The organism is Geotalea sp. SG265 (assembly GCF_022808985.1).
Taxonomy (GTDB): Bacteria; Desulfobacterota; Desulfuromonadia; order Geobacterales; family Geobacteraceae; genus Geotalea.
The window spans coordinates 458,511-516,181 of sequence record NZ_JAKZFT010000001.1; the positions used below are offsets into that span (position 1 = coordinate 458,511).

The 57,671-nt window shown below is 58.2% G+C and carries 55 protein-coding genes and 1 riboswitch (2 of these 56 cut by a window edge); of the genes, 29 read left to right on the forward strand and 26 right to left on the reverse strand.

The genetic code is table 11. The features are described from left to right. The 8 genes from ML541_RS02210 to proB form a co-directional block, all read right to left on the reverse strand. Nucleotides 1–126 carry the 5' portion of a lactate utilization protein gene (locus ML541_RS02210; protein ID WP_243370269.1) on the reverse strand. It extends 528 nt beyond the left edge of the window, so the window shows 126 of its 654 coding nt (coding positions 1–126); the start codon lies at nt 124–126; the stop codon falls past the left edge of the window. 69 nt (nt 127–195) lie between these two features. Beyond that, complete coding sequence (locus ML541_RS02215; protein ID WP_243370271.1) at nt 196–864, reverse strand: flavodoxin family protein; 669 nt, start codon at nt 862–864, stop codon at nt 196–198. Nucleotides 865–998: 134 nt separating this feature from the next. Beyond that, the gene (gene gpmI, locus ML541_RS02220; RefSeq protein ID WP_243370274.1) at nt 999–2,540 is read right to left on the reverse strand and encodes a 2,3-bisphosphoglycerate-independent phosphoglycerate mutase; all 1,542 of its coding nucleotides are present in this window, start codon (nt 2,538–2,540) and stop codon (nt 999–1,001) included. A 91-nt stretch (nt 2,541–2,631) separates the two neighbouring features. Next, nucleotides 2,632–3,093 (reverse strand): 23S rRNA (pseudouridine(1915)-N(3))-methyltransferase RlmH, encoded by a 462-nt coding sequence (locus tag ML541_RS02225; protein ID WP_243370277.1) that lies wholly within the window; start codon nt 3,091–3,093, stop codon nt 2,632–2,634. After that, a complete protein-coding gene (gene rsfS / locus ML541_RS02230; protein WP_243370279.1) occupies nt 3,090–3,476 on the reverse strand; it encodes a ribosome silencing factor in 387 nt (128 codons plus the stop codon). The genes ML541_RS02225 and rsfS overlap by 4 nt, the downstream gene beginning before the upstream one ends. Next, a complete protein-coding gene (gene nadD, locus ML541_RS02235) occupies nt 3,466–4,116 on the reverse strand; it encodes a nicotinate-nucleotide adenylyltransferase (RefSeq protein WP_243370281.1) in 651 nt (216 codons plus the stop codon). The genes rsfS and nadD overlap by 11 nt, the downstream gene beginning before the upstream one ends. 34 nt (nt 4,117–4,150) lie before the next feature. Continuing rightward, nucleotides 4,151–5,407, reverse strand: coding sequence for a glutamate-5-semialdehyde dehydrogenase (locus ML541_RS02240; protein WP_243370283.1), 1,257 nt, complete (start codon nt 5,405–5,407; stop codon nt 4,151–4,153). 143 nt (nt 5,408–5,550) lie between these two features. After that, nucleotides 5,551–6,672 (reverse strand): glutamate 5-kinase, encoded by a 1,122-nt coding sequence (gene proB, locus ML541_RS02245; RefSeq protein ID WP_243370284.1) that lies wholly within the window; start codon nt 6,670–6,672, stop codon nt 5,551–5,553. Nucleotides 6,673–6,821: 149 nt separating this feature from the next. On the opposite strand from proB, the gene ML541_RS02250 reads away from it, so the two are divergent. Continuing rightward, a complete protein-coding gene (locus tag ML541_RS02250; protein ID WP_243370286.1) occupies nt 6,822–7,304 on the forward strand; it encodes a DUF2062 domain-containing protein in 483 nt (160 codons plus the stop codon). 301 nt (nt 7,305–7,605) lie between these two features. Here ML541_RS02250 and ML541_RS02255 read toward each other — a convergent pair whose 3' ends face one another. After that, nucleotides 7,606–8,607 (reverse strand): inorganic phosphate transporter, encoded by a 1,002-nt coding sequence (locus ML541_RS02255; RefSeq protein WP_243370288.1) that lies wholly within the window; start codon nt 8,605–8,607, stop codon nt 7,606–7,608. Beyond that, nucleotides 8,600–9,217: a DUF47 domain-containing protein gene (locus ML541_RS02260; protein WP_243370290.1), complete on the reverse strand. Its 618-nt coding sequence runs from the start codon at nt 9,215–9,217 to the stop codon at nt 8,600–8,602. Before ML541_RS02260 ends, ML541_RS02255 begins: the two co-directional genes overlap by 8 nt. Before the next feature lie 256 nt (nt 9,218–9,473). Here ML541_RS02260 and ML541_RS02265 point away from each other — a divergent pair, with 256 nt between their 5' ends. From ML541_RS02265 to ML541_RS02315, 11 genes are all read left to right on the forward strand, one after another. Then, on the forward strand, nt 9,474–10,286 hold the full coding sequence (locus ML541_RS02265) for an undecaprenyl-diphosphate phosphatase (protein ID WP_243370292.1): 813 nt from the start codon (nt 9,474–9,476) through the stop codon (nt 10,284–10,286). Nucleotides 10,287–10,295: 9 nt separating this feature from the next. Beyond that, a complete protein-coding gene (radC, locus tag ML541_RS02270; protein WP_243370294.1) occupies nt 10,296–10,982 on the forward strand; it encodes a DNA repair protein RadC in 687 nt (228 codons plus the stop codon). A 66-nt stretch (nt 10,983–11,048) separates the two neighbouring features. Further along, a complete protein-coding gene (locus tag ML541_RS02275) occupies nt 11,049–12,347 on the forward strand; it encodes a DUF898 family protein (protein ID WP_243370296.1) in 1,299 nt (432 codons plus the stop codon). After that, entirely contained in the window at nt 12,344–13,384 is a 1,041-nt protein-coding gene (locus ML541_RS02280; protein ID WP_243370298.1) for a M48 family metallopeptidase, read from the forward strand. Before ML541_RS02275 ends, ML541_RS02280 begins: the two co-directional genes overlap by 4 nt. A gap of 83 nt (nt 13,385–13,467) precedes the next feature. Further along, nucleotides 13,468–15,873, forward strand: a complete 2,406-nt coding sequence (lon, locus tag ML541_RS02285) for an endopeptidase La (protein ID WP_243370300.1) — start codon at nt 13,468–13,470, stop codon at nt 15,871–15,873. A 353-nt stretch (nt 15,874–16,226) separates the two neighbouring features. Then, nucleotides 16,227–17,441: a Fic family protein gene (locus ML541_RS02290; protein WP_243370303.1), complete on the forward strand. Its 1,215-nt coding sequence runs from the start codon at nt 16,227–16,229 to the stop codon at nt 17,439–17,441. A gap of 281 nt (nt 17,442–17,722) precedes the next feature. Next, nucleotides 17,723–18,079 carry a hypothetical protein gene (locus ML541_RS02295; RefSeq protein WP_243370305.1) on the forward strand — a complete coding sequence of 119 codons (357 nt, stop codon included), beginning with the start codon at nt 17,723–17,725 and terminating at the stop codon, nt 18,077–18,079. 25 nt (nt 18,080–18,104) lie between these two features. Next, nucleotides 18,105–18,647 (forward strand): NUDIX domain-containing protein, encoded by a 543-nt coding sequence (locus tag ML541_RS02300; protein ID WP_243370307.1) that lies wholly within the window; start codon nt 18,105–18,107, stop codon nt 18,645–18,647. A gap of 34 nt (nt 18,648–18,681) precedes the next feature. Next, nucleotides 18,682–19,689: an acetylserotonin O-methyltransferase gene (locus tag ML541_RS02305; RefSeq protein ID WP_243370309.1), complete on the forward strand. Its 1,008-nt coding sequence runs from the start codon at nt 18,682–18,684 to the stop codon at nt 19,687–19,689. Beyond that, on the forward strand, nt 19,690–20,289 hold the full coding sequence (locus ML541_RS02310) for an arylesterase (RefSeq protein ID WP_243370311.1): 600 nt from the start codon (nt 19,690–19,692) through the stop codon (nt 20,287–20,289). It begins immediately after the preceding gene. A 55-nt stretch (nt 20,290–20,344) separates the two neighbouring features. Next, nucleotides 20,345–20,656 (forward strand): hypothetical protein, encoded by a 312-nt coding sequence (locus ML541_RS02315; RefSeq protein ID WP_243370313.1) that lies wholly within the window; start codon nt 20,345–20,347, stop codon nt 20,654–20,656. 5 nt (nt 20,657–20,661) lie between these two features. Here ML541_RS02315 and ML541_RS02320 read toward each other — a convergent pair whose 3' ends face one another. Then, nucleotides 20,662–21,435 (reverse strand): sugar phosphate isomerase/epimerase family protein, encoded by a 774-nt coding sequence (locus ML541_RS02320; RefSeq protein ID WP_243370315.1) that lies wholly within the window; start codon nt 21,433–21,435, stop codon nt 20,662–20,664. Then, nucleotides 21,428–22,471, reverse strand: a complete 1,044-nt coding sequence (locus tag ML541_RS02325) for a potassium channel protein (RefSeq protein ID WP_243370317.1) — start codon at nt 22,469–22,471, stop codon at nt 21,428–21,430. Before ML541_RS02325 ends, ML541_RS02320 begins: the two co-directional genes overlap by 8 nt. A gap of 156 nt (nt 22,472–22,627) precedes the next feature. On the opposite strand from ML541_RS02325, the gene ML541_RS02330 reads away from it, so the two are divergent. The 12 genes from ML541_RS02330 to cysS all read left to right on the forward strand — a co-directional run bounded on the left by ML541_RS02330 (nt 22,628) and on the right by cysS (nt 37,274). Continuing rightward, nucleotides 22,628–23,335, forward strand: a complete 708-nt coding sequence (locus ML541_RS02330; protein ID WP_243370319.1) for a GntR family transcriptional regulator — start codon at nt 22,628–22,630, stop codon at nt 23,333–23,335. Nucleotides 23,336–23,484: 149 nt separating this feature from the next. After that, entirely contained in the window at nt 23,485–24,873 is a 1,389-nt protein-coding gene (selA, locus tag ML541_RS02335; protein ID WP_243370401.1) for an L-seryl-tRNA(Sec) selenium transferase, read from the forward strand. Nucleotides 24,874–25,008: 135 nt separating this feature from the next. Further along, a complete protein-coding gene (gene ispD, locus ML541_RS02340) occupies nt 25,009–25,704 on the forward strand; it encodes a 2-C-methyl-D-erythritol 4-phosphate cytidylyltransferase (RefSeq protein ID WP_243370321.1) in 696 nt (231 codons plus the stop codon). Nucleotides 25,705–25,715: 11 nt separating this feature from the next. Then, entirely contained in the window at nt 25,716–26,231 is a 516-nt protein-coding gene (gene ispF, locus ML541_RS02345) for a 2-C-methyl-D-erythritol 2,4-cyclodiphosphate synthase (RefSeq protein WP_243370323.1), read from the forward strand. Nucleotides 26,232–26,239: 8 nt separating this feature from the next. After that, nucleotides 26,240–27,937, forward strand: coding sequence for a glutamine--tRNA ligase/YqeY domain fusion protein (locus tag ML541_RS02350; RefSeq protein ID WP_243370325.1), 1,698 nt, complete (start codon nt 26,240–26,242; stop codon nt 27,935–27,937). 279 nt (nt 27,938–28,216) lie between these two features. Further along, a complete protein-coding gene (locus tag ML541_RS02355; protein ID WP_243370327.1) occupies nt 28,217–29,863 on the forward strand; it encodes a protein-glutamate O-methyltransferase CheR in 1,647 nt (548 codons plus the stop codon). A gap of 14 nt (nt 29,864–29,877) precedes the next feature. After that, nucleotides 29,878–30,423: a chemotaxis protein CheW gene (locus ML541_RS02360; RefSeq protein ID WP_243370328.1), complete on the forward strand. Its 546-nt coding sequence runs from the start codon at nt 29,878–29,880 to the stop codon at nt 30,421–30,423. Nucleotides 30,424–30,472: 49 nt separating this feature from the next. After that, the gene (locus tag ML541_RS02365) at nt 30,473–32,209 is read left to right on the forward strand and encodes a methyl-accepting chemotaxis protein (RefSeq protein WP_243370329.1); all 1,737 of its coding nucleotides are present in this window, start codon (nt 30,473–30,475) and stop codon (nt 32,207–32,209) included. Then, nucleotides 32,210–34,261 (forward strand): hybrid sensor histidine kinase/response regulator, encoded by a 2,052-nt coding sequence (locus ML541_RS02370; protein WP_243370330.1) that lies wholly within the window; start codon nt 32,210–32,212, stop codon nt 34,259–34,261. 11 nt (nt 34,262–34,272) lie between these two features. After that, the gene (cheB, locus tag ML541_RS02375; protein WP_243370332.1) at nt 34,273–35,325 is read left to right on the forward strand and encodes a chemotaxis-specific protein-glutamate methyltransferase CheB; all 1,053 of its coding nucleotides are present in this window, start codon (nt 34,273–34,275) and stop codon (nt 35,323–35,325) included. Between the two features lie 4 nt (nt 35,326–35,329). Next, the gene (locus tag ML541_RS02380) at nt 35,330–35,701 is read left to right on the forward strand and encodes a response regulator transcription factor (RefSeq protein ID WP_243370334.1); all 372 of its coding nucleotides are present in this window, start codon (nt 35,330–35,332) and stop codon (nt 35,699–35,701) included. Between the two features lie 91 nt (nt 35,702–35,792). Then, nucleotides 35,793–37,274, forward strand: coding sequence for a cysteine--tRNA ligase (gene cysS / locus ML541_RS02385; protein ID WP_243370336.1), 1,482 nt, complete (start codon nt 35,793–35,795; stop codon nt 37,272–37,274). Between the two features lie 66 nt (nt 37,275–37,340). On the opposite strand, the gene ML541_RS02390 is transcribed toward cysS, so the two are convergent. After that, nucleotides 37,341–37,526, reverse strand: a complete 186-nt coding sequence (locus ML541_RS02390; protein ID WP_243370338.1) for a ribbon-helix-helix protein, CopG family — start codon at nt 37,524–37,526, stop codon at nt 37,341–37,343. A 294-nt stretch (nt 37,527–37,820) separates the two neighbouring features. Further along, nucleotides 37,821–40,085: a sigma 54-interacting transcriptional regulator gene (locus ML541_RS02395; RefSeq protein WP_243370340.1), complete on the reverse strand. Its 2,265-nt coding sequence runs from the start codon at nt 40,083–40,085 to the stop codon at nt 37,821–37,823. A gap of 398 nt (nt 40,086–40,483) precedes the next feature. Here ML541_RS02395 and ML541_RS02400 point away from each other — a divergent pair, with 398 nt between their 5' ends. Next, nucleotides 40,484–41,935, forward strand: a complete 1,452-nt coding sequence (locus ML541_RS02400; protein WP_243370342.1) for a transglutaminase-like domain-containing protein — start codon at nt 40,484–40,486, stop codon at nt 41,933–41,935. On the opposite strand, the gene ML541_RS02405 is transcribed toward ML541_RS02400, so the two are convergent. The 11 genes from ML541_RS02405 to yihA all read right to left on the reverse strand — a co-directional run bounded on the left by ML541_RS02405 (nt 41,936) and on the right by yihA (nt 51,298). Beyond that, nucleotides 41,936–42,784 carry an ATP-binding cassette domain-containing protein gene (locus tag ML541_RS02405; protein ID WP_243370344.1) on the reverse strand — a complete coding sequence of 283 codons (849 nt, stop codon included), beginning with the start codon at nt 42,782–42,784 and terminating at the stop codon, nt 41,936–41,938. It lies immediately after the preceding gene. Beyond that, nucleotides 42,777–43,529, reverse strand: coding sequence for a cobalt ECF transporter T component CbiQ (cbiQ, locus tag ML541_RS02410; protein WP_243370346.1), 753 nt, complete (start codon nt 43,527–43,529; stop codon nt 42,777–42,779). The genes ML541_RS02405 and cbiQ overlap by 8 nt, the downstream gene beginning before the upstream one ends. After that, nucleotides 43,529–43,816, reverse strand: a complete 288-nt coding sequence (locus ML541_RS02415; RefSeq protein WP_243370348.1) for a cobalt ABC transporter permease — start codon at nt 43,814–43,816, stop codon at nt 43,529–43,531. The genes cbiQ and ML541_RS02415 overlap by 1 nt, the downstream gene beginning before the upstream one ends. After that, nucleotides 43,809–44,522 (reverse strand): energy-coupling factor ABC transporter permease, encoded by a 714-nt coding sequence (locus ML541_RS02420; protein WP_243370403.1) that lies wholly within the window; start codon nt 44,520–44,522, stop codon nt 43,809–43,811. The genes ML541_RS02415 and ML541_RS02420 overlap by 8 nt, the downstream gene beginning before the upstream one ends. A 145-nt stretch (nt 44,523–44,667) precedes the next feature. Further along, nucleotides 44,668–45,975, reverse strand: a complete 1,308-nt coding sequence (gene thiC / locus ML541_RS02425; protein ID WP_243370349.1) for a phosphomethylpyrimidine synthase ThiC — start codon at nt 45,973–45,975, stop codon at nt 44,668–44,670. After that, nucleotides 45,972–47,372, reverse strand: a complete 1,401-nt coding sequence (locus tag ML541_RS02430) for a cobyrinate a,c-diamide synthase (RefSeq protein ID WP_243370351.1) — start codon at nt 47,370–47,372, stop codon at nt 45,972–45,974. The genes thiC and ML541_RS02430 overlap by 4 nt, the downstream gene beginning before the upstream one ends. Nucleotides 47,373–47,375: 3 nt before the next feature. Next, nucleotides 47,376–47,978 (reverse strand): alpha-ribazole phosphatase, encoded by a 603-nt coding sequence (cobC, locus tag ML541_RS02435; protein ID WP_243370353.1) that lies wholly within the window; start codon nt 47,976–47,978, stop codon nt 47,376–47,378. Beyond that, nucleotides 47,975–48,730, reverse strand: coding sequence for an adenosylcobinamide-GDP ribazoletransferase (gene cobS / locus ML541_RS02440; protein ID WP_243370355.1), 756 nt, complete (start codon nt 48,728–48,730; stop codon nt 47,975–47,977). Before cobS ends, cobC begins: the two co-directional genes overlap by 4 nt. A gap of 2 nt (nt 48,731–48,732) precedes the next feature. Continuing rightward, nucleotides 48,733–49,788, reverse strand: a complete 1,056-nt coding sequence (gene cobT, locus ML541_RS02445) for a nicotinate-nucleotide--dimethylbenzimidazole phosphoribosyltransferase (RefSeq protein WP_243370357.1) — start codon at nt 49,786–49,788, stop codon at nt 48,733–48,735. 49 nt (nt 49,789–49,837) lie between these two features. Then, nucleotides 49,838–50,359 (reverse strand): bifunctional adenosylcobinamide kinase/adenosylcobinamide-phosphate guanylyltransferase, encoded by a 522-nt coding sequence (gene cobU / locus ML541_RS02450; protein ID WP_243370359.1) that lies wholly within the window; start codon nt 50,357–50,359, stop codon nt 49,838–49,840. A gap of 83 nt (nt 50,360–50,442) precedes the next feature. After that, nucleotides 50,443–50,634, reverse strand: a riboswitch (cobalamin riboswitch). 40 nt (nt 50,635–50,674) lie between these two features. Next, complete coding sequence (gene yihA, locus ML541_RS02455; protein WP_243370362.1) at nt 50,675–51,298, reverse strand: ribosome biogenesis GTP-binding protein YihA/YsxC; 624 nt, start codon at nt 51,296–51,298, stop codon at nt 50,675–50,677. Nucleotides 51,299–51,467: 169 nt separating this feature from the next. Between yihA and ML541_RS02460 the strand changes: the two genes are divergently transcribed. Further along, nucleotides 51,468–52,319, forward strand: a complete 852-nt coding sequence (locus tag ML541_RS02460) for an HDOD domain-containing protein (protein WP_243370364.1) — start codon at nt 51,468–51,470, stop codon at nt 52,317–52,319. On the opposite strand, the gene ML541_RS02465 is transcribed toward ML541_RS02460, so the two are convergent. Beyond that, nucleotides 52,304–52,507, reverse strand: coding sequence for a hypothetical protein (locus tag ML541_RS02465; RefSeq protein WP_243370365.1), 204 nt, complete (start codon nt 52,505–52,507; stop codon nt 52,304–52,306). The two genes, ML541_RS02460 and ML541_RS02465, sit on opposite strands and share 16 nt — an antisense overlap. A 178-nt stretch (nt 52,508–52,685) precedes the next feature. Between ML541_RS02465 and ML541_RS02470 the strand changes: the two genes are divergently transcribed. The 3 genes from ML541_RS02470 to ML541_RS02480 all read left to right on the forward strand — a co-directional run. After that, the gene (locus ML541_RS02470) at nt 52,686–54,131 is read left to right on the forward strand and encodes an ATP-binding protein (protein WP_243370366.1); all 1,446 of its coding nucleotides are present in this window, start codon (nt 52,686–52,688) and stop codon (nt 54,129–54,131) included. 24 nt (nt 54,132–54,155) lie between these two features. Then, nucleotides 54,156–55,520, forward strand: a complete 1,365-nt coding sequence (locus ML541_RS02475) for a sigma-54 dependent transcriptional regulator (protein WP_243370367.1) — start codon at nt 54,156–54,158, stop codon at nt 55,518–55,520. A gap of 78 nt (nt 55,521–55,598) precedes the next feature. Next, nucleotides 55,599–57,671 carry the 5' portion of a glycosyltransferase family 1 protein gene (locus ML541_RS02480; RefSeq protein WP_243370369.1) on the forward strand. The gene runs 492 nt beyond the window's last position, so 2,073 of the gene's 2,565 nt are visible here — the first part of the coding sequence; its start codon is at nt 55,599–55,601; the stop codon falls past the right edge of the window.

The following is a 57,671-nucleotide window of genomic DNA, read 5'->3' on the forward strand; positions in this document are numbered from 1 at the left end:
GTAGTCGCAGGCCTCCTGGCCGCTTTGGCAGTACAGGGCAGTAAAGCCGTTTTTTTCCAGCGAGCTTACAGCCTTCCTGCATTTCTGTTCGAAAGTCCAGTCCATCAGTTCTTTACTTTGACTCATTGTAACCACCTTTCCATAAAGCTCGTGCAACGTGTCCGGGAATGATCTTTCCCGGTGACAATGCCCGGTCTATTTGCCTAATCTCTGCCAATACTCGTATTCGTAATGCCAGAAATCCTTCATGAAATCGACCAGTCCCCGCATGTAGGCGGCTAGGGCCAGCTTTGCCCCCGCCTGATCGGCATATTCCTTCTTTTCCAAAGCGGCACGGTAGAGTTCGCCCCCCAGAGCCGTTGCCTTGGCGAACAGCTGGTCCTGGTTGGGAAAGAGCCGTTCTCCGGCCATGGAAGAGCCGACTCCTCCGACCGACCATGCCCCCAGCAGCCCTACCACCCGCTCCATGTAGTTCAGCACCTGGTCATCCCCACCGCCGCCGGAAGACTCCACCACGACACCGTATTTCCCCTCCATGGCCAGGCAGTGGATGAGGCCGCAGCAGCGGTCGAAAAGGGCCTTCATTTGGGCGGAAACGCTCATGATGTAATTGGGGCTGGCGAGGATGAAGCCGTCGCACGCTAGAAGCTGCTCCTTGAGCGCCTCGAAATTGTCCGGAATGGGGCATTTCCCCGTCTTGTGGCAGCAGTCGCAACCAATGCAGGGATTGACCGTGATCTTCGACAACTGCACCACCTCGACGCTGCCGCCGGCGGCCGTGAGTCCATCCACCACCTTATCCAAGAGAATGGCCGTGTTGCCCCGGTCGCCGTGGGGACTGCCGTTAATTGCCAGAAATTTCATGATCTCCTCCTAGGAGCTGTCCCAGCGGATGCATAAAAAGCTCCAGCTGCAAGGCTTGCGAACTCGCCCGAATGAGGCATAGCAGCGCTATGCCGCAGTGAGAAAGAGCGAGCGTAACGCAGCAGATGGACTTTTTAGGCATTCGCCATAAGACTTTTGCCGGTCATTTCCTTGGGCTTCTCCACCCCCAGAATCTCCAGCATGGTCGGCGCGATGTCGGCAAGGATCGCCGGATGCAGTTTCACCGATTTGCGCGTGTCGTCCACCAGGATGAAGGGGACCAAGTCGCAGGTGTGGGCGGTGTGGGGTCCGCCGTTCTCGTCGACCATCATTTCCGCATTGCCATGGTCGGCGGTTATGATGGCACGCCCACCAAGGCTCAGGACCTTCGCCACCAGCCTGCCGACACACTCGTCCACCGCCTCGACCGCCTTTACTGCGGCATCAAGCATGCCCGTATGGCCCACCATATCTGCATTGGCGAAATTGAGGATGATGACATCATAAATATCCTGATCGAGCCGCTTGAGGAGCTCTTCGGTCACCGGGTAAGCACTCATTTCCGGCTTCTGGTCATAGGTTGCAACCTCCTTGGGAGAGGGGATCAGTGCCCTATCCTCGCCCGGAAAAGGAACCTCGCTGCCGCCGTTGAAGAAGAAGGTGACGTGGGCATATTTTTCCGTTTCGGCGATGCGCAGCTGCTTAAGCCCAGCCTTGCCCAGCACATCCCCCAGGATGTTCTTCAGTTCCTCGGGACCAAAGGCGACCGGCAGACCGAAGGTTTCATCGTAGGTGGTCATGCAGGCGTAAGAGGCAAGCTTCGGCCAGCAGGGGCGCTGAAAGCCGCTGAAGGCAGTGTCGGTGAGGCTGCGGGTGATCTCCCGGGCGCGGTCCGAGCGGTAGTTGAAGAAAATGAAACCGTCCCTCTCGGCAATCCTGCCGATTGCAGCACCATCCCGGGTAATGATCGAAGGGATGACGAATTCGTCGGTGACGCCGTTCCCATAGCTCTTCTCGATGGCTGCCGCCGCGGAAGGGTACTCTTCTCCCTCGCCGCAGACCATGGCCCGATACGCTTTCTCGACCCGCTCCCAGCGATTGTCCCGATCCATGGCATAGTAGCGGCCGATAACCGTGGCGATGCGGCCGCAGCCAATCTTCGCTATCTCTGCCTCAAGCTGAGCCAGGTAATCTGCGCCACTTTGGGGGGGAGTGTCACGGCCGTCCAGCAGGCAGTGGACAAAGACCTCGTTCACTCCCTGCTGCTTCGCCAATTTCAGAAGTGCGTAGAGATGGGTATTGTGGGAATGGACGCCGCCGTCGGAAAGGAGCCCGGCAAGGTGGAGCCTGCCGCCGGCAGCCTTGGTCTTGGCGATGCAGTCGAGAAGAACGGGATTGGTAAAGAAATCGCCGTCGTCGATGGCCTTGGAAATGCGCGTCAGGTCCTGATAAACGATACGCCCGGCGCCAATGTTCAGATGCCCCACCTCCGAGTTGCCCATCTGCCCCTCGGGGAGCCCCACCGACATGCCGGAAGTCCCCATCCGGGTGCAGGGATACTCGGCGCAGAGCCGGTCCATGTTTGGGGTCAGCGCCTGGGCAATGGCGTTGTTATCGGAGTTGGGATTGATCCCCCAACCATCGAGGATCATGAGCAATAAGGGCTGTTTCGGCATCGGCATTCTCCTTGGACAGAATTATAAAACAAAGGAAGGTCCACAGATCAACCGGATTCCATCAATGCATCGGTATAACCTGCGGATTGAATCAATGATGATACGGTTCGCCGTTGATAATGGTAAAGCCCCGGTAGATTTGCTCCAGCAGGAAGATGCGCACCATCTGGTGTGTGAAAGTCATGCGCGAAAGGGCAATGGTCTTGAAGGCCCTGGAGCGGAAGGCCTCGCTGAAGCCGTAAGCGCCGCCAACCGCAAAGACCAGTTCCTGGGTGCCGCCATCCCGATTTGACTCCAGGAAACGGGCCAGTTCCGGCGAGGTCAGCTGCTCTCCCCGCTCGTCAAGAAGGACCAGGCGCGCGTTCTTCGGCAGGAGCTTCAGGAGTCGCTCCCCCTCCCGCTCGCGCATGGCCTCGGCAGCGGCCCCCTTCTCCTCTCTTGCTTCGGCAAAATCGATGGCCATGTACCGACCGATGCGTCCCGCATATTCATCGATACCTCGCCTTACCCACTCCTCCTGGGTTTTGCCGACCCAGAGGACCTTGAGCCTCATCGTTCCTTGTCTTCCCAGAGGTATTCTTCAGGGATTTCCACCAGTGGGCAAGCGCTCCACATCTCGTCCAGGTTGTAGTGGCGGCGCACCTCTTCCTGGAAAACATGCAGGATGACATCGCCGTAATCGATGATAATCCAGCGTCCCTCCTGCATTCCTTCGATGTCCAGCGCCTTGCCGAACTTCTTCAGTCCCTGGCGTACCGAATCGGCAATGGCCTGGGTTTGCTTGTCGGAGCGACCAGTGGCCAGCACCAGGTAATCGGCTATGGTGGAGTGCCTGCTTATCTCGAAAATTTTAACATCCAGGGCTTTTTTGTCCAAGGCGAGTGCCGCACACTGGATGGCCCGTTCCTTTGAATCTAGTACTTTATTATCGAGCATCGTTGTAAATCCTCTGTTCCTTTATATATTGCTCCACGGCTGCAGGAAGCAGGTATTTTATGGAGCGCCCCTGGCGGGCCAGTCGGCGGATTTCACTTGAAGAAATATCCAGAAGGGTCCCAGAAACGGCGTAAACTGAATTCCCTGAACAGTGTTCGAGGCGTTTTTCTGCGACATGATAAGTGAACTGATCAGCTATGGCAGCGGGGAGCGCCTGATCAAGGGGATCAGCGAGGGCGCCGGGGCGCGATACCACCACCAGGTTGCAGAGGCAGAAAATTTCCGCGTATTCTCGCCACGAGCCGATATCGAGAAAGGAATCGCTGCCGATGATGAAGAAGAACTCGTCGCTGGGAAACGTGCCATGTAGCTCCTGCAGCGTGTGGATAGAATAGGAGGTCCCGCCACGTCTCCCCTCCAGGTCGGAGACGGTAAAGCAAGGGTTGTCGGCAATGGCCAGCCGCACCATCTCATAACGGACCTTGAAAGAGAGTTCCCCGGCCAGGAGCTTGTGTGGCGGTGAAGCGGTCGGCATGAACATCACCCGCTCCAGGTCGAGGCGGTCCCGCACCTCCTCGGCAATGCGCAGATGTGCATTGTGGATGGGATTGAAGGTACCGCCAAGGATACCGATCCTCACGCCACGCCCCCCTGCACTGTCTGGCGGTCGCCGGTCACTGCCGGATCTGCCCTTCACCATAGACGATGAATTTGGTGGTGGTCAGGTCCTCCAGCCCCATGGGGCCGAAGGAATGGAGCTTGGTGGTGGAGATGCCTATTTCCGCACCAAGGCCGAGCTGATTGCCATCGGAAAAGCGGGTCGAGGCATTGACCAGGACGACGCTGGAGTTGACCTCCCGTAGAAAACGTTGGGAGTTGCCATAATCGCTGGTGATGATCGCTTCCGTGTGCAACGATCCGTATTTATTGATATGGGCGATCGCTTCGTCCATATCGTCCACCACCCGGACCGCCAGGATCAGTTCCAGGTATTCCGCGTACCAGTCCTCTTCAGTGGCAGGCGTCGCTTCCGGGGCGAACTGGCGAAAGGCATCGTCACCACGCAACTCCACCTTGAGCGTTGCAAGGGCCTCGTGAATGCGGGGAATGAATGTCTCCGCCAAGTCTTTATGAATAAGAAGCGTTTCCAGGGCATTGCAGACCCCCGGTCGCTGGGTCTTGGAGTTGACGATGATCCGCTCGGCCATATCGAAATCGGCCGTAGCATCAACAAAGATATGGCAGACCCCCTTGTAGTGCTTGATGACAGGGATCTTCGAGTTTTCCACGACGAAACGGATCAGGCTCTCCCCACCACGGGGAATGATAACGTCGATGAATTCCTCCTGTTTGAGCATCTCCGTCACCCCTTCCCGCTCAGGAAAGGGAATGAGCGAGAGGGCAGCAGCCGGAATATTAAGCTTGCCCATTTCCCTCTGGAGCAGCCCGGCGATGGCCACGTTGGAATGGATCGCCTCGGACCCGCCGCGCAGGACCACGGCATTGCCCGCCTTGAGGCAAAGTGCTGCCGCATCGGAGGTCACGTTGGGGCGCGACTCGTAGATGATGCCGATGACACCGAGGGGAATGCGCATCTTGCCGACGGTGATCTCATTGGGGCGCTTCCACATCCGCGTCACCTCCCCCACCGGATCGGGCAGGGCGGCCACTTCACGCAAGCCATCCGCCATGGCCTTGATGCGGGCCTCATTGAGCATCAACCGGTCAAGCATGGCGGCAGACAGACCCTTCTGTTCTCCCGCCGCCAGGTCCTTGGCGTTCTCCTCGATAATGCTCCGGGCATTGTCTTCCAAGGCCTGCGCCATCCTGAGCAGCAATTCGTTCTTGGCGGCGGAGGACAGCCGGGCCATGGCAATGGACGCCGCTCTGGCCTCACTCGCTATTTTTTGTATTTTTTCGGCAACAGTCATCATTCTTCCCCTATCTCCGCAGCTTCAGAAATGTGGATTTTCCGATAAACACAAGGCGCCTGAGGGATCGCACGGAGGCGTACATCTGTACGCCGCACACGGGATCCCGAAAGGCAACGCCGTGATTGCGGAAAAGCCGCATTTCACAGCACCACTAAGTTGTCGCGGTGGATGACATCATCCCCATACCTATATCCAAGTATCCCTTCGATCTCGGCACTCTTGTGTCCGGCGATCAATTCCATCTCCCGACTGGAGTAGTCGGTGATGCCCCGGGCGAATTCGGTACCGTCGGGGGTGCAGATCCTGACACAGGCCCCCCGGTCGAATTTTCCCTCCACCCGGATCACGCCGGACGGGAGCAAGCTCCTGCCTTGCTGGGAAAGGACCTTGAAGGCACCACTATCGACAAAAACCCGGCCTACGGTCCTTTGGGTATAGGCGATCCAGTGCTTGCGCCGGTTGAGGCTGACCTCTGCCGGAAGGAACAGCGTCCCCACCTCTTCCCCGGTCAGAACCCGTTCCAGATTGCCGGGCTGCCTGCCGTTGATCATCAGCGCGGGCACACCCGACCTTCCTACCTTCTTGGCAGCGGCGATTTTTGTCGCCATGCCGCCGGTGCCAACCGATGTACCGCTTCCCCCCGCCGCACGCTCCGTCTCCTTGGTAATTGAACGAATCAGGTGGATAAGTTTGGCAGCAGGATCAGTGCGGGGATCGGCCGTATGAAAACCGTCAATATCGGTAAGAATGACCAGCAGCTGGGCCTCCACCAGGTTGGTCACCAGGGCCGAGAGGTTATCGTTGTCGCCGAATTTTATCTCGTCCACCGCCACCGTGTCGTTCTCGTTGATAATGGGAATGATTCCGCATTCAAGGAGGGTATCGATGGTCGCCCGGGCATTTAGGAAACGGGGCCTGCTCGCCAGGTCGTCGCGGGTCAGAAGCAGCTGTGCGACCTTGATGCCGTGGCCGGCAAAGTTCTCTTCGTAGGCACGCATCAGCTTCGACTGGCCGATTGCCGCCGCCGCCTGCTTCTGGGGAATGGTCCGCGGCCGGTCCGCCAACCCCAGCTCTCTTCTTCCAGCAGCAACGGCACCCGATGAAACGAGAATGACCTCGATGCCATGCTCCCGGAACCCCACCAACTCAGCGGCCAGATCCTTGATGCGCTCCATGTCAAGGCCATTGCCCACGGAGGTGATTACACCGCTGCCGATCTTTATGACGACGCGCTTTACCTTTTTCAGAATTTCTTTTCGCACGAGCACGTACCCGGACCCTGATTTAAAGATATCTTTAATAGCATGTTTGGCGATCTATGGCAAACGGTCATGAGCAAACCGGACAGTTTCACGTTGACAAACCGCTGGGGGGATTTTAGACTGTTCGCCTGCCGGACAAGGAGCGCTACTTGCTTAACAAGGATCTCTGGAAGAAGAAAATCAAGGCCATACTATCACTGGACAGCCACCCGGGCCATATATCGGCAGGCTTCGCCGTCGGTGTCTTCATCAGCTTCACCCCGTTCTTCGGTCTCCACACCCCCCTGGCCATTGCCGCCGCCTTCGTTTTCCGCCTCAACAAGCTCACCTGCATCACCGGAGCCTGGGTCAACACCCCGATCACAGTCATCCCCATTCTCGGGCTCAGCTATAAGCTGGGGAGGATGCTGCGCGGCCTTCCCTCTGCCGAATTGCACACCACCAGCCTGCAATGGCGGTACCTGGAAAAGCATGCATCGTCCCTGCTGCTCGGCACCTCGATCCTCGGTTTCATTGCCGCCATTTTCGCCTATTTCATCTGTTATTACCTGGTGCTGCGTTTCAGGCAGAAGGACGAAACATTGGCGGAACTTGCCAACGAAATGGAAGAAACGGGCGAAGACGTGGAATAAAAAAAAGTTCTTCAGACATTTTCGGAAAGGCAGTCGTGGCATCGGGAGAGAGCGACGAGCTACAGCGGCAAGCGGATACCCGCCGCATGTGGAACGGAGAGGGACCCCGCCAATCCAAGCATCATGCGCTATTACGCGGGCGACACCGCAAGGTCCGCAGCTGTGGCGACAGAGCGAACGGACGATGTCGCGACTGGCTTCTATTCCGCATATTCCACAGAATTCCCGGAAGAACATAAAAAAAAGGACCGGGGTCACTCCCCAGCCCTTGATCATTCAGCGGCAAGACTTTTCCGACCGGTTATTTCCCCAAGAACGGCGACAGCACCATGTAGGTCACGAATGCCACCGCTGCCGAAGCGGGAATGGTTAAGACCCAGGCGACGACAATACGGGTCGCGATGCCCCAGTTAACCGCCGACATCCGCTTGGACAATCCGACCCCCAGGATAGACGAAGTGATGACATGGGTGGTACTGGTAGGCATGCCGAAGGCCGACGCACCTAGTATGACCCCCGCCGAAGCTGTTTCGACGCAGAAGCCGTGCACCGGCTGCAACTTGACGAAATCCCGCCCCACTGTTTTGATGATCCTCCAGCCTCCTGCTGCCGTACCCAGGGCCATGGCCACCGCACAGGCTATCTTCACCCAGGTGGGGACGGCGAAGGTGGAAATGGTTCCGTAGCTGATCAGGGCCATGGTGATGACCCCCATGGATTTCTGGGCATCGGCAGTGCCGTGGGAAAAAGCCATGAAGGCAGCCGAAAACACCTGCAACCGGCGGAAGGAACGGTTCAGCCCATACGGGGCCTTATTCTTGAAGACCCACATCATCAGCACCATGAAGATGAATCCGAGGATTGTGCCGAGCACCGGCGAGATCAGCAGGGCAAGGATGATCTTGTTGAGCCCAGCCCAATGGAGGGCAGCAACACCGGCATGGGCAATGACCGAGCCCATGATGCCTCCGATGATGGCATGGGAAGAGGAAGACGGTAGCCCGTAGTACCAGGTGATCAGGTCCCAGATGATAGCCCCGGCTACGCCGGCGACGACGACCATCTGGGTGACGTTGTTGGCATCGACGATCCCTTTGCCGATGGTGGCTGCCACCTTGGTGGAGATCATGGCACCGGCGAAGTTGAGGCCGGCAGCCATGATGATGGCGCTGCGCACGGAGAGTGCCCGGGTGGAAACGCAGGTGGCGATGGCGTTGGCGGTGTCGTGAAAGCCGTTGATGTAGTCAAAAAGAAGCGCTACCGCGATAACCAGAAAAAGCATTACCAGTGTTGCATCAGGCATTTTTTACCACCACGCTTTCCAGAATATTGGCGGCGTCCTCGCATTTGTCGGTAGCCCTTTCCAGGGTCTCGTAGATTTCCTTCCACTTGATGAGCTGAATGGGGTCCTTTTCCTCATCGAAAAGGCGGCTGATCGCTTCGCGACAAACCCTGTCCGCTTCGTTTTCCAGCGCATTCACCTCGACACAGTACTCACTGATCGGCTCCAGCTTGCCCCCCAGGAGGGCAACCGTCTTGTCGATGGTCTGGCAGGACTTGAGGATGAGAAAAGCCAGTTCCTTCGCCTCCGGGGTCGGTTTTTCCACGTTGTACATGACCACCCGTTGAGCCGAGGCATCGATCAGGTCGAGGATATCGTCGAGGGCCGAGGAGAGCGCATAGATGTCTTCCCGGTCAAAGGGGGTGACGAAACTTTTGTTCAACTTCTTGATGATGTCGTGAGTCAGGGAGTCTCCCTTGTGCTCCACATCCTTGATGCGCCGCTGACTGGTGGCCGGATCGTTGAAACCATCCAGCATATCTTTCAGCAATTCGGCACCCTCGACGATATTGCTTGTCATTTCCTTGAACATGTTGAAAAATTTCTCGTCTTTGGGAATCAGCCCAAACATGCCGCTACCTCCGGACGGCCCAGAGCATCCTGAACCTGTATATTTATAAAACTCGTAGTAAATAGCATAAATTCGCCATGGTGCCCACTTAAATGTTACAAATTTGTCACGGCGAGTGTTTATTTACAGGAAGTCGCAGCTGTCCCCCTTTTTACCCAAGCTTATCCCCCCTGTGCACCTTTATTTCCCCCTTGCTTTTGCCTGACGCTTCGCTTATCGTGCTATCCGCTACAGCATCAAAGGAGACCACGCCCAGATGAACCCGCTTCACGCTACAGTACTCGGCATCGTCCAGGGATTGACCGAAATCCTTCCCATCAGCAGTTCCGCACATCTGATCCTTATCCCCGACTTTCTCAGGTGGCCCGAGTCGGGAATCACCTTCGATGTCGCCCTCCACCTGGGGACTTTCATCGCCCTTGCCCTCTATTTCCGCACGGACATCATGGAGTTGATCGGCGACTTTTTCACAGGAATGAGCAACTGGAAGCATCAACCCACGTCGAGGCGGCTGCCGTTCTACATCATCGCCGGCACCGTTCCGGCAGCCATCGTCGGCAAATTGTACGAAACCCCCATCGAGGAGCTTTTCAGGAAAAGCCCGACGATCATCTCCCTCTTCCTGATCGTTTTCGGCCTGCTGCTGGCCTTTGCCGACACCAAGGGGGACAAGCGTTGGAAAATGGACTCCATTACCCTCAAATCGGCACTGATCATCGGGATTGCCCAATGCCTGGCGCTTATACCGGGGGTTTCCCGATCCGGCATTACCATTACCGCAGCGCTCCTCCTCGGGTTCAACAGGGAAGCTGCAGCACGGTTTTCGTTCCTGCTGTCCCTTCCCATTGTCGCCGGTGCCGCGGTGTTGAAGGTGGGCAAGTTGTTCATCACCGGCATCGCCCCGTCCGAAGTGGGACCGCTTCTCATCGGCATCGTCACATCAGCCGTTTTCGGCTATATCAGCGTAGCCTTCCTGCTGAAGATGATACAGCGCAGCTCCCTTTATCCATTTGTCTGGTACCGACTGGCCGCAGGGTGCCTGTCGCTGGTGTTAATCTATTTCGGCTGAGAGGTGACGATGGGAGGAGGGATCAAGCAGTGGCCCGAGGATGAGCGCCCCAGGGAAAAGCTCCTGAAACGGGGAGCTGCTGCCCTGTCCGATGCCGAGCTCTTGGCGCTGATCATCGGCACCGGCGATTCCTCCAGCGGTCAGAGCGCATTGGATATGGGAAGACAGCTGCTGGTGGAATTCAGCGACCTGCGCAACCTTGCCCATGCAACAGCCAGCGAGATCTGCAGCATCAAAGGGGTCGGGCCGGCCAAAGCCGCCTGCGTCAAGGCAGCACTTGAACTGGCAAATCGTTGCGGCACCCGCCGTTTCGAAACCCTGGAACGCTTCACCTCCCCCGCCCAAGTCTTCGAACATTTTCATTTCGAGTTCCGCAACCAGCGCAAGGAATACTTTCTGGCCCTGCTCCTGGACGGCAAGAACCGCATTCTCAAACGGGTGCAGGTATCCGAGGGCTCCCTCAATCAAAGCATCATCCATCCCCGCGAGGTCTTCAGCCAGGCAGTGCGGGAATCGGCAGCCGCCGTCATCCTCGTCCACAACCATCCCACCGGCGATCCGACCCCCAGCCGGGAAGACATGGAGATCACCCGCCGGTTGCGGGATGCGGGGGACCTCCTTGGGATCAAAGTACTCGACCATATTATTATCGGCGACGGGGCGTTTCTCAGCTTCGTCGACCGGGGATTGCTCTAGCATTAGAGGCCGTACCAAAAGAAGGTGCATGAAAAGTCCGAGACAACCTGAACGGAAGGAGCACCTATGCCCCGTATCAGCATCACCTGCCCCCATTGCAGGTTCAGGCGCGAAATGGAGGACACGGCCATCCCGGCGGGAGTAACCAGGGCCACCTGTCCAAAATGCCGGCAGCCCTTTCCCCTGCAAGATGCCATCGAGCATGCGGCAGCAGTCCCTCAGCCCCCTGCCGAACCGCCGTCGCTGCCAACCATGCCAACCCCGGTCCAGGCTGCCGGTACTGTCCAAACCTCCCCCTCCCGCCCCCGGATGCTCCGCTTTTCCTTCACCGGCACCGCCCGGGAGTATTTCGGTATCTGGATCGTCAACACGCTGCTCAAGATCATCACCCTAGGCATCTATTCGGCCTGGGCCAAGGTCCGCAAGCGCCGCTACTTCTATGGCAACACCTTGCTCAACAACACCGCCTTCGAATACATGGCCGATCCCTTGGCCCTGTTCAAGGGATGGCTGCTGGCCGCCGTCTTCTTCATCCTTTATTCCATCGGCACCAACGTCAACCCCATCCTTGCCGCCACGCTCGGCTTAATCTTTTTTTTCACCATGCCCTGGCTGATCGTCCGTTCCCGCATCTTCAACATGCGCAACTCCGCTCACCGCAATATCCGCTTCACCTTCCAGCCCAGCTACAGGGAAGCCTACCTGGTCTTCGCAGGGCTGCCGTTCCTCGTGCCCGTCACCCTAGGAATAATCGCCCCGTACATGGTCTACCGGCAGAAGAAATTCTTCATAGAAAACAGCGGTTACGGCCGAAATCGCTGCAGCTTCGATGCAACGGTCAAGGACTTTTACCTGCTCTTCATCAAGGCTGCGGGCCTGGCACTCCTGGTCGTCGCCGTTCTTGCCGTCTGCGGCTTCGTCTTCTCCACCGTCTTCCGCGATCTCATCCCCCTCTTCGTCGATGGCAGCAGTGCGGGGAAAAAGACCATGCAAAAGGGCTTCATCGCCATCTTCTTTGCCGTCATCATCGGCATGAACTTTATTTACCTATTCTTCACCATCTATGTACAGACCGCCCTCGCCAACCTGACCTGGCAAGGAACCCGCATCAGGAACAGCCGCTTTTCCAGTACGCTCCGGGTGCGGGACATGGCTTGGCTCTATATATCCAGTGCCGTGGCTATCCTCTGCTCCCTGGGACTTCTCATTCCATGGGCATCCATCAGGATTACCCGCTACCGCTTCGAAAACCTCTCCCTCCTGATGAAAGACGACCCGGAATCGTTTCTCGGCTGGGGGCATGCCGGTGTCGGTGCTGCCGGAGAGGAAATCGGCGATATGTTTGGCATCGATGTCGGCCTATGATGGAACTGCGCGGCCACTATTATGATGGCAAAAGCTCCATGCGCCGTACGGTGATTCTGACCCGTGACGGCAATGATCTCGTCCTTTCGGGCGAGGGAGTGGAGAAACGCTTTCCCGTCGATTCGGTCAAGGTGTCGCCACCGCTCGGCAATGTCCGCCGCACAGTGCGTTTTACCGACGGAGCCCTCTGCGAGATCCTCGACGACCGCCATTTTGGAAAGGTCCTCGGCGACAGCAGACAACCAATACAACGCTTCATCAGCCGCTGGGAGCGCAATCTGCCCATGGTCCTGGCGGCCCTGGTCCTGACCATTGCCGCCATCGCCGGTTTCATCAAATACGGCGTTCCGCTCCTCACCAAACAGGTGGTCCAGGCCATCCCACAGGCCTCGGAAGTGCAACTGGGAAAAGAATCCCTCGAATTCCTCGACAAGCACCTCATGGAGCCCTCCAGGCTCCCCTCTGACCGGCGGCAGCGGATTGCCTCCCTTTTCAGTGAAATGAAGAAAAAGCTGCCCCGGGCGCAGCACTATCACCTGGAATTCCGCGCCAGCAAAGCAATCGGCGCCAACGCCTTCGCCCTTCCCGGTGGCATCATCGTCGTCACCGACGGCATGGTGGAGCTGGCCCGAAACGATGAGGAACTGGAAGGGGTCCTGGCCCACGAGGCGGGACACCAGCATGCCCGCCATGCCCTGCGCCACGTGCTGCAAAGCACCGGCAGTGGCCTTCTCATCGCCGCCGTCACCGGCGACATAACCTCCATCACCACCCTTTCCGCCACGCTCCCCACGACACTGGTCAACGCCGGGTACTCCAGGGAATTCGAGAACGAGGCGGATGATGCCGCCGTCGCCTACCTGACGGCACAGGGAATCCACCCCCGGGTCTATGCGGGCATGCTCGCCAGGCTCCAGGCGGATCATGACAAGAAGGCAGGCGGAACCGGGAACCGCGTCTGGACCCCTGCCGACCTCTTCGCCACCCATCCTTCAACGTCGGAACGGATGCGGCGCGTCCTGGGACTGGAGAAGTGATGATTTGTCGAAATTAACGTGGTGCGGCAGTTGACTTCCCGCGAGGCGATGATTAGCTTTTGCCTACAAGGAAAGGAGCTAGCATGAGCGACCAATCATCCGAAAATAAAGACGAAAATGATATCCCGGCCGGAGAGGAGCCAAGCGGGCTGATCCTGGCCAGCGAGGTCCTTCCTGCCGGACTCCCCATAATCCCCCTGCGCCCCCGCCCTGCATTTCCCGGCCTGCTGATTCCCATGGCAGTCAACGAGCCCCATCAGCTTGCGGCGGTAAAACGGGCCATGGACAGCCCTTCACGCACTATTGGCCTCGTGCTGGTAAAGGATACGGAAAAACCTGACAGTACCGCAAACCTGCACCAGATCGGCGTGGCTGGCAAGATCGTCAAGGTGATGCATACCGATGATGAAAGCGCCCACTTCCTCGTCAACACCCTGGAGCGCTTCACCATCGAGGACCTGAGCGAGCCCCCCGATATTTTTTTCGCCAAGGTCAGATACAGCTACGGCACCGAGCTTTCGGTCAATCCCGAGTTGAAGGCTTACTCCATGGCGGTGCTTGCCACCCTCAAGGAACTGATCCAGATCAACCCCCTCTACTCAGAGGAAATCAAGCTCTTTCTCGGCCGCTCCAGCCTTGACGACCCGGGTCGCCTGGCCGACTTCGCCGCCAACCTCACTTCGGCAGATGGGCAGGAATTGCAGCAGGTGCTGGAAAGCTTCGATGTGCGCAAGCGGATCGACCTGGTTCTGATCCTCCTGAAAAAGGAGCTGGAGGTTTCCCGCCTGCAGACCAAGATCTCCAAGCAGATCGAGGAAAAAATCAGCCATCAGCAGCGTGAGTTCTTTCTCCGGGAGCAGCTGAAGGCGATCAAGAAGGAACTCGGCCTTGAAAAGGAAGGAAAAACAACCGAGATCGAAAAGTTCGAGGAGCGCCTCAAGGGGCTGAAGCTGAATGGGGAAGCGGAGCGGGCGGTAACCGAGGAGATCGAAAAACTGAGGCTCCTGGAACCCGCCTCCGCCGAGTACCATGTGACCCGCAATTATCTGGACTGGCTGACCATTCTTCCTTGGGGCAAGTTCAGCAAGGACTCCTACAACCTGGACAAGGCGCGCCGTATCCTCAACATGGATCATTACGGCCTGCAGGACGTAAAAGAGCGCATACTTGAATTCATCGCTGTCGGCAAGATGAAAGGAGACATCTCCGGTTCCATCGTCTGCCTGGTGGGACCTCCCGGCGTCGGCAAGACCTCCGTGGGCAAAAGCATTGCCGATGCCCTTAATCGCACCTTCTATCGATTCTCACTGGGGGGGATGCGCGACGAGGCCGAGATCAAGGGGCACCGCCGCACCTACATCGGTGCCATGCCCGGCAAGTTCATCCAAGCCATGAAGAGTGCCGCCACCGCCAACCCGGTGCTGATGCTGGACGAGATCGACAAGGTGGGAGCATCGTTCCAGGGTGACCCCGCCTCCGCCCTACTGGAGGTGCTCGATCCGGAACAAAATGCCACCTTCCGTGACCACTACCTGGACGTCCCCTTCGACCTGTCCAACGTCCTCTTCATCGCCACCGCCAACCAATTGGACACCATCCCGGCGGCCCTTCTGGACCGGATGGAGGTGATCCGCCTTTCCGGCTACATTCTGGAGGAAAAGCTGGAAATCGCCCGCCGCTACCTGATTCCCAAGGCGCTCAAGGCACACGGGCTGAAGGAAGGCCAGGTGACGATCCGCAAGGAGGCACTGGCCGCGCTTATCGATGGCTGGGCCAGGGAGGCAGGGGTGCGCACCCTGGAGAACCGCATCAAGAAGATCATGCGCAAGGCGGCCATGGAATTCGCCTCCGGCCGCAACGAAAGCATCGTAGTCGGCAAAAAAGACCTGGTGGAGTTCCTAGGGCAGCCGGTCTTTACCACCGAAGAGCTCTTTGAGGCGGTGCCTGGCGTCGTCACCGGCCTCGCCTGGACCAGCATGGGGGGAGCCACCCTCCCCATCGAGGCGACCGCCATGCCCAGCAAGGGCAAAGGCTTTCGCCAGACCGGGCAATTGGGCAACGTCATGGTGGAAAGCTCGGAGATCGCCTACTCCTACGTCATGGCCCATCTCAAGGACTACGGGGCACCCGAGGATTTCTTCGACACCCACTTCGTCCACCTCCACGTTCCGGCCGGAGCCACTCCCAAGGACGGCCCATCCGCCGGCATCACCATGGCCACGGCACTCATTTCCATGATGACCGGCAAACCGGTGCGGAAAAAACTGGGCATGACCGGCGAGTTCACCCTCACCGGGCGGGTCCTCCCCATCGGCGGCCTCAGGGAAAAAACCATAGCCGCCCGCCGCGCCGGCCTGAAGACACTCATCTTCCCCGAAGCCAATCGCAAGGATTTCAACGAACTGGCTGACTACCTCAAGGAAGGGCTGGAGGTGCACTTCGCCCGGGAATATAAGGATGTGTACAAGGTCGCCTTCGGCAAAAAATGACCATAAAAGCCACAGCGGACAATAGGAAAAGCAAAGGATCATCTATTTGGTCCTTTGCTTTTTTTGTTTCCAGATTCCGAAAGATCGGCCAAATGATCGGCCAAAAAAATTAGAAAACAAATTAGTTATTTATTTATTCGATGAAATGCGCTACAAAAACATCGGCCACTACATCGGCCAAATATGTCTATGCAACCAATTGCAATGATTTGTTTTCACATACTTTATAAATTCCAACTAGCACCCGATTAACCGGCCAAACTATGTCTAACAAGACACGAACTTAGCCTTTAGGTTAATTAAATTTACGAATTTCAATATCGGCCAAAGTACCGGCCATATGCGGAGCCACCATGGAAGATGGTTTCTACACAAGGATTTCAGAAATGGAGCCGATGATGCCTTCCGATGCTACGGGAGAGTTAGGTGATTTGGCCATTGAGGTGATCCGCAAATCGGCTGCCATCAGCGCCGCTGTTCACCCTCTCACCCAGAGAGGAATCATTGAACTGGTAAGAAGGATGAACAGCTACTATTCCAATTTAATCGAGGGACATAACACTCATCCTGTAGATATCGACCGCGCCATGCGGGAGGATTTTTCCAAAGATCCAGCAAAAAGAGCACGGCAACTTGAAAGCAAGGCCCATATAGAGGTGCAGAGATGCATCGAATCCCGCATTGAGAATGCTCCGGAAGTTGTCATTACTAGCAAAAGCTTTTTGTGCTGGATACATAAAGAATTTTATGAACGGATGCCCGAGGAATATCTTGTCGTACAACGTGCAGATGGAAAAACCGAAAAAGTGGTTCCCGGGGAAACAAGGAAATTGGAGGTTGCGGTGGGGCGGCATTTGCCGCCCAAATCGGAGTACCTGAACGCATTTATGAAAAGATTCGAAGACGTCTACGATCCTCACCGGCTGAAAGGGCTAAACCAGGTTATTACAACGGCAGCCTCCCATCACCGGCTTGCATGGATTCATCCCTTCTTGGATGGCAATGGGCGAGTTACTCGTCTTTTGACCCATGCATATCTTAAAACGGCAAAAATAGATGGTCACGGGTTGTGGACGGTTTCCCGAGGCTTCGCAAGAAACCGCGAACAATATCTGGCTGCATTGGCCGGAGCAGACCAACCCCGCAGAGGAGACCTGGATGGCCGAGGGAACTTGACACAAGCAGGATTGCTCGGATTCTGTAAATTTTTCCTCAAAACTGCCATTGACCAAATTGACTTTATGGCAGCCCTTTTGGACCTGGATGGCATGCAGAAAAGAATTCAGGCGGTTGTCGATCGTAAAGTTTCTTTTGGTGAATTGAGACCCGAAGCTGGTCATTTGTTGAGAGATGTATTTTTACGAGGAGAAATACCCCGAGGAGAAATACCCCGCATCATCGGAATGCCGGAACGCTCGGCGCGCCGGGTGGCCAGCAGTCTGCTAGAAAAAGGCTATTTGGTCTCCGGCTCGGGAAAGGGACCGGTAATGCTCGGTTTCCCAGCATCGATGGTGGGGTATTATTTCCCTCGCCTGTACCCAGAGGGAGTGGAGGCAAGCCTTGAGTAGGGTTTGATAAGCTTTTGTCCATTGTGCTTTTTTGGCATCTATCTATACATACAAAAGGGGAAAGAATCCGTATTTGTCCTGGCTGCCCAAATGCCTCTGTGCCTAAACTCTTGAGCATGGAGCAATTGTAACCTATGAACTCGTAGATAAAATCCATTGTGGAAATGTGGTATATAGGAACAAAGCCGCACCACGGGAGCGGCTTTTAATTTTGTGTGAAAGCTGGTAATAGTACTATTGGAGTGCTATTAAAGAGAGCTGAATCAAACGGAGCAACTTTCATGGGCATAGGATCGATTCTGGGAACGGCCGCCCGCGGCGTGGCCTGGGGACAGTTGGCAAATGCGGCGCTGCAGTATGGGCCCGAGATAGTCAAAAAGATCAGGGAGCGGCGCCAAACGCACCCGGCGACGGAATATGACGGTGCCACCATCGAACAGCTGCAGGGGCGCATCGAGGAGTTGGAAACGGCTCTGGCGAGACAGCAGGAACTGACCGCAGAGCAGGCACGGACCATCGCCACCCTGGAGGATGCAGCCAGGACGCTGCAGGCACGGGTGCGGCGGGCCACTATCATCGGTGCGGTGCTCGGGCTTGCTGTCGTTACCCTGCTCATCGTCCTGCTGATGCGGCTGTAAAAGAAGGCACGGACGGAGATCACCCATGCCCAATCGCCCCGCCGAGGCCGAGCATATCCGCCACTGTCCCCGTTGCGCCGCGCCCTCGCTCTCCTGGCTCAGTGAAAAAAATTTCCGCTGTAGCGCCTGCGGCTTTACCCTCTTCCTCAATGTGGCAGCAGCAGTCGGAGTGATCATGGAATGCCAGGGCAAGCTGCTCTTCGGCGTCCGAAAAAATGATCCGGGCAAAGGGATGCTCGACCTCCCCGGAGGATTCGTCGATCCAGAGGAGAACGCCGAGGAGTGCGCCCGACGGGAAGTGCGGGAGGAAACCGGCATCGACATCCCCCCGGCCTCCTATTTCATGTCACTCCCCAACAGCTATCACTACCGGGACATCACCTACAGCACCCTCGATCTGGTCTATACCGTAAGTTTTGACCAGCCCCCCCCCATGCGGGCAGCCGACGATCTGATCGACCTGCTTTGGATACTCCGGGGAAAAATAGATCTCGACAGTATCGCCTTTCCCTCCCTGCGGGAGGCGGTGAGGCGCTACCTTTTGCAGCCAACCGCCCCACTGGTATAATTCCTCAGACATCCATTCCAAGCGGAGGTTACCAATGGAAGAGAAAAACTGGAACCCGGCCGACCTGCTGCAGCTCTCCGGCGGCTACTGGAGCACCTGCGCCCTCCATGCCGGAGTAAAGCTCGATGTCTTTACCCGCCTTGCAGGCGAACCACGACCTGCCGGAGAACTGGCCGGCGAGATAAATGCCGATGCACGAGGCCTCGCCATGCTCCTTGACGCCCTGGCCTCCCTGGGCCTGCTGGCAAAGGAGCAGGGCATCTATCGCGCCACCCCCTTCGCCGAACAATTCCTCAGCAAGGACTCTCCCCAGTACCTGGGACACATCATTCTCCACCATCACCATCTCATGGAAAGCTGGGCGCACCTGGACCAGGCGGTAACAAGCGGCACCCCGATCAGCCGGCGGGTCTCCCATGAGGCTGGAGAAGAGGAACGGGAAAGCTTCGAGATGGGGATGTTCAACCTGGCCATGATGCTGGCGCCGAAGATCGTCCCCAACATCGACCTTTCAGGGCGCAGGCGCCTGCTGGATCTTGGGGGTGGGCCGGGCACCTATGCCATCCATTTCTGCCTGCAAAACCCAAGGCTCACCGCCGTTATCTACGACCTTCCCACCACCCGTCCCTTTGCCGAAAAGACCATCGCCCGCTTCGGCCTTGCCGACCGCATTGCCTTCCAACCGGGTGATTTCATCACGGACAGCATCGAAGGGAGCTTTGACGTTGCCTGGCTGTCCCACATTCTCCACAGCGAAGGACCGGAAGGGTGCGCCGTCCTGCTGAGCAAGGCGATCGCCTCCCTGGAACCGGGAGGGCTGATCCTCATCCAGGAATTCATCCTCAACGACGCCAAGGACGGCCCGGTCTTTCCGGCCCTCTTCTCCATGAACATGCTCCTGGGTACCCCCCGCGGGCAGGCCTATGGAGAAAAAGAGATTACGGAAATGCTCAAGGCGGCCGGTGCCAAAGAGGTCCGACGTCTGCCCATGGATCTTCCCAATGGTGCCGGCATCATCGCCGGGGTAGTCGCGGAGAAATAGATGCGTTTTCTGCCGTTGCTCGTGATGCTCTTTCTTCTGGGCGGTTGCTCACGGGGAGAACAGCTGCCCAGGCTGCCGGCCGACGGGGTCATTCTCGCCTTCGGCGACAGCATTACCTACGGCACGGGTGCAGCCGCCGGTGAAGGTTATCCTGCGGTGCTGGAACGGCTGACGGGACGGAAGGTGGTCAATGGAGGGATTCCGAGTGAGGTGACGGCGGAGGGACTGCAGCGGCTGCCGGAGCTTTTGGAGCAGGTGCAGCCGAAGATGGTGATCATCTGCGAAGGGGGCAACGACATGATCCGCCGCCTTCCCCATGGAGAGATCGCCACCAACCTGCGGCAGATGGTACGGCTGGTAAAGGAAAAGGGGGCAATTCCGCTCCTGGTGAGCGTGCCGGCACTGGATCTTTCATTTGCTCCGCCCGAATTCTATGGCGAGATTGCCAGGGAGGCGCACATCCCATGGGAAGAAAAAACGCTCACCCGCATCCTCACCAGTCGATCTCTCAAGTCCGACCCCATCCATCCAAATGCTGCCGGTTACCGGAAGCTGGCCGAAGGACTGGCACAGCTTCTCCACGAAGGGGGAGCCATCTGACGGAGCGACCACTTTTCGTTTGACGTTCCCGGAGCCATCCTCTATTTATACAGGCATGGCCATTGATGCATATCTTCCTTACATCCTCGCCCTCAACATCCTGCTTACCATCCTTGACGCCACCATCGGCTACCATGCCGCGCCCTCCCTTGTCCGCACCGGTGCGGCAGACGAGGAAAGCCGCGCCGCGGCAGCTAAAACGATCCGCTCCATGCTGGCCCTGGTGGTGGCACTCTACAGCTTCTTTTCCTGCCTTGCCTTTTCACGGCAAAATCTGCCGCTGCTGCTCATCCTCACGGCGGTGATCGTCGTCGATATGGTTGCGCAGGTCATCCTCCTCAGAAAAATGAAGAACCGGAGCAGGTAAATTCCTCAGGCAGGCAGGAACTGCTGCAGATTTGCCAGTGCCCGCTGCAGCTTCTCCATGTTGTGGGCCTCGATGGTCCATGCTGCCTGTGGCGCATAGTGCGCCATCAAGCGGAAAAATAGGGGGAAATCGATGCCACCCTCGCCGAGGGGGGCGTGGTCGTCCCGGGTGCCCTGGTTGTCGTGGATATGACTCTCGGCAATATACGGGCCAAGAGCCGCGAACCACTCGTCCATCCCCACAGTCTTGAACAGATTCCAGTGTCCCACGTCGAAACAGTGGCGCAGCCGGGGTGAGTCGATGGCCTCCAGCAGCGCCACCAGCGTCGAAGGCTCCTCCTCGAAGATGTTTTCCACGGCAATGGTGCAGCCGATCGTCTCCGCCCGTTCCAGCACAGTCTGAAAGGTGTCAATGCTGTGCCGCAGCCACTCTTCCTTTTTCTCTCCGTAGCGCCAACGATCGTAACCGGGATGGAAGACCATCACCTGCGGCTTGAAGATGTCCGCTGCATTCAGAACGTCGTTGAAGCTCTGCCGGGTCACCTCGCGGATCTGACGCACCACGGACCCGGGGTTCAGGTCCATGAAGGGTGCGTGAATGGTGCACGACAGCCCGCTACCGGCCAGGAGATCGGCCTCGACCCGCATTTTTTCGGGGATGACCTCATCCAGAGCGTCGGCGGAAAAGAAAATCTCCGGGTTGATGCTTTCGGCAATGAGGTAATCCAGGTTGCGACCCAGGTACGGATAGGGTACATGGGCAAAAACTTTTTTATTCATGATTTTTCCTCTGCCTTTTTATATCGTCGGGGCACTTGCCGCAGTTGACCAGCTCGTCCAGCTTGTAGATGGCGGTGGGCTCACCAAGGACGATGAGGGTGTCATGGGCCTCCATGTGGGTATGGGACTCAGGGTTGAAGACCATCCTGCCCGAGACCTTCTTGATGCCGACGATAATAACGCCGGTTTCCCGGCGGAAGCCGGAACTGGCAAGATTTTCGCCGATGAAGCCCGAGGTGGAGGGTATGACGATTTCTTCCATCTGCAGTTCCAGGTGTTCCCGCCCGGTGGCGATTTCAATGAAATCCATGACGTTAGGGCGCAGAATCGCCTGGGCCATTCGGCTGCCTCCGATCAGGTACGGCGAGACGACTTTGTTGGCGCCGGCCCGTTTGAGTTTAATTTCCGACCCTTCCTCGCCGGAACGGGCGAGGATATACAGATCGGGGTTGAGACCGCGGGCCGTCAGGGTGATGTAGACATTCTCCGTATCGGAGGTAACCACTGAAATCAGCCCCTTGGCCCTCTTGATGCCCGCCTTGAGCAGCGTCTCGTCATCGGTGGCGTTTCCCTTGAGAAAGAGGTAGCTGTCCTGGGCCAGTTTTTCCACCACCAGCGGGTCATTCTCCACCACGACGAAGGAAAGCGGCTTTGCGGCGAATTCCCTGCAGATCAGGGCACCGATTCTGCCGAAGCCGCAGATGATGTAATGGCCGCTCAAGGCCTCAATTTTTTTTTCCAACTTTTTCCTCCCGATTATACGCTGCAGCTGCCCTTCGAACATGAGCTGGACCACGCTACCGACAATATAGCCCAGAACACCGACGCCGAAAAAAATCAGCATCATGGTGAAGACCTTGCCGGCATCGCTCAGCTCGTGCACTTCCCGGAAACCGACCGTGCCCAGCGTAACGACAGTCATGTAGAGAGCGTCAAGCAGGCGCCATCCTTCGATGGTCGAGTACCCCGCCGTGCCGATGGAAACCAGCAGGGCCAGCACCAATACCGATATTTTCAAATGGCGGACAGGATCCAATAAAAGCTCCTCTTTTTTCCGCCTAAAATACTCCGGCCATGGCTGAATTTCAAGTTTTTAATGCCTCGTAAGTACCTGAATGGTCCAGACAAAAGGGGAAATTCTTGACAATTTATGTATACTGTATACAATTGCCCCGGTACTGGAGGATCTCCCATGAAAAGAAACCTCGAAAAGCATCTGACCCTCAGGGAGCGCATCCTTGAAACGATCCGCGATGCCATCATGAGCGGTTCCCTCAAGCCGGGAGAAAAGGTAGCCGAACCGGAACTGGCCGAGCGATTCGGCATCAGCAGGACCCCCATCCGCGAAGCCTTCCGCCAGCTGGAATCGGAGGGCTATCTGACGGTGATTCCCCGCAAGGGGGCCGTGGTCACCGCATTTTCTCCGCGGGACGTGGAAGAGTTCTACGCCATCAAGAGCATCCTCGAAGGCTATGCAGCGCGCAAAGCCTGCGATAACCTGACGCAGAAGGAACTGGATAAACTGGCGGCCATCAATCAGAAACTGAAGCAGCTTGCCGATGCCGGCGACATCAAGAACTTCTTCAAGGTACACCAGGATTTTCACGACCTGTTCATCAAGGCCGCCAACAACGATAAGCTTTACGAGATGGTCAACGGCCTGATGAAGAAATTTCAGCGACTGCGGATCGCATCCCTGAGCAAGAAGGGGCGAATGCACGTCTCGGTGGAAGAACATGAAAAAATCATCGAGGCCTTCCGCAACAAGAACGCCGGTCTGGCGGAAAAGCTGGTGCAGAAAAACGCCGAATACGGCGGCATCGTCCTCATAAAAAGCGGTCCCGACGGTTCGCCGATGAAGAAGGCGGAGCAGACCGCAGCGAAACATCTGGATCTCTGAATCCCCTCGTCACAGCTATAAGATAACCACATCCACTCTTACCGGCCGGACGGCGACATTCCGTTATGGAAATCCGCTCCCCCTGTGTTAAGCTGTGGATGTTTTCGTATGTGAACATTTTTATTGCCTTTGATGGGGAGGGACGGCGATTGAACCTGTTGAAGCAGATTCCGAAGGTGGACAAGGTACTGGGATGGGAGGGGATACAGACCCTGCTGGAAAACCATCCCCGCCCGGTGGTGATAAGGGCCGTGCGCACGGCACTTGAGAACCTGCGGAACCGCGCCCTGCGGCAAGAAGGGGAACGCGCCCAATTCACCGAGGAAGCAATCCTGGAGCAAATCGGCCGGGAAATTGGCTCCCTCAGCGCCCGCAAGCTCAAACGGCTGGTCAACGGCACCGGCGTCGTCATCCATACGAACCTGGGGCGGTCTCCCCTGCCGGAGAGGATTCGTGAAGCATTGGACGAGGTGGCCTTCGGCTACTCCAACCTGGAGTTCGACCTGGCAAGCGGGGAACGGGGCAGCCGCTATGCCCACGTGGAGGAAATACTCTGCGAACTGACCGGGGCAGAGGCTGCGCTGGTGGTCAACAACAACGCCGCCGCTGTTTTGCTGGCCTTAAGCTCACTGGCCGCCGGCAGAGAAGTGATCGTCTCCCGGGGAGAGCTGGTGGAAATCGGCGGCTCGTTCCGCATTCCCGACGTCATGCGCCAGAGCGGCGCCATTTTGCGGGAGGTGGGGGCCACCAACCGCACCCATCCCGGGGACTACAGCGCGGCAGTCACCCAGGATACCGGACTGCTGCTCAAGGTACACTGCAGCAATTTCGCTGTAGTAGGCTTTACCGCCGAAGTCTCGGCCGAACAGCTGGTCGAGCTGGGCAAGCAGCATGCCCTGCCGGTATTGGCCGATGTGGGAAGCGGCAATCTGGTGGAACTGTCCCGGCGCCTCGGCTGTAACGAACCTACAGTGCAGGAATTCGTCGATGCCGGGGTGGACGTCATCACCTTCAGCGGCGACAAGCTCCTTGGCGGCCCCCAGGCGGGCATCATCATCGGCAGAAAGGCGCTGCTGGCACCCATGAAGAAGCACCCCCTGCTGCGGGCCGTGAGGATCGACAAGCTGACCCTGGCTGCTTTGGAAGGGACCCTGCAGCTGTACCGGGACGAGCGACAGGCGCTGCAGGAGATCCCCACCCTGCGCATGCTGACTGTCCCCCTTGAAGAGCTGGCGGACAAAGCAAAAAGAATAGCGGCAGAGCTGCAGAAAGTTGTGCGCGGAAACGTACAACTCTCCCTCGTCGAGGGCTTTTCCCAGGTGGGAGGGGGAGCACTTCCACTCCTGCAGCTTCCCACGGTGCTCATCGCCATTGCCGCCGGCACCATGTCGGCCCAGGAAATAGAACAGACCATGAGACTCTCCCCTGTGCCGGTTATCGGCAGAATCTTCAAGGGAGCCTTTCTTCTGGATCCCCGCACCATTCTCGAAGAAGACATACCGGCACTGACCGCCGCTCTGCAAGGCATGAATCCCTGACAGCCTGCTGTTAAAGAGCGCGTGTCCCCCTTCCCCGGCCAATTTGTATTTGGCCTTTTCACCCCGGATATGTATAATCGAACGATTTTATTGGCGGAAAAGCGCCGTTTCAATCCGATTTGTGGGGACGGGAACATGAGAGTCATCGCACTTATCCCTGCCGCCGGCATGGGGAAACGCATGGGAGCCGGCATGAACAAGCAGTACCTGCTCCTGGACAACAGGCCCATTCTGGCCCACACCCTGGCCGTGTTCGAGCAGGCACCCTTCGTCGACGACATCCACGTGGTCATACCCGAGGCGGAAATTTCCTTCTGCCGGGAGCAGGTCGTGGAAAAATATGGCTTCGCCAAGGTCCGCAGCATCATTGCCGGCGGTAGCGAGCGGCAGTATTCGGTGCTGAACGGCATCAGGGCGCTGAGCAATTGCAACGAAGACGACGTGGTCATCATCCATGATGGGGTCAGGCCTTTCGTGCCCCTGCAGGTCATCAGGCATTCCATCGAGACGGCGAGCCGCCATGACGGTGCCCTGGTAGCCGTGCCGGTCAAGGATACGGTAAAATGCGTCAGCGACGGCATCGTTACCGATACCCCCCCGAGGGAAACCATCTGGCTCGCCCAGACTCCCCAGTCCTTCAGATACGACATCATCAGTGCAGCCCATGAATTGGCAGCTGCCGAAGGATTCCTCGGCACCGACGACGCGTCGCTGGTGGAGCGCCTGGGAAGAGAGGTACATGTGGTCAGGGGGGATTACCGCAACATAAAAATTACGACGCCGGAAGACATGCTGCTGGCGGAGACTTTTTTGAAGAATCAGACTGCATGAAAGAGGCTACCATGAGAATAGGCCACGGCTATGATGTGCACAAGCTGGTAAGCGACAGGAAATTGATCCTTGGCGGAGTTGATGTACCCTATGAAAGGGGGTTGCTCGGCCATTCCGACGCCGATGTTCTACTCCACGCCATCTCCGACGCCATCCTCGGCGCCATCGGCGAAGGGGACATCGGCAAGCACTTCCCCGACACCGATCCCGCCTATAAGGGGGCGGACAGCATCAAGCTCTTGATGCATGTCATGGGGCTGGCCAGGGACCGGGGTTACGCCATCGGCAATGTGGACGCAACCGTTATTGCCCAAAGGCCGAAACTGGCCCCCCATATCCCCTTGATGCGGGAGAACATCGCCAGGGCACTGGGTTGCGGGACGGGAAGGGTCAATGTCAAGGCAACAACCACCGAGGAGCTCGGTTTTTGCGGCCGGGGAGAAGGAATAGCCTCCCACGCGGTGGCGCTGCTGCAACGCCGGCACGATCTTTCCCCCGAACTGAAAGAGGTCCTGGAAACGAGGTGACAATATCTATGGAATCCGCCAACAGCACTGCTTCGACCCCGGAAACCGCGGCGACAAGCAACTTTATCCGTACCATCGTCGAAGAAGACCTGAAAAACGGCAAGCATAAGACCGTGGTCACCCGCTTTCCGCCGGAGCCAAACGGTTACCTGCACATCGGCCACGCCAAATCGATCTGCCTCAACTTCGGTCTGGCCCGGGACTTCGGCGGCCGCTGCCACCTGCGCTTCGACGATACCAATCCTGCCAAGGAAGAGGTGGAATACGCCGAAGCGATCAAGGATAACGTTCGCTGGCTCGGCTTCGACTGGGGGGAACACCTCCATTACGCCTCCGATTATTTTGAGCAGCTTTACCAATGGGCGGAACAGCTGATCCGCCAAGGTGACGCCTATGTTGAGGATCTCTCCGCCGAAGAGATCCGAGCCTACCGCGGCACCCTCACCGAACCGGGCAAGGAGAGTCCCTGCCGTAGCCGCACTTCGGAAGACAATCTTGCGCTTTTCCGCCGCATGCGTGCCGGCGAGTTTGCCGACGGAGCCAAGGTGCTCCGGGCGAAGATCGACATGGCCTCCCCCAACCTCAACCTGCGCGATCCGGTCATGTACCGCATCCTCCATGCCCCCCACCCCCATGCCGGGGACAAATGGTGCATCTATCCCATGTATGACTTCGCCCACGGCCAGAGCGACTCCATCGAAGGGATCACCCACTCCATCTGCACCCTTGAGTTCGCCGATCACCGCCCTCTCTATAAATGGTTCCTTGAACGGCTGGGCATCTACCAGCCCCATCAGTACGAGTTTGCCCGCCTCAACCTGACCTACACGGTCATGAGCAAACGGAAGCTGCTGCAACTGGTGCAGGATGGCGATGTTTCCGGCTGGGACGACCCGCGCATGCCGACCCTCTCCGGCCTGAGGAAACGGGGCTACACCCCCGAATCGGTACGCAACTTCTGCGAGCAGATCGGCGTCGGCAAAAGCGACAGCTGGATCGACATGAGCATTCTTGAGGAAGCCGTGCGCAATGATCTAAATGTGAGGGCGCCCCGGGCCATGGCGGTGCTTCGCCCCTTGAAGGTAGTCATCGACAACTATCCCGAAGGCCTGACCGAAGAGTTCGAGGCGGCAAACCACCCCAACGACCCGGCCATGGGCACCCGCAAGGTTCCCTTTGCCCGTGAAGTATACATTGAGCGAGACGACTTTCTCGAAGAGCCGCCCAAGGGCTTCTTCCGCCTCTCACCGGGGCGGGAAGTGCGGCTGCGCTATGCCTACATCGTCAAATGCGAAAGCGTCGTCAAAGACGCAGCAGGTAACATCGTCGAGGTGCGCTGCAGCTACGATCCTGCCTCCAGAGGAGGGTCGGCTCCGGATGGCCGCAAGATCAAAGGCACCATCCACTGGGTCTCGGCCAGGCATGCCGTCAAGGCCGAAGTACGCCTCTACGACCGGCTCTTCACAGTCCCCAACCCGGACAAGGGGGGACAGGATTTCAAGGCCTTCATCAACCAGGATTCGCTCCGGATAGTTGAAGATGCCTGCCTGGAACCGGCGCTGGCCAAGGCGGCATCCGGCTCCAGCTATCAATTCGAACGCCAGGGGTATTTCCACGTGGGCTCGACCTCGGCCGACGGCACCCCCGTTTTCAATCGCACCGCCACCCTGCGTGATTCGTGGGGAAGTGGCGGCAAGAAAGAATGACCGATGTAAACGCAGGCTTACGGAAGGCACCAGCCGGGGTAGAATAAACAGGCAGCCGCCCGGCGGTGCGCTTTCGGCAGCCTGGAGGACGAACCGCTGCAGATTCTGATCATCAACGAGAACAAAGCCTTCTGTGATTATCTCTCGAACCTGCTGACCACCGCCGGGCATGAAGTTTTCTGCGTCCAGGGCTATGCAGACGCCCTGGGAGCCGCTTCGTCACAACGGCCGGCGGTAATCATCCTTGAAATTGCCGCAACAGAAGTGGGGGCCGTGGAGATGGCTGCCCGACTGCAGCGTGCTGCAGAAACCCGCCACCTGCCGATCATCGTCATCTCAGACTTCCCCGACCTGGAATTCGAACTGCTCAATCTCTTTGATTTCCTCCCCCAGCCGATGGATGCTGTGCGACTGGTTGAAGACCTGGAAGCCATCGCCCGGGGAAAGAAGTCCCTGCCCCGACCGACCGATACCCTTGCCGATGAAACCTACCGCCTCTTTTACCAATACCTGCTCAGGGAAAGCGGTCTCCATTTCGAGCGGCGCAACCAGAAGCTGCTGGAACGGGGCCTTCTGAACCGCATGGCTGCCCTGCAGATCGACTCTTTCGAGGAGTATTACGATTACCTGGTGTTGCACCAGGAAAGCCGTCAGGAGCTGAAAAAGCTGCTGCCATTCCTCACCATCGGGGAAACCTATTTTTTCCGCTACCATGCCCATTTTGAGGCCCTGGGGCAGATCCTGGCCCGGATGCGGGCCGGGCTCGCCCATGGGGAAAAACTGAAGCTGCGGCTCTGGTCGGCGGGCTGCTCCACCGGCGAAGAGCCCTATTCCCTGGCCATAACCGTCATGGAGGCAATTCCCGACTGGAAGAAGCACGACATCGCCATCCTCGCCACCGACATCGACAACCGGGCGCTGAAGCGGGCCCGGGAAGGCGTCTACAGCCAGTGGGCCATGCGCGTCATCGAAAAGCGCTACCTGGACCGGTACTTCGACAGAAGCGGCAAGAAGTTCAGGATCAACGACGAGGCAAAAGACCTTGTTCGCTTTGCCCACCACAACCTCACCACACCTCCCCCCTGGGGTGAAGAAACCTTTCATGCCGTTTTCTGCCGAAATGTCACCATCTATTTCACCATCGACACCACGAGGCAGATCATCGAAGGGCTGAGCAGGGCACTGGTGCCCGGCGGCTATCTTTTCCTGGGACACTCGGAGACCATGGCACTGATTTCGACCAGGTTCGAGCGTCAAAGCCACGACGGCAGCTTTTACTATCGCAAAAAGACGGCAACGAGCGAGACCTCCGGGGAGCCGGAGATGCCCCCCTCCCCTGCGCCGGCGCAAGCGAAGGCACGCCTGGTGCAGGCGACACCTGTTCCGACCCCAAATCCACCCGCACCGGCTTCACCGCCGCCTATGGACTGGGAAAAGCGCCACCTGCTTGCCCAAGAACTTTTTCGGGAGGAAAAATTTGCCGAGACAGCCGGACTTTTGCAGGATATACTGCAGCATCGACCGGGTCATACGGGAGCGCTCATTCTCTATGGTTTTACCCTGGCCAACGACGGACGGTTTACCGAAGCCCTCGAGGCCTGCGGAAAGGCCCTGAAGATCGATGACCTCCTGCCCGAAGCCTACTACCTGAAAGGGCTGGTATATGAGATGACCGAGCGCCTGCCGGAAGCCTGCGAGGAATACCGCAAGGCGATCCTGCTGCAACACGATCTGGTCATGGCCCACTACCAGCTGTCGCAGCTCCATGGCAGGCTGGGCAAAAAGAGGGAACGCTTCAGGGAGCTGAACAACACCCTGAAGATCGTCGCTGGCATGAAGGCCCATACCACCATCCCTCACTCAGGAGGGATGTCCCGCGAACTGTTCATGGACCAGCTGCAGAAAGAGCTGGCGCAGGCTGATTAGAAAAAGGACGCACCATGACGAAAAAAAACGGAACCGACGAAATCCGCGCCATCCTCGAAGAAATGAGGGAGGAATACTGGCAAGGGCTGGCGGAGGTGGAAGAGGTCCGGGAAGAGGAGCAGGAATTCATCACCGTCACCCTCGGCGGGGAGACCTTTGCCTTTGAGACCGGCTATGCCTCGGAGGTCATCCGTGTCCCCAAGCTGGTGAAAATTCCTCGCGTGCAGGAGCTTCTCACCGGGGTCTTCAACCTGCGGGGAGAGATCACCGCGGCCATCGATATCAGGCCGCTGCTGGGCTTGCCCCAGCTCCCCCTCACCCCCCTTTCGAGGATTGTCGTCGTCAAGGCCGCACCATTCGTCACCGGTATCATCGCCGAAAAGGTGGAAGGGGTGCGACCGCTTCCCATGAACGCCATTGAGCCTGCGGTCACCTCACTCGACGAGAAACAGCGGGAATATATACGCGGCCAGCTGCATGTTGACGGGATGCTGATCATGATGCTGGATATGGCCAAACTTTTACAGGCCCCGGACATTGTCGTCAATAATCACGTTTAAATACACGAACCATAGACGTTGAGGGAAACGTCGCCAAGGAGTCGCCACCATGTTCAATAACCTGTCCTTGAAAATTGCCGGAATTCTCATCCTGGTGATGGTGGTCATCATGACCATGTTTACCATCTACTTCGTCAGGTCGCGGAGCGCCTCCATGGAAGGGGAACTCCTCTCCAAGGGAAGGATCGAGGCCCTTGCCGGGGCGAAGATGACCGAGCAGGTCCTGGAATCGGCTATCAGGCAAGGAACCCTCTCCGAGGCGGACGTGTTCGACGAGAACTACCAGCCGATCCCCAATACCTATCCCCAGAAATACCACACCAGGTTCGACAGGTACCTGGATGAAAATATCCAGGAACTGGAAGACGAGTACCTCAAAGACGATCAGGTGGTCTTTGCGGCTGCTGTTGACCGCAATAGCTACCTCCCCACCCATAACACCAAATACTCCCAGCCCCTGACCGGCGACCGGGCAAAAGACCTGATCAATAACCGCACCAAGCGCATCTTCAATGACGAAGTGGGCATGATCGCGGCAAAGAACCAGAAGGAACTCCTTCAGCAGGTCTATTTCCGCGATACCGGGGAGCGGATGTGGGATATCTCGGCACCGGTCTATGTGAACGGCAAACACTGGGGCGCTTTCAGAATCGGCTTTTCCATGGAAAAAACGGACAAGCGCATTGCCGAACTACGCACCCAGATCATCGGCTCCATGCTCATCATGCTGCTGGTTTCCAGCATCACCATCTTTTTCGTCGTCCGCTATTACATGCGCCCGCTCCTCAATCTGACTGCAGCGGCACGGCGCATTGCCGACGGCAACCTGGACGAGCAGATCCCGGTGGAGACCGGGGATGAGATCGGCACCCTCGCCGAGGCCTTCAACACCATGACCACTGTCATCGTCAAGAACCTCAAGGGGGAGATCGAGAAGAGCTCGCGGCTCATCGTCTCCATCAAGGAAGCGATCATCCTCTTGTCCAGCTCGGCCAACGAAATGATGGCCATCAGCGCCCAGCAGTCTTCAGGTGCAACCCAGCAGGCGACCGCCGTCCAGGAGGTGACCACCACCTCGGAAGAGATCGCCATCACCGCCAAGCAGATCACCGATAATGCCAAATCGGTGGAAACAATGGCGGAAGAAACGACCCGCAGCTGCACAGCCGGCACAGCCGACGTGACCAATGCCATCGACGGTATGGCGGTACTGAAGGGCCAGGTGCAGACCATCGCCGAGAGCATGCTTCAACTGGGGGACAACAGCCAGAAGATCGGCGGCATCGTGGAAATTATCGACGAGATCAGCGACCAGACGAATCTCCTGGCGCTCAATGCGGCCATCGAGGCTGCCGGCGCCGGTGAGGCGGGCAAGCGGTTTGCCATCGTCGCCCAGGAGGTGAAACGCCTCGCCCAGCGGACGGTCGATGCCACCAAGCAGATCAAGGGGCTCATCGAGGAAATCCAGAAGGCGACCAACAGCACCATTATGGTCACCGAAGAGGGAACCAAGGGGGTTGACTCCGCTTCGGCCCTGGTGGACAAGGTCCAGCTCTCCTTCACCAACATCATCCACATGGTCGAGGAAACGGCCCGCGCCGCCAAGGAAATCACCCTCTCCACCCAGCAGCAAACCTCCGCCTGCGAGCAGATGGCCGAAACCATGACCGAGGTGAGGGATGTGGCGCAGCAGGTGGCGGCCAGCGCCAACGAGACCGAGCGGGCCATCTCCGACATAATGGAGCAGACGGAAAAACTGCGGGATCTGAGCGAAAAAGAGGCGTAGATGCCCAACCGGAACAAGTATCTTTCCATATTCTACAAAGAGGGGCGCGAGCATCTGCTGTCGCTGCAGAAGGGGCTTCTTTCCTTGGAAAAGGCCCCCGGCGATATGGTGCTGCTTCGGGAGTTGATGCGCAACGCCCACACCCTCAAGGGCTCAGCAAAGCTGGTGGGCCTTGAGGAAATCAGCGCCATCGGCCACCGAATGGAAGACCTCTTTGAAGAAATTGAAAAGGGACGGAAAGGGGTGGACGACAAGGTCATCGACCTGCTCCTCAAGGGGGCCGATGCCATTTCCCGGCTCATCGAGGCTTTCAGCAACAACGAGGACCTTCCCTTCGACGTTCCCCTGTTCCTGCAGGCATTCGACCAGGGGGAGATTCCTCCCCAGATCGTTGCGGAGAAACAGCAGCCCGAGCCGGTTGCCGACGAGACCGTCAGGACCAACGTCAAGATCCTCGACAGTCTCATCAACCGGCTCGGAGAACTGATCATCAACAAGAAACGCTTCGAGAGCAACCTCCTCCGGCTGAACGAATGTCTAGCCGGGGATGCCGAGTACCTGCCGGAGCTGCAGCAATTCCGGCAGGATATGGAGGAGGACGTTCTTTACCTGGCGTACCTGGTCCAGGAACTCCACGACGATGCCCTGGCGCTGCGCATGCTCCCCCTGCATACCATCACCGACGGTTTCGAGCGCATGGTCCGCGACCTGTCCCGGGAACACGGCAAGATGATCGAATTTACCGTCACCGGTGCTCAGATCGAGATGGACCGGGTCTTGCTGGAAGCGGTCAAGCCGATGATCCTGCACATCCTGAGAAATTGCGTCGATCATGGCATCGAAACCCTGGAAGAGCGGCTCGTCGAGGGGAAAAAGCCCAAAGGAACCATAAAGATTGCCGCCAGACTTGAGGAGGGGGGAGTCAACATCGTCATCCGTGACGACGGCAGGGGAATCGATCCGGCCCTGGTGAGAAAGACCGCGGTGAACAAAGGCCTTCTAACCCAGGAAGACGCAGCTGCCATGGAGGACAAGGGGGTCATCGACCTGATCATGGAGGAAGGGTTTTCCACAAGGGACTTCATTACCGACACCTCCGGCCGCGGCATCGGCATGAGTGTGGTGAAAAAAAACCTGGAGCGGCTGAAGGGGCGCCTGACCATACGGAGCGAGGTGGGACGGTACACGGAAATGTCGCTGCACCTCCCCCTGACCCTCTCCATGATGGAAGCGCTGCTGATACTTTGCAACGGAGAGTACCTCGCCCTGCCCCTCACCTACGTCCAGGAGTCGCTGAAAATCAGGGCCGAAGACATTATCACCGCCGCCGGCAAAGAGGTGATCTCACTGCGGGGCAGCTCGATTCCGCTTGTCTCACTGGCTGCACTCCTCGGACTGCCGGAACCGGGGAAATTCTTCCCCGACGAGAAGCTGACCGTTGTGGTTCTGAAACAGGGGGGACAATCCCTTGCCTGCGCCGTTGATGCGACCCTGGAAAGTTCGGCGATCGTCGTCAAGTCCTTGGGTAACCAGCTGAAAAACGTTCATTTCGTCTTCGGAGCAACCATTCTCGGTAACGGCGATCCGGCCCTGATCCTGAACGTTCCCGACCTTTTCGCTGCGGCCGAGGTGGGCATTACGGCCGGTTTTGCGGCACGGCTCGGCAAAACCGAGGGAAAAACATCCCAAACACGGATCCTGGTGGTGGATGATTCCATCACCACCCGCACCATGGAGCGGAGCATCCTCATGGCCCACGGGTACAGCGTGGATATCGCCATCTCCGGCGAGGATGCCCTGGAAAAGGTGGCCCATGCCGACTACGACCTGGTCATTTCCGATGTGATGATGCCAGGCATTACCGGGTTCGAGCTGACCAGGCGCCTGCGTGCCCTGGACCGGTACCGGGATGTGCCGGTGATCATCGTCTCCTCCCTCGCCACCGACGCTGACAAACGAGAAGCCATGGATGCCGGCGCCCAGGCATATATCGTCAAGGGAAGTTTTGATCAGGGAAATCTGCTGACAACGGTTGAAGCATTCGTCGGCTGAGGGCACGCATCATGAAAGACAATAATTCCAACACGATACGGGTGCTTATAACCGACGATTCCGCCCTGGCCAGGGAGGTCATCAAGGATATCTTCCGCCTGACCGGCGACATCATCATTGTCGGCGAGGCAGCAGACGGCGCCGGTGCAGTTGAGCTCACCCAGAAGCTGAAACCGGACCTGGTGCTAATGGACCTGATGATGCCGATCATGGACGGGCTCACTGCCATTGAAGAGATCATGGCCCACGCGCCAACGCCAATCCTGGTGCTTTCGGCGAGCCTTGGAGACCGGGACGTGAACAACGCCTTTGCCGCCATAAAACGGGGGGCACTGGATGTCATGGCCAAGCCGGAAGGATTTGCCACCGAAACCGTTTCCCGCTGCTTTGCCTCGGCGATCATCGAAAAGGTCAGGATGCTGGCCCGGATCAAGGTAATCCGCCGCAGGCCGAGCCGGTCCAGGGGAGTGCCCCCTTCGGGGCCCAAGTCCGTGGAACCCCACCGCATCCTGGCCATCGGTGCTTCCACCGGCGGACCCCAGGCAGTGATGAAAATAGTCCGCTCCCTGCCGGCCGATTTCAATGCCAGCGTCCTCATCGTCCAGCATATAGCCAGCGGCTTTGCTTACGGCTTTGCCCAGTGGCTGAGCAGGGAGAGCACAATTCCGATCCGGCTGGCCAAGGACGGAGAAGAGTTTTTGCCGGGAGCAGCACTGGTCGCCCCCAGCAACTGTCACATGGTCGTTGCCGGTGGTAGAATTAAACTCACCAAGGACCAGCCGGTCAACTGCTGTCGCCCTTCCATCGACGTGCTCTTTAAATCCCTTGCCCAGGAACACGGCGGCTCCGTGGTGGCGATACTGTTATCGGGCATGGGCAAGGACGGTGCTGAAGGGCTGACCCATATCCGGCAACGGGGCGGCATGACCATCGCCCAGGATGAGCAGAGTTGTGCCGTATTCGGCATGCCCAAGGCCGCAATTGCCATGGATGCCGTCGATATGGTTGTACCGCTGGGGAAAATCCCCCTAACTATCTCCCGCCTCTTCGTTTCAAGGAATTGACCGCATGACAAAGAAGAAAATACTTATCGTCGACGACAGCGAACTGGTACTGATGATGGCTCGCGATGCCCTGGAAGCGGCAGGTTATACCGTTTTCTGCGCCCAGAACGGCCTGGAGGCCAATAGCTACATCTTTTCCGCCGACAGACCGGACCTGATCATCATGGATGTGATGCTCCCCATGCTCGAAGGGAACAAAAAGGTGAAGCTTCTCAAGGAAAAAGATCTGATCAGCCGGATTCCCATCCTGCTCCTCTCGTCCAAGAGCGAGGATGAGTTGCGCCGCCTTCAGGAGGAATCTGGAGCCGACGGTTACATAGGCAAACCCTTTTCCCCGGCGAGCATCGTCGCTGCAGTAAGGAACTTCCTCACCTAGCGTCAATTGCCCCACGGTAAAAATTCTTCACTTCACCAGCGGGTTATGCTAGATTCACCGGTGCTTCAGAACCACAAAGCAAAGGATATTCATGGGCTTACGTGTTTACAATACCCTTTCGGGGAATAAGGAAGAGTTCATCCCGGTGGAGCCGGGAAAGGTCAAGATGTATGTCTGCGGCGTCACTGTCTATGATCACTGCCACATCGGCCATGCCCGGGCAAACGTGGTCTTCGACGTCATCTACCGCTACCTGGGGCATCTGGGCTTACAGGTAACCTATGTGCGCAACTATACCGACATCGACGACAAGATTATCAACCGGGCCAACCGGGAAGGGGTGACATTCGACGTCATCTCCGAGCGATTCATCAAGGAATTCGACCGGGACATGGAGCGGCTGGGACTGAAGCTCCCCACTTGCCAGCCCAGGGCAACGGAGCATATCCCCGAGATCATCTCCCTGGTGCAGACCCTCATCGACAAGGGCTTTGCCTATCAGGCCGGGGGTGACGTCAACTTCTGCGTGGAAAAGTTCGACAGCTACCTTAAACTCTCCGGGCGCAGCCTGGAGGATATGCAGGCAGGCGCCAGGATCGAGGTGGACGAGCGCAAGCGGCATCCCATGGATTTCGCCCTCTGGAAAGAGGCCAAGCCGGGTGAACCCTTCTGGGAATCCCCCTGGGGCAAGGGGCGCCCCGGGTGGCACATCGAATGTTCCGCCATGAGCATGAAATACCTGGGAACTACCTTCGACATCCATGGGGGGGGCAAAGACCTGATCTTTCCCCACCACGAAAACGAGATCGCGCAGTCGGAGGCGGCCACCGGCAAACCCTTCGTCAACTACTGGCTGCACAACGGCTTCGTCAACATCAACTCGGAAAAGATGAGCAAGTCCCTGGGCAACTTCTTTACCATCAAGGAAGTGCTGGATAAATACGACAACGAGGTGCTCCGCTTTTTCCTGCTTTCCGCCCACTATCGCTCCCCCATTGATTTTTCCGACCAGAACCTGAGCGAAGCAGAGGCTGGACTGGAAAGGATTTACAAGGCTTTGGCCGCCGTCGAGGAAGCGCTTGGCGGGGCAGAGTTCGCTGGGGCAGCGCTGGATGCAGCCACCCTTGGGGAAGCGGAGCGGGAACTGTTCGAAAAGGCTACCACCCTCGTTACACGTTTCCACGAGGCCATGGACGATGATTTCAATACCGCCCTGGCCATCGCCCATGTCTTCGACCTGGTTCGCTGCGTCAACCGCGTGCTCAGCGAAACAGCGGAGGGAAAGGACCGCATCGGCACCCTCTGCGCCCTGGTCAAGGGGGAAGTGGCAAAGATCGCCGGCGTTCTCGGCGTCTTTTCCTCGGAACCGGTTGGGTTCCTTGAAAGGCTCAAAAGCCGCAAGGCCGGCAATCTGGATATTGCCGTCGAAGAAATCGAACTGCTCATTGCAGAGAGGACCGCGGCACGCAAGGCAAAGGATTTCAAACGGAGCGACGAGATCCGTGATCAGCTTGCAGCAAGGAACATCGTCCTGCTCGATTCGCCCCAGGGAACGACCTGGAGCGTAAAATAGAGGATGCACCAACGAAAAAGGCCGCTGATCGCGGCCTTTTTCGTTGATTACAGGTTGTACTCTTCTTCAGGCAGCCTTGCGGGCCACCTCGAGTGAGCCGAAGCGCTCCTTGATGAGGTCCATCGCCTCTCTCATGATGTCGGAAACACTCCTGTTGGTGGTGCTGACGATCTGCTCCAGGGTTTCCCGCTCCTCATCGCTAATCCGCATGGAAATGACGTTATACCGCGGATTCTCTCTCATTCTGCCCATTTCGTTTCTCCTATATTGAGTGGTGTGTTTTTGTCTAACGAAGCTATCTATCCTTACTGCCATTTGCGTGCCAAAGCAAAAAACAAGAGATAAGTCATTAGAATAAGACGCATTTACCATCACAGGGAACAAAGTTGCGGCAGCAATAGTGTATACATTCTGTGCCACATCCGGCACACATTTTCTCAACTGGGACAGAGTTGCCCTTCTTTCTCCAGGAACCTCCATCAGAATGCCGAGATGTGAACAGACCCGCCACGTGACATATCCTCGAAGAAGCAGATCTGGTACGGATCAATCCCCCCCTCGCCCCTTCAGGCCATGTTTATCCAGCAGCCTGTAAAAGCTCCTTCGAGGGATATTGGCAAGTTGTGCCGCTTTTGACACATTACCCCCGGCATCTGCCAGATAACGCTGGATGAGTTTCTTCTCGACCTTCATGACGTGCGGCTCCCGCTCAAGTTTGAACGATTTCAGATCAGGAATCTCGTCGGCCTCTTCCGCATAGGTCTCGGCGAAAACGAGGGGCAGATTGCCCAGCTTGATGATCTCGTCATGGGTCAGAACGGCAGCCCGCTCGATGACGTTCTGCATCTCCCGGATATTGCCCGGCCACGAGTATTGCATCATCGCCTTGACTGCCCGATCTTCGATGCCGATGATACTCTTGTTCAGCTTGTTGCGCGCCTTCTCCAGAAAATGGTGGGCCAGGAGGGGAACGGACTCTATCCGGCTCCTAAGCGGCGGCATAGTTATGGAAAAGACGTTGAGCCGGTAGTAGAGATCCTCCCGGAACCAGCCGTCCCGGACCCCGTCCTCAAGCTCCTTGTTGGTGGCGGCAATGAGCCGAATATCGACTTTTTTCGCCACGGTCCCCCCCACCAGCCTGACCTCCCCCGAATCAAGCACCCGCAAGAGTTCTGCCTGCAGCTTCGGCGTAATGTCGCCGATTTCGTCTAGAAATATGGTACCCCCGTCCGCAGCCTCGAAGAGCCCTTTCTTATCGGTGATGGCGCCGGTGAAAGCTCCTTTTTTGTGGCCGAATAGCTCGCTTTCCAGGAGGGAGTCGGTGATGGTGGTGCAGTTGACCGTGACCAGCGGTTTGTCGTTTCGCTTGCTGTAGCGGTGGATGGCCCGGGCGGTCAGCTCCTTGCCGGTGCCAGATTCACCCCGGATAAGCACCGTCGTCGGCGTCGGTCCCACCTGCTTTATAAGGTCCAACACTTCGATTGTGCCGACATCGCTGCCGACGATGAACTCGTCGCCGTATTCCCGGTCCAGTTCCCTCCTGGCCAGCTCGTATTTCTCGATCAGCCGTCCCCGGTCCTCCACCAGTTGCTGCAGGGTATGGGGGAGACACATCTCCAGGTCGGCGAGCCCCTGGTAGACGGCAACCGCATATTCGCGGCAGGTGCGGTACCCGCAGGCGCGGCAGTTCAGCTCATCCTTCTGGGTAAACTTATTGGTGGCGTGAAGGATCTTCTTCACATCGCTCCCTTTCGGCACCTTCAGTTTGGCGTATTTTCCGGTAAAGGAGCGGCTCAGGGAAATGGGCCTCTGCTCGCCCTGGTAGTGGGGAGCCGTACGATAGGGGGCGTCGTTCTTGAAATGGGCGATGATCAGGTTGCGTTTGTAGAACTCGGTCAACTCCGATTTTTTTCCCGGTCCGCCGATACAGCCGTCGTAGCAGAAGCGGATATCGACGATACGGGGGGTGATGCGCCCGGCCGCCAGGTCCTTGATGATGCCCATGGCGTTGACCTCCCCCGCAGCAGTGACGATCTCGGTATCCAATGGGTCGGTGGCGATGGAGAAGGCCTTGAAGGTCCCCTCCGATATGGGAAAGAGGCGGCCAAGATGCGGCTCCAGGCCGTCGAAAACATCTTCCGCCAACTGCCCCGGGTCGATCCCCCGTTTATGGAAGATTTCCTCCAATTCCCGATACGTGAGCACCATGTCGATGGCCCCTTTGGTCTCCTCCGCCTGAATCTCGAATTTTGCGGCAATACAGGAACTAAGGTAGACCACCTTCACATGATCACCAAGGGTGGCTTTGAGAAACCGGCCGATGGCGACCATGGGGGAAATGACCCCCACCAGGTTCCTGATCAAGCTCGGGTAATGGCGCTCGATGAGATCGACGATGGCCGGACAGTGGGAGGAAATCAGCGCATCGCTGCTCTGCTCCATGGCCTCCGCATATCCCGCTGCAACCAGTTCGACCCCGGCCGCCCCCTCGTGCACTTCGGCAAAACCAAGTTTTTTCAGCCCCGCGGCCAGCTGCCCGGGGGAAAGGGTGTGGAAAAAAGCGGGAAAGGAACAGCCAAGAACAGCGATAACCGGTTCTTCACCGGCAAGGAGATTCTCCATGACCCCCACCTTGTCAGTCACCACCTTGGCATGCTGGGGGCAGCTGCTCAGGCAGTTGCCGCAGCCTATGCAGCGCTCGAAGATGATCTCGGTGAAGCTCTTTTCCACCTTAATCGCCTTGACGGGGCAGCTGCGGACGCAGGAATAACATTTCTTGCATTTTTCCGTGAGGGTAACGATCGGTTCCATAAATTTTTTCCCAAGCGTATTGTGTACCAGGCAGAAATCAGCATAGACTAAGATAGAGAAATGTGCAAGAATTGGCACACTTTTTCGGCAGGCAAAAACGAGGCAAAAAAACACCCTAGTGACTAGGAGGGCAAGTCAGCTAGGGCATAATGAGGGTCTCACGACCCTCGCAACTCTTATCTTTGATTATAGTGTAACGCTCCCCATCGGGACTTGCAAGTCCTAAAAAAGTTAATTTTTTCGGCCGGTTTCGGCATTTTGCTGCCGCATCAGTGGCGGGCCGGCTCGTTTGGTATAATAAAAATCAGTAATCGCTCTGCAAACGGCTCCCCAGGATAGACCGACCGAGCCCCCGCAGAGCCCGCTTTCGCAAAATAAATACAAAGGGAGATAACCCAATGTCCTTGCACCGTCTCATCCCTTGCTTGCTGCTTCTTTTAATCATGATACCGCTTGCAGCAGGCGCAGCAGCACCCATTCCCCGGCTGTTGGGGCCGCCCCTCGGGGAACGTTGGTTCAGCATCAGCATGAATGGAGAACGGGTCGGCTTCGCCCACACCGATGTGGTCGAAACGAAGGATGGTTATGAGCTTTTCAGCGAAGGGAGTGTTAAGCTCAAGGTCATGGCAGTATCCAGACAGTCATCGTCCCGGGAATGGTATCGGGTTGGCAAAGATCTCTCTTTGAAATCGTTCCGGGTTGAACAGACCATCGACGGCACTCCCATGCGACTTAAAGGTACGGTTGAGGGCAAGGCGGTCAAGGCGGTGGTGGAATCGGCCGGCAAGGTAACGAAGAAAAGCTTGAAGGTTAAGAAGAAGCTTCTCCCACCCCCGGCCCTGAATTTCTATCCCTCCACCCAGGGAGCGGTGCCGGAAAAAACCTACGAGGTGCAGATGCTGGATACGGAAGGTGTCAAGATCAAGGGGGTCGAAATCAAGGTCATCGGCGTGGAAGAGCGCCCTGGTGGAGTAAAGACTCTGCACCTGCAAAACGATCTCTACCCCTTCGTTGACAACGATATCTGGCTCGACCTATCAGGAAACACCCTTAAAGAATCTGTCCGGGACGACATGATCCTTACCGTAGCCGAAGATGCGCTTACCGTGAGGACGTTCATGGCCGATGCGGCCCTGGCCAGAAAAGACCTGATCCTGAACTTCAGCATGATCAAAACCGACCTTCCATTGAAAGATCCGGTCAGGCTTCAAGAGATGACAGTCTCATTCTCCGGCTTCCCCCCTGACTTCCCCCTCTTGCAGGACGCCCGGCAGCAGGTCACGAGACAAACGGACGGCACCGTTGTCGTCAAGACAACGAAGACCGCCACGGCAAAAATCGGCAGTGGCGAAGCAAATCCAGCGGCGCTCGCCCCTTTCCTGGAAGCCACGGCACGAATACCCTCCGATAACGGAGAACTGGCGGCAAAGGCAAAAGAGATAGCAGGAGGGGAGCAGGACCCGCGGAAGGTGGTCGAAAGGTTGGCCGGATGGGTGGCGACGAAAGTCAAGGGAGCTGCCATGGATAGCCAGCCCCCCCTGGAAACCATGAAGGGGGGAGAAGGAAACAGCCAGTCCCATGCCCGTCTCTATGTGACCATGGCCCGGGCCATGGGGATCCCGACCCGTTTCGTCGCCGGCCTGACCTACATCATGAACAAGGGCTTTGTTTACCACAGCTGGGCGGAGAGCCACGTGGGGGAATGGCTGGCGGTCGATCCCACCATGGGAGAACTGCCGGTGGATGCGAGCCACATCAAGCTGATTGAAGGGGAGAGCCCGGAGGATTTCGCCCTCCTGGCCGCCGTCATCGGCAAGCTCCAGGGCGCCATCCTGGAGCAGCGCTACTGATCAGCGTTTACGCAGCATTTCCACGATCTCCCGCCGCGCTTCGCCGATGGTCAACGGAATTCTCCCGAAGGGAAGCCGGTCCTCATGCTTGAGCCGGTGAATCAACTCGGCGATGTGGGGCAGCCGCAGTTTCACACTGGCCATTTCCTCGGGGGCGGTGAAAACCTCCTCCGGCACCCCTCCCCGCACCAGCCTTCCTTTGCCAAGGATATGCAGCCGGTGCAGGAAGACCGGCACAAGATCGACACTATGGGTGGCCATGACGATGGTCACCCCCTGCTCCCGGTTCAGTCTGGTCAGGAGTTCCATCATCCGGTATTCACCCATGGGGTCCAGTCCCGCCGTCGGTTCGTCCAGAAGTAGAATCTCATGGCCCATGGCAAGAAGACCGGCAATGCAGATCCTTTTTTTCTGGCCATAGCTTAAGTTGTGGATGCCCTTGCCTCCCAATTCCCCCATCTCCACCGCCGCCAACGCCGCCCCGACCCGCTCCTGCACCTCATGCTCGCTGCAACCCATGTTGCGCGGACCGAAGGCCACATCCTCGAATACGGTATGGGCAAAGAGCTGATCGTCGGGGTTCTGGAAGACGAGTCCCATCGTGCGGTAGATCTCCCTCGGGTGGAGCTTCCGCACCTCCTCCCCGTCCAGCAGCACCTCTCCCCGGTACTCCTTGATCAGGCCGTCCATGATCCTGAGGAGCGTCGTTTTACCCGAACCATTGGCGCCGAGGATGCCGCAGAACTCGCCGCGGCCGATCTCCAAGCGGATATGGGCCAGCGCCGCCGTTCCATCGGGGTACTGGAAACTGTCGAGATTGACCGCGATGCGTGCTTTGGTGTCAGACATGCCAAAATACTCCTAAAAGGGCAACCACCAGCGATGCGGCAGCTAATTCCTGCTTTCTGAGCGGCTGCTGCCGCAGGGGGGTTGTTCCGTCGTATCCCCGCTGGGCCATGGCGGTGGTGATGGTCTGGCTGCTGTCGAAGGCCTTTATGACCATGGCCCCGGCAAGGGTGCCGAAGCTGCGCAGCCCCTGTCGATACCCGACATACCCCAGGCGGTTCTTCTGGGCTCCGTAGACCACCATGGCGTCATCGTAGAGCAGAAAGAGGTAGCGCCAGGCAAAAAGGGCCACCTCGATCAACGCCGGGGGCAGCCGAAACCAGGCCAGCGCTGAGAGGAGCTCAGTAAAGGTAGTGGAAAACCCCAGGAGGGCCGCCAGGGAAACGGCTCCCGTGATGCGGCAGGCGATGAGTCCCCCGGCGACGAGGCCGTCGGCATAGCCGATAAGCGTTATCCCCCAGACTGAAAGAGAAAAAAGGGGGGCGGCGCCGGGGGTAAACATTTTGAACAGGAAAACGGCGGCGGCGAAGAGCAGCGGCTGGGCAAATCGCAGCAGCAGGTGCCGGGGGCGCACCCCGAGACGCAAGCAGGATGAGACGGAAAGAGCACCGACCAGCAGGGGGAAGACAAATCCTCGGCAGCTCAGGATCATGGGGAGCAGGACCAGAACGACCAGCAATTTGACCCGCCCATCAAGGCGGTTTAGGAAATTGTCGGCACGCTCCGGCCGGTGCAGGGCATAGTGCATTAGTGCTCCTTCCCGTCCGGTTTCGTGTCAACAATGCTGCGCCAGTAGTAACCAGCCATAAACCCCCCGATAGCCCCGGCCCCCAGGAAAAGAAAAAGCAGAATGTCCCCCTCCCCCGGATCGATAAATGGCCTGCGGGGCTTGCGGCCATGCTCCGCGGCAATCTTCTCCAAGACCGCCTCGTCCACCCCCACATAGGAGCGGGGGGCACGGGTAAAGAAGAAGCAGCCCAGGAGAGCGGCAATCAGAATGATGTACAGCAGCTTGAACCGCTGTTTTTCAGGCATGGGCCACCTTGCTCTCCTTAACCACCCCCATCTTCACCAGCAGATCGGGACGCTTGCGCTGCAAGAGCGTCACCATGCCGGCGGTCATCGCCCCTTCAAGAATGCCCAAAGGCAGCTGGGTAGGAACGAATGCCAGGGCGATCTTTGTCGCCAGCGGCCAGAAGGGGGCAGTGCCGCGGATACCGGCAGCAAGTTCCGCCGAGGTGGTCAGATAGGTGCCCCAGTCGGTGGCGAGACCGGCGAAAAAAGCGGCAAGCGCCAGGGATGTCCCCACGCTGCGCAAGCCGCGAAAGACGAACCAGCCGGCAAAGGAACCCACGACCCCCATAGAGACAATGTCGGCACCCAGGGTGGAGAGACCGCCGTGGGCAAGAAAGAGCGCCTGGAGCAGCAGCGAAACGGTGCTGATGACGACTCCGATCAGCGGGCCGGCGAGGATCGCGGCAATGCCAGTTCCGCAGGGATGGGAGCAGGTGCCTGCGGTGGGGACCGGTATGGGCATGCACGAGACGATAAAAACAACGGCGGCCAAAAGCCCAACCAACGGCTTCATGGCCAGGTCGTCTTTTGCCAGGGTATTCAACCGCCGCACACCGAGGACGACAAAAGGTGCAGCTACGGCAAACCACAAGGCAGCCCAATTCAGCGGCAAAAGCCCCTCGCTGATATGCATGGCATAGGCGGGGGCGGCGACAAAATGCATCATAATTGTAAATGCCAGAACCTTTTTCACCTGCCCCCCCAAGACCTTTCAACCACGAATGTACGAGTCAACACGAAAATTTTGGCAATCTTCCAGCTGGCCTTCATTCGTAAACATTCGTGCCATTCGGGGCTGAACGTCTTTTGCCTCAAATTTTGTCCCCGCGCAGATCTCCGGCAAAGAGTTTCCCGGCGCCGCGGGAAGCGCAGAAATCACCGCACATGGTGCAGGTCGCCTCGTCCTCCGGAGTACGACTGGCGCGGATCGCCCGGGCATCCTCCGGGTAGAGGGCCAGTTGGAACTGCTTTTCCCAATTGAGGTCGCGGCGGGCCTTGGACATCTCCATGTCACGCTGCCGCCCCTTCTCCGGATATTTGTTCATATCGCCGATGTAGGCGGCGACCTTGGCCGCCTTCACCCCCTGGCGCACGTCCTCCTCGTTGGGGAGGGCCAGGTGTTCGGCGGGGGTGATGTAGCAGATGAGATCGGCGCCGAAACGGCTCGACTGGGCAGCGCCGATGGCCGCGGTAATGTGGTCGAAGCCGGGAGCCACGTCGGTGGAGATTGGTCCCAGCATGTAGTAGGGGGCGCCGCCGCTCATGCGCTTCTGCAGCTGGATGTTCCCCTCCACCTCGTCCAGAGGCACGTGTCCGGGACCTTCCACGAGCATCTGGCATCCCATGTCCCGGCCGATCTCCGAAAGCTCGCAGTTGATGAGCAGTTCCTGGATTTGGGCCCGGTCGCTGGAATCGTGGATCGCCCCGGCCCTGAGGCCGTTCCCCAGGGACAGGACCGTATCATATTTCTTGAGGATGGCCACCACCCGGTCGAACTTCTCATAGAGGGGGTTTTCCCGGTTGTTGGCCAGCATCCAGGCCACCATGGAGACGCCACCCTTGGAGACCAGCCCGCCGTAGCGGTAGCCCTGTTTGCGCAGCCGCTCGATGGTATAGAGATTGATGCCGCAATGGACCGCCATGAAGGCCATGCCGTCGGCGCACTGCTTTTCGATCAGGTCGAAGAGCATCTCCTCGTCCAGCTTATTGGGGTCGCCATGCTTGCGGGCCGCCTCGCAGAAGGCCTGGTAGAGGGGCACGTTGCCCACTGGCAGGTCCACCGCGGCGATCACCTCCCGGCGCACCCGGTCCAGGTCCCCGCCTACGGAAAGTTCCATGAGGGTGTCGGCCCCCGATTCCTGGGCCGCCTTTGCCTTGCGCACCTCGGCCTCGTAATCGACGATGTCCGAAGAGGTGCCGATGGAGGCATTTACCTTGGTCCGGAGCCCCTTGCCGATCCCCACCGCCTGAGGCTTGCGACCGTGATTCCAGGGAATGACGATCTTCCCTTCGGCGACCATTTGCCGCACGTATTCGGGTGAAACTCCTTCGTCCTTGGCAACGGTGGCCATCTGGGTACTGATGATGCCCTCGCGGGCAAGTTCGATCTGGGTCTTCATGGTATCTCCTTGGTCGGGTCCGAAAGCGAGCCCTTGAATTTTCTGCAATTTTCCGCAAATGCCTCCGCCAGCCCCGGACAGCTGCCGAAATGCAGGTGGATATAGGAAGCGAGGCAGTTCTTGTGGCGGTATCCTTCCGCGCCCAGTTCCGTTTCCTGCTTCCGTACGCGGTAGAGACGCTCTATCCCTTCAGGCATTGGCGCCGTTTCCGAATAGTGGAACTCGTGCCCCCTGACGGAGCATCCCCCCCGCCCAAGAATGGAATCCGCCCGGGTAACTATTTCCCGGTAGCCGAGGGCCTTTCGGCGGGGGAGCATGCGGGTGGTCACGGGAAAGACGCCGACGAAATCGTGGAGCGCGCCGTCGGCGCCGACCATTCCTGCCGTCAGGTAGATGAAGCCGCCACACTCGGCATAGACAGGCATCCCCGCTGCCACAGCCCCGCAGATCGCCTCTTTCATGGCTCCATTTGCCGCAAGGGTGGCGGCAAAGAGTTCAGGATAGCCGCCCGGGAGATAGATACCGCCGATGCCTGCGGGAAGGGCGGCGTCACGCAGGGGCGAAAATTCCACGATTTCCACCCCCGACTCCCGCAGCAGCCGCAGGTTGTCCTCATAGACGAAACAGAAGGCCTCATCCCGGGCAACGGCGATGGGAACCGGCTCCGTTCTTGTCGGAACAGGGGCAGGCACCGGGGCAAGGAGCGGGCAACCGGAATCGGCAAGATTCAGCAGACATTCGAAATCAAGTGCCCCATTCAGGCGCTCCGCCAGGTGGTCGAGAAACCGGGGAGAAAGCGGGTTTTCCTCTGCGGTCGTGAGACCCAGATGCCGCGATGGGATATGCAGCCTGTCGTCCCGGCCGACGCACCCCAGCACCCTGACCGCCGGCAGGGCATCGGTCATGGCCTCCATAAGGATGCGGCCATGGTTGTCGCTCCCCACATTGTTGAAGATGACCGCGGCAACCCGCACCCGGGGGTCGAACTGGGCAAAGCCCTTGACGAGAGCAGCCGCGCTTCCGGCCATCCGTCCCGCATCGACCACCAAGATCACCGGCGAACCGGTCAAGCGGGCGACCTGGGCGGTGCTTCCCTCGTCGCCCTGCGCCCCGATGCCGTCGAAGAGCCCCATCACCCCCTCGACTACCGCTACATCCGCCCCGGCACAGTGGCAGGCAAAGGTTTCCCTGACAAAGTCCTCCCCGCACATCCAGCCGTCCAGATTGACGGAAGGGCGCCCCGTTACCAGTCGGTGATAGCCGGGATCGATAAAATCGGGCCCTGTCTTGAATGGGGCAACAGTGAGCCCCCTCCGCCGCAGGCATTCCATGATGCCGATGGTGACGGTGGTCTTGCCGGAGCCGCTCTGGGGGGCGGCGATGATGATCGATTTCATTCCCTACCCGTTGACCAGTTTCACCACTGCCGTGCCGTCGGCATAGTAGTCGATAATGTTGAAACCGCAGTAATTCTGCTCGATGGAAAAGAGAGAGGCGAGCGGCGCGCCGAGGGCGTTGAGGAGAACGACGCGGTTAACGCCGCCATGGGCCACCACCAGGACGTTTTCCCCACTGTGCCGCTGGACGATCTCCCGGATCACCGGCATGACCCGGTCGTTCAGATCCTGAAGGCTCTCCCCCCGGGGAACGCGGTAGTTGACGATGTCATCCAGGCGCGCCTGCCATTCCACCGGGTATTTCTCCATCAGCTCGGTCCAGGTCATCCGCTCCCAAATACCGATATTCAACTCGCGCAGGTCCCGGTTCCTTACCGGTGTCACCCCCAGGTGCGCCCCGAGCATTTCCGCGCCGATGACGCAGCGACTCAGATCGCTGCAGTAGCAGGCGGAGATGGCTACTCCGTCGAAGCGCTCCTTGAGCCCCTCGTACTGGGCCATGCCGAAAGGTGTCAACCCCACATCCGCATGGCCGTTGTAGCGGCGTGTTTCGGCTCCCTCCACCTCCCCGTGACGAATGAGGTAAATGCGCGTTCTCTCAGTCACAACCTTCCTCCCACCCCCGAGATAGCAATCAGTGCCAGCAGGCACAGGATCTCGTTCAATTCGCTGACGCAGCCGATGACGTCACCGGTAATGCCCCCCAGCTTGCCGTGAAACCAGGCTTTGGCAGCCAAGGTGAAAAGGGCACAGAGGGCAACGCAGCCGATGCCCGGCAGCCCGAGCAGCAGACCGGCGGCAGTCATGGTTGCGAGAGCGGCAGCGGCAAACTGCAGCTGTCCTGCGCCACCGATAAACAGGGAACCGAGGCCGTCCTGCCGGGCTCTTTTTGAACCGACAGTGAGCTGCACCTGGCTGTAGCGGGCCACCATGGGGAAGAGAAGCAGCGCCTCCCTTTTCCAACCAGGGGTAACGGCAAGAAGAGCCTGGTATTTGAGCAGGAGCGCCAATACCAGCCCCACCACCCCCACCGCCCCGACCCGGGAGTCCTTCATCACGGCCAGGAACCGCTCCCTCCCCCCCCGTGCCGCCAGTCCGTCGCAGACATCGGCCAGGCCATCCAGGTGGAGGGCACCGGTGACCGCAGTGAGGATGACGACCAAGAGCAGGTCCGCCACCGGACGGGGCAATGCCGAGGCGAGGAGATAGTCGCATCCTGCCAGCAAAAGCCCCAGGGTCAGCCCCGCCAGGGGGAAAAGGGCCATGGATTTCCCCAGGTCATCCTCCTCGCAACGGCAGGAGAACGGGAGAGGGACGATGGCTAGAAACTGCAGGGCGACGAAGTAGAGCCTGATCATTGTTACGACGTGACCCCGGCCTCGGCAAAGGTGGCCATTTCGGTGTATATTTTCACCCCTGCTTCGATGAGCCCCATGGCCAGCGCAGCACCGGTCCCCTCACCGAGCCGCATCTGCAGGTCTAGGATCGGCTTGAGCCCGATGTGCTCCAGCATGAAGCGGTGGCCGATCTCCACCGATTCATGGGCGGCAAACATATAGTCCTTGGCCTGGGGATTGAGCTCGGCGGCGATGAGGGCGCCGGCGGTGGAGATGAAACCATCCACCACCACGGGAATCCGATTGGCGGCAGCCCCCAGGACAAGCCCGGCAATGCCTGCAATCTCCAGCCCCCCCACCTTGGCCAGCACATCTACGGCATCCTTCGGGTCGGGCTTGTTCACCGTCAGTCCCTGCTCGATGACCCGGATCTTGTTTTCCAGGGCGGCGTCATTGATACCAGTACCCCGGTGGGTCACCTCCCGCACCGTTTTGCCGGAGATGGCGGCAATGATCGCCGATGATGGCGTGGTATTACCGATCCCCATATCACCGGTGCCGAGCATGGTCACCCCTTCTTTTTTGGCCTGGGCAGCCAGGCCGATTCCCGCTTCCAGCGCAGCCACCGCCTGATCCCTGGTCAAGGCCGGGCCCTTGGCAAGATTCGCCGATCCCCGTGCGATCTTGCGCACCACCAGTCCAGGTACCATGCCGAAATGATGGTCCACGCCCATATCCACCACCCGCACCTCGGCCCCCACATGGCGGGCAAGGACATTGACCCCAGCTCCGCCGTTGAGGAAATTGAAAACCATCTGCCGGGTCACTTCCATGGGATAGAGGGAAACCCCCTCCTCCACCACTCCATGGTCGGCGGCGAAGGTGTAGATGACCTTGTTCCCCAAGAGTTCCGGGTTCTCCGGATCGGCAATTATGGCCACATAGCGGCGGGCAAATTCCTCCAAACGCCCCAACGATCCCGGCGGCTTGGTTTTGTTGTCCAGAACCTTCTGAGCATCCGTCAGCAGGGCCGGATCGACCCCGCGAATCTGTTCCAGTGTTTCCTGCAAAATACCCATGACAATACCTCCATTTTGAATCCATGTAGATAGGGCTTGCCCCCGGTCTTCAGCCCTTAAGCTTTAAGGGCAGGCCGCAGACAGCCATATGAACCTCATCCGCCGCAGTTGCCAAAATCTGGTTCGCCTCCCCCGCCAGGTCCCTAAAGGCCCGGGCCAGGACGTTTTCCGGAACGATTCCTTCCCCCACCTCGTTGGTGACAAGAATCAGCGGCGTAACAAGAGCGGGCATGGCCGCCGCCAGGTCCCTGACCTCATCCAGCACCCGTCCGCTGTCGTTGTGGGCCAAAAGCAGGTTGCTCAGCCAGAGGGTGATGCAATCCACCAGCATCGCCTTAAAATAGCCGTCGTGGCCGAGGATGACCTCCTTGAGGCGCAACGGCTCCTCCATGGTCTGCCATTGAGAGCCACGGCGTGACCTGTGGCGGGCGATCCGCTCCGCCATCTCGCCGTCCCCGGCCAGGCTGGTGGCCACATAGCCAAGCGGTTCGCCGAAGCCCGAGGCTATTCCTTCCGCAATACGGCTCTTACCGCTTCTGGCGCCGCCGGTGACAAGAATGATTCTGGACATGAAAAAACCCCGTCTCCTCAAGGAGGCGGGGTCGAAACCGTGGTCGTGGCGAAAGGCTCCGGCTCCTCTCCTGCGGAGGATCCTTGTGCAGCAGTCAACCAGGCAGGTTTCCTGACTTACGGGTCACTTTACTTGCCGCGCCTTCCCGAAAAACTCAGTGGCGTTCAGCGGCTTTCATCACCGTTCACAGTTGCGGGACAGTGGAGGAATCGCACCTCCTTCCCTTTTAACGCCGCATGGAACAAAAGCGGCGCACCTGGTTAACTATTCGATTGTGGAATATTTACTAACAGAGCCATGGGGCAAAGTCAAACATTAAGTCGTTTCATCAGCTGCAGCGGAATTTCCCGGCTCTTTCTCCGAAAGCGCCGACTCGATCCGCTGCCAGATCTGGTCCTTTCCCTCCTTGTTGAGGGCAGAGAAGAAATTCAGGTCCTCGGGTGCCACTCCGAGGGTCTGGGCAATGATTCGCGCCTGCCTGCCCCGCTCGTTCCGGGAAACCTTGTCACACTTGGTGACCACCAGGATCGGCGTGACCGCATAGGACTGCAGCCAGTGCAGCATCTGGATGTCTTCGGCAACGGGGATCCGGCGCACATCCAGGATGAGGATCACCCCGCGCAGGTTGGCCCTCTTTGCCAGGTAATGCTCCATCATCGGCCCCCACTGCTTTTTCACCGCCAGGGGAACCTTGGCGAAACCGTAGCCGGGGAGATCGACGAGTGTGAACTGGCCATTGACATTGAAGAAGTTGATGAGCTGGGTGCGCCCCGGCGTGGAACTGGTGCGAACCAGGTTCTTCCTGTTGACCAGGGCGTTGATGAGGGAGGACTTGCCCACGTTCGAACGGCCGGCAAAAGCGATTTCCGGCAGATCCCCGGGCGGGTAATGGGGGGCTTTCGTGGCACTCTTGATGAACTCAACCTGTTTGATCAGCACTGGAACCACCTGTTCTTTTTGCTGGGGGAGTTCTCCCTTTTGCAGCTGACAACTTACGGAAAAGGTCCCCTTTTGTCAAAATAAAAGGCCATGGGGTAAAGTATTGGCAACTGGCGCCGAAAAGAAGCCCATGAATGAATAAGTAAGCGTTTTATATTGGGGGTGTGCAATGAATAAAGAACTGGAGACTGCCATCATGACCGCAGGTGATCTGCCGACAATCCCCGTTGTCGCCACCAAGGTCATGCAACTCATGGAGAGCGAAACCACTACCGCCGAAGAACTGGCACGGGTCGTTGCCTCCGATCCTGCCGTCGCCGCACGGGTCATCAAAATCTCCAACTCGTCCTTTTACGGCTGTCAACGACAGATCCAGACCCTTTCCACAGCCATCGTCATTCTCGGCTTCAACACCTTGAAGAGCCTGGTGGTCGCGGCCTCTGTAAAACAGGTCTACAAACCCTTCGGCCTGACGGAAAAGATGCTCTGGGAGCATTCCTTTGCCGCTGGGCTCGCCGCGCGCATCATTGCCAGCAGCACCAGGGCGGCCAATGAGGAAGAGGCCTTTCTCGGAGGGCTGTTCCACGATATCGGCAAGATTATCATGAATTCCCTGGATAAGGAAAAATTCCAGCAGGTGATGCAGCGCTGCTACAATGAAGGCCTCACCTTTGAGGAAGTTGAAACGAGTATCTTTCCCTTCTGCCATGACGAGGTTGGCGCCTATGTGGTCAAAAAGTGGAATTTTCCCCTGGCCATGACCAATGCCATCTACCAGCACCATAAGCTGCAGTTCGACGCCCATGATGATACCTACCAGATAAACCTGACGGCGGTCATTGCCCTGGCCGACCTGTTCTGCCTGAAAAAAGGGATCGGCGAACGGGAACCTGACGAGGACCTGGACTTGGCGGCATCCGCCCCGGCATCCATGCTGAAGCTGGACGAGGCACGCATCGATATGCTGCTGAACCTCTTTATCGAGGCATTCGAGCGAGACAAAAGCTATTTCGTGACCTGATTGCCACTGAGAGCCTCTTCGGCAGCTTCCTCATCAGCGCTGCGCTGCCTGGCCTCGTCAGATATGGAGATGCTGTCATGTGACTCGGCTCTCTGGACAAGATGCCCCTTTTTGCGCTCTCGCCCCGCCCCGTGCTTGTCGGTGTCTATGCTGTATGCGGCCGGTATTTTCCCCACCCGGTATTCCATATGCCACCCCCCTTGCAGCAAATCCCTTTTCATTCTCCCTATCGGTCTTCGCAGGGGATTCTTTACCTATTTTGCCCAGTTAGGGATAATCTCCACTGGACATACTCCTTGTTTACCCCCAGCCCCTGATGTATAATTCACCGGTTTGCAAGCAAATTCGAGCGGAAGGCATTACTCCATGAAACTCAATACCAAGCTGGTGGCCATGATGCTCTCCCTGCTGGTCATCGCCACCCTGATCCTCTTCGTCATGAATCAATTCAGTCAGAACGACCTGGTTCAGGAGATGCAGGAAAGCTCCACGGAGGTCTCAAAGGCCATCCAGATCAGCGTTGAAGACCTGACCTCGGAAGATCAAAACGAGTCTTCACGTCTGGCCGACTACTTCCAGCAGGCGCGGAACAAGGGCATCAACGAAATCAACATCTTCAACAACGAAGGGGAGATCATCAACTCCTCCGACCCGGATATGGTCGGCAAGAAGCGTGAAATCAAGAAGCTGGAAAAGGGACTGAAGGCCTCCCACAAGGGAAAGAGCACCAGCGTATCCACCTCCCTTCGCCCCTACGATCTGGTGGTGCCGGTCATCGTCGGTGACGAGCAACTGGGCTACGTCCAGATCAACCTGCTCCTGGACAACATCCGCGACATCCAGCACGCCAATTTCATCCGCCGTCTCGTTGCCACCTGTTTGGTCTTTGCCTTCGGCATCCTCCTCACCTTCTTCCTTGCCCGCCGGTATACCACCCCCATCAACCGCCTGGCAGCGGGGGTGAAAAAGGTCTCCGCCGGGGACCTGTCGGTGACCTTTCCCGTGGAAACCAGGGATGAAATCGGCGAGCTGGCCAAAAGTTTCAACGAGATGGTGGAAAAGCTGCGGGAACGGGAAACCCTGGAAAAGCGCCTCTACGAGGCCGAGCATCTCTCCAAGGTGGGGCAGCTTGCATCCGGCATCGCCCACGAGATCAGGAATCCCCTCAACTATATCAGCCTTGCCATCGATCACCTGAAAAGCGAACTGCTCCCCATCTGCCCCGAGCGGGGCAAGGAACTGGAGGCCATTACCGACAACATCAAGGAAGAGGTGCGCAAGGCCAACTACATGGTGCTGAACTTCATGAATTACGGGCGACCGCTGAAGCTGCGGCTGAGCGAAATCCACTACCGCGATCTGATCGGTAAGGCGCTCCCACTGCTTCAGGACAAGCTGGACGAGCAGCGGATCCGGGTCGTTACCCATATCCCCCCCGATCTGCCGGTCATGCAGGTGGACCCGGAACTGATGCGCAATTGCCTGTTCAACTTCATCACCAATGCGGCCCAGGCCATGCCCGATGGAGGCACCATCACCCTTGGAGCGGCATTTGCCGGTGAAAAGCGGCAGTTCATCCTTACCTTCACCGATCAGGGCTCAGGTATCGCCGCCGGCGATCTCGGCAAAATCTTCCAGCCCTATTTCACCACCAAGGAAGCAGGTATCGGCCTGGGACTGGCCATAACCGAACGCATCATCAAGGAACACGGCGGCGAGCTGACGGTGGCCAGCACCATTGGAAACGGTACGACCTTTACCATCTCCCTGCCCGTCAAGGAGCCCCAGGCGGCAAAAGACCAACAAATTTAAGTGGAGATCTTTTCAGGAGAACATATGTCGGGTAGCATTTTGATAGTGGACGACGAAAAGGGGCAGCGGGATATCCTGACCGCCATCCTGCAGAAACAGGGATATGCCACGGCGGCAGTGCCCGGTGCCAGGGAAGCGCTGGCCGAGCTTTCAGACAAGGAATTCGACCTGATCCTCACCGACCTGAAGATGCAGGGGATGTCGGGCATGGAACTCATGGAGAAGGTGCTGGCAGAGAACAACCGCCAGTGTGTGGTCATGATGACGGCTCACGGCACCATCGATTCGGCCGTCGAGGCCATGAAGAAGGGAGCATTCGATTACCTGGAAAAGCCGTTGGAACGGGAAGACCTGCTCCTTACGGTCAAGCGGGCCTTCGAACATATCGGCCTTGTCCATGAAAACGCCATGCTCCACCGGAAGCTCAAGGAGACCATGGCAATCCCCAACATGATCGGGGATCATCCGAAGATCAAAGAGGTGGCCCGCATCATCGGCAAGATTGCCCCGACCAGCTCCACCGTCCTCATCTACGGCGAATCGGGAACAGGCAAGGAACTGGTGGCGAAAGCCGTGCATGACGGCAGCCCCCGCCGGGAAAAACCCTTTTTTGCCATCAACTGCGCAGCCATCCCCGATACGCTCATCGAGAGCGAGCTCTTCGGCCATGAAAAGGGCTCATTTACCGGCGCTGCCAGCAGGGAAATCGGCCTTCTGGAGGCCTCCCAGGGGGGGACCGTTTTCCTGGACGAGATCGGCGAAATGAACGTGGCCATGCAGGCCAAGCTCTTGCGCGCCATTCAGGAAAAAGAGATCAGACGGGTGGGGGGAAAGGTCAACATTCCCATTGACGTGCGGATCATTTCCGCCACCAACCGGGACCTGGAGGCGGAGATCAAAAAAGGGACCTTCCGCGAAGACCTCTTCTACCGACTGAACGTCATCCGGGTCACCCTGCCGCCGCTCCGGGAGCGGGGCAACGATATCGCCACCCTGGCCGACTTCTTCATGAAGAAATACAGCACCGCCTCGGGCATTGCCTTGAAGGGGATTTCAAAACCGGCCCTGAAGATACTCATGAATTACAGCTGGCCGGGGAACGTCAGGCAGCTCGAATCGGTCATCGAACGGGGGGTGCTCATGGCAGAAACGGATCAGATCCTGCCGGAGGATCTCCCCGCCGAGGTCCACGAAGAGGTAGTCGCCGGCACCAAGCTCCCCTTCGAATTCCCTCCCCAGGGGATCTCCATCGAGGAGCTGGAGCGCGACCTGATCATCAAGGCCATGGAACGTGCCGACGGCATCATCAGCAAAGCAGCGCCACTTCTGGGGATGAGCTACAAGACGCTCCAGTACCGCCTGGAAAAGTTCGGCATCGAAAGGTCCTGACGGATCATCACGGCAACCACGGCCGGAGGATCGGACGTGAACGCTGCAATTCCAGCAGGCTCTTGAAGGAGTCAACACATGAATTTCAGCAAAATCCTTCACCGTTTCACCGTCACGCCATCACTCCCCCGGGAACTGGCCGGACTCCAGCGCATCGCCTATAACCTGTGGTGGTGCTGGGAGCCCGACGCCATTGAACTCTTTACCCGTCTCGATCCGGAACTGTGGCGGGAAACCCGGCACAACCCGGTGGAGATGCTGGGCATCCTGCAACAGACGACCCTGGAAGTGCTCAAAGCCGACGAAGGATTCATTTCCCACCTGGCCATGGTGGAAGACAAGCTCAAGGAATACCTGGCGGCAAAGACCTGGTACAGCAAGCTGCACCGGGAGGATGACGGCTTCCGCGTCGCCTACTTCTCCATGGAATTCGGCCTCCACGAATCCCTCCCCATCTACTCAGGGGGGCTTGGCATTCTCGCTGGCGATCACCTCAAGTCCGCCAGCGATCTGGGGCTTCCCCTGGTGGGGGTCGGCCTCCTCTACCGCCAGGGCTACTTCCGCCAGTACCTGAACATCGAGGGCTGGCAGCAGGAGTTCTATCCGGAAAACGACTTCTACAACCTCCCCCTGCACCTGGAACGCAAGCCGGACGGCACGCCGCTCCTCTTGGATCTGGACCTGGCGGGTAACCGGGTGCGCGTCCAGATCTGGCGCGCCCAAGTGGGACGCATTCCCCTCTACCTTCTGGATACCAACCTGGAAGAAAATGCCCTGGACGACCGCAACATCACCACCCGCCTCTACGGTGGCGATCAGGAAATGCGCATTCGGCAGGAGATTCTCCTTTCCATCGGTGGCGTCCGGGCGCTGCACCTCCTGGGCATCACCCCCCACGTCTGCCACATGAACGAGGGGCATGCGGCCTTTCTCTCCCTGGAGCGGACAAGGCTGCTCATGGAGGAACGCAAGCTCAAATTCAGCGAAGCCATCGAGGCGGTCAGGGCAGGCACCGTCTTCACCACCCATACCCCGGTGGAAGCGGGGATCGACCACTTCCCCTCCGACCTGCTCGACAAGTACCTTGGGCGCTACTACCGGAGCCTCGGGCTTTCACGGGAGGAATTCATCTCCCTGGGGAGGCAGAACCCGCGCAACCCCCACGAAACCTTCTGCATGGCCGTTCTCGCCCTCAAGCTCACCGGCCACGCCAACGGCGTCAGCGAGCTCCACGGCCAGGTCTCGCGGAAGATGTGGAAAAATGTCTGGCCCGACCTCCCCGAAGAGCACCTGCCGCTGACCTCCATCACCAACGGCGTCCACAACAAGACTTGGCTCTCCAGGGAAATGGCCAGGCTTCTGATCCGCTATCTGGGGACCCGCTGGCTGGAAGATCCCACCGACGCCTCGGTCTGGCGGCGCGTCTCGCGCATTCCCGACACTGAACTCTGGCGCACCCACAAGCACGGCCGGGAGCACCTGGTGGATTATGCCAGAAAAAGGCTCAAGGATCAGCTCTGCCAGGTGGGAGCCACCGCCAAGGAGATCGCCGTCGCCGACGAGGTCCTCGATCCCGATATCTTCACCATCGGCTTTGCCCGGCGTTTCGCCACTTATAAGCGGGGCACCCTGCTGCTGCACGACCTGGAAAGGCTCTCCCGCATCGTCAACGATCCGACCCGGCCGGTGCAGATCGTCTTTGCCGGCAAGGCCCACCCCGCGGACCACCAGGGCAAGGAGCTCATCCGGCAGATCGTCCAGCTATCCCACCAGGAGCGCTTCCGCCACCGCATCGTCTTCCTGGAGGACTACGACATGTCCGTCGCTCGCCACCTGGTCCAAGGGGTGGATGTCTGGCTCAACACCCCCCTGCGCCCCCTCGAAGCGAGCGGCACCAGCGGCATGAAGGTCGCCTTCAACGGCGGCCTCAACATGAGCGTCCTGGACGGCTGGTGGTGCGAGGGCTACCGGGGCAACAATGGCTGGGCCATCGGCAAGGGAGAGGTCTACGACGACCTGGAATACCAGAACGAGGTGGAAAGCCGCGCCATCTACGATTTGCTGGAAAAGGAAATCGTACCCCTCTTCTACGACCGGGGAAGCGACGGCATCCCGCGGGGTTGGATCGCCTGCATGAAAGCGTCGCTCATG

Excerpts from the sequence above, each read along its gene's own strand:
- ML541_RS02215 (WP_243370271.1), bottom strand. The coding sequence starts at position 864 with ATGAAATTTCTGGCAATTAACGGCAGTCCCCACGGCGACCGGGGCAAC.
- gpmI (WP_243370274.1), bottom strand. The coding sequence starts at position 2,540 with ATGCCGAAACAGCCCTTATTGCTCATGATCCTCGATGGTTGGGGGATC.
- ML541_RS02225 (WP_243370277.1), bottom strand. The coding sequence starts at position 3,093 with ATGAGGCTCAAGGTCCTCTGGGTCGGCAAAACCCAGGAGGAGTGGGTA.
- rsfS (WP_243370279.1), bottom strand. The coding sequence starts at position 3,476 with ATGCTCGATAATAAAGTACTAGATTCAAAGGAACGGGCCATCCAGTGT.
- ML541_RS02240 (WP_243370283.1), bottom strand. The coding sequence starts at position 5,407 with ATGACTGTTGCCGAAAAAATACAAAAAATAGCGAGTGAGGCCAGAGCG.
- ML541_RS02255 (WP_243370288.1), bottom strand. The coding sequence starts at position 8,607 with ATGCCTGATGCAACACTGGTAATGCTTTTTCTGGTTATCGCGGTAGCG.
- ML541_RS02260 (WP_243370290.1), bottom strand. The coding sequence starts at position 9,217 with ATGTTTGGGCTGATTCCCAAAGACGAGAAATTTTTCAACATGTTCAAG.
- ML541_RS02265 (WP_243370292.1), top strand. The coding sequence starts at position 9,474 with ATGAACCCGCTTCACGCTACAGTACTCGGCATCGTCCAGGGATTGACC.
- radC (WP_243370294.1), top strand. The coding sequence starts at position 10,296 with ATGGGAGGAGGGATCAAGCAGTGGCCCGAGGATGAGCGCCCCAGGGAA.
- ML541_RS02275 (WP_243370296.1), top strand. The coding sequence starts at position 11,049 with ATGCCCCGTATCAGCATCACCTGCCCCCATTGCAGGTTCAGGCGCGAA.
- ML541_RS02280 (WP_243370298.1), top strand. The coding sequence starts at position 12,344 with ATGATGGAACTGCGCGGCCACTATTATGATGGCAAAAGCTCCATGCGC.
- lon (WP_243370300.1), top strand. The coding sequence starts at position 13,468 with ATGAGCGACCAATCATCCGAAAATAAAGACGAAAATGATATCCCGGCC.
- ML541_RS02290 (WP_243370303.1), top strand. The coding sequence starts at position 16,227 with ATGGAAGATGGTTTCTACACAAGGATTTCAGAAATGGAGCCGATGATG.
- ML541_RS02295 (WP_243370305.1), top strand. The coding sequence starts at position 17,723 with ATGGGCATAGGATCGATTCTGGGAACGGCCGCCCGCGGCGTGGCCTGG.
- ML541_RS02300 (WP_243370307.1), top strand. The coding sequence starts at position 18,105 with ATGCCCAATCGCCCCGCCGAGGCCGAGCATATCCGCCACTGTCCCCGT.
- ML541_RS02305 (WP_243370309.1), top strand. The coding sequence starts at position 18,682 with ATGGAAGAGAAAAACTGGAACCCGGCCGACCTGCTGCAGCTCTCCGGC.
- ML541_RS02310 (WP_243370311.1), top strand. The coding sequence starts at position 19,690 with ATGCGTTTTCTGCCGTTGCTCGTGATGCTCTTTCTTCTGGGCGGTTGC.
- ML541_RS02315 (WP_243370313.1), top strand. The coding sequence starts at position 20,345 with ATGGCCATTGATGCATATCTTCCTTACATCCTCGCCCTCAACATCCTG.
- ML541_RS02320 (WP_243370315.1), bottom strand. The coding sequence starts at position 21,435 with ATGAATAAAAAAGTTTTTGCCCATGTACCCTATCCGTACCTGGGTCGC.
- ML541_RS02330 (WP_243370319.1), top strand. The coding sequence starts at position 22,628 with ATGAAAAGAAACCTCGAAAAGCATCTGACCCTCAGGGAGCGCATCCTT.
- ispD (WP_243370321.1), top strand. The coding sequence starts at position 25,009 with ATGAGAGTCATCGCACTTATCCCTGCCGCCGGCATGGGGAAACGCATG.
- ispF (WP_243370323.1), top strand. The coding sequence starts at position 25,716 with ATGAGAATAGGCCACGGCTATGATGTGCACAAGCTGGTAAGCGACAGG.
- ML541_RS02350 (WP_243370325.1), top strand. The coding sequence starts at position 26,240 with ATGGAATCCGCCAACAGCACTGCTTCGACCCCGGAAACCGCGGCGACA.
- ML541_RS02355 (WP_243370327.1), top strand. The coding sequence starts at position 28,217 with ATGGCTGCCCGACTGCAGCGTGCTGCAGAAACCCGCCACCTGCCGATC.
- ML541_RS02360 (WP_243370328.1), top strand. The coding sequence starts at position 29,878 with ATGACGAAAAAAAACGGAACCGACGAAATCCGCGCCATCCTCGAAGAA.
- ML541_RS02365 (WP_243370329.1), top strand. The coding sequence starts at position 30,473 with ATGTTCAATAACCTGTCCTTGAAAATTGCCGGAATTCTCATCCTGGTG.
- ML541_RS02370 (WP_243370330.1), top strand. The coding sequence starts at position 32,210 with ATGCCCAACCGGAACAAGTATCTTTCCATATTCTACAAAGAGGGGCGC.
- cheB (WP_243370332.1), top strand. The coding sequence starts at position 34,273 with ATGAAAGACAATAATTCCAACACGATACGGGTGCTTATAACCGACGAT.
- ML541_RS02380 (WP_243370334.1), top strand. The coding sequence starts at position 35,330 with ATGACAAAGAAGAAAATACTTATCGTCGACGACAGCGAACTGGTACTG.
- cysS (WP_243370336.1), top strand. The coding sequence starts at position 35,793 with ATGGGCTTACGTGTTTACAATACCCTTTCGGGGAATAAGGAAGAGTTC.
- ML541_RS02390 (WP_243370338.1), bottom strand. The coding sequence starts at position 37,526 with ATGGGCAGAATGAGAGAGAATCCGCGGTATAACGTCATTTCCATGCGG.
- ML541_RS02395 (WP_243370340.1), bottom strand. The coding sequence starts at position 40,085 with ATGGAACCGATCGTTACCCTCACGGAAAAATGCAAGAAATGTTATTCC.
- ML541_RS02400 (WP_243370342.1), top strand. The coding sequence starts at position 40,484 with ATGTCCTTGCACCGTCTCATCCCTTGCTTGCTGCTTCTTTTAATCATG.
- ML541_RS02405 (WP_243370344.1), bottom strand. The coding sequence starts at position 42,784 with ATGTCTGACACCAAAGCACGCATCGCGGTCAATCTCGACAGTTTCCAG.
- cbiQ (WP_243370346.1), bottom strand. The coding sequence starts at position 43,529 with ATGCACTATGCCCTGCACCGGCCGGAGCGTGCCGACAATTTCCTAAAC.
- ML541_RS02415 (WP_243370348.1), bottom strand. The coding sequence starts at position 43,816 with ATGCCTGAAAAACAGCGGTTCAAGCTGCTGTACATCATTCTGATTGCC.
- ML541_RS02420 (WP_243370403.1), bottom strand. The coding sequence starts at position 44,522 with ATGATGCATTTTGTCGCCGCCCCCGCCTATGCCATGCATATCAGCGAG.
- thiC (WP_243370349.1), bottom strand. The coding sequence starts at position 45,975 with ATGAAGACCCAGATCGAACTTGCCCGCGAGGGCATCATCAGTACCCAG.
- ML541_RS02430 (WP_243370351.1), bottom strand. The coding sequence starts at position 47,372 with ATGAAATCGATCATCATCGCCGCCCCCCAGAGCGGCTCCGGCAAGACC.
- cobS (WP_243370355.1), bottom strand. The coding sequence starts at position 48,730 with ATGATCAGGCTCTACTTCGTCGCCCTGCAGTTTCTAGCCATCGTCCCT.
- cobT (WP_243370357.1), bottom strand. The coding sequence starts at position 49,788 with ATGGGTATTTTGCAGGAAACACTGGAACAGATTCGCGGGGTCGATCCG.
- cobU (WP_243370359.1), bottom strand. The coding sequence starts at position 50,359 with ATGTCCAGAATCATTCTTGTCACCGGCGGCGCCAGAAGCGGTAAGAGC.
- ML541_RS02460 (WP_243370364.1), top strand. The coding sequence starts at position 51,468 with ATGAATAAAGAACTGGAGACTGCCATCATGACCGCAGGTGATCTGCCG.
- ML541_RS02465 (WP_243370365.1), bottom strand. The coding sequence starts at position 52,507 with ATGGAATACCGGGTGGGGAAAATACCGGCCGCATACAGCATAGACACC.
- ML541_RS02470 (WP_243370366.1), top strand. The coding sequence starts at position 52,686 with ATGAAACTCAATACCAAGCTGGTGGCCATGATGCTCTCCCTGCTGGTC.
- ML541_RS02475 (WP_243370367.1), top strand. The coding sequence starts at position 54,156 with ATGTCGGGTAGCATTTTGATAGTGGACGACGAAAAGGGGCAGCGGGAT.